51 protein-coding genes and 1 tRNA gene (2 of these 52 running past the window's edge) are annotated in these 56659 nt (G+C 68.9%); 24 read left to right on the forward strand and 28 right to left on the reverse strand.

Annotated features, from left to right (window positions below; all coding sequences use genetic code 11):
- A protein-coding gene (locus BrevBR_RS10340; RefSeq protein ID WP_340000885.1) for a hypothetical protein crosses the window boundary here: on the reverse strand, positions 1–1478 show its beginning. The gene continues 11467 nt to the left of window position 1, outside the view; the window shows 1478 of its 12945 coding nt (coding positions 1–1478); its start codon is at positions 1476–1478; the stop codon falls past the left edge of the window.
- Positions 1479–1939: 461 nt separating this feature from the next.
- On the opposite strand from BrevBR_RS10340, the gene BrevBR_RS10345 reads away from it, so the two are divergent.
- Entirely contained in the window at positions 1940–2170 is a 231-nt protein-coding gene (locus BrevBR_RS10345) for a hypothetical protein (protein WP_332641412.1), read from the forward strand.
- Positions 2171–2268: 98 nt separating this feature from the next.
- Here the strand turns inward: BrevBR_RS10345 and BrevBR_RS10350 are convergent, their stop codons facing one another.
- A complete protein-coding gene (locus BrevBR_RS10350) occupies positions 2269–3255 on the reverse strand; it encodes a helix-turn-helix domain-containing protein (protein WP_340000886.1) in 987 nt (328 codons plus the stop codon).
- A gap of 151 nt (positions 3256–3406) precedes the next feature.
- On the opposite strand from BrevBR_RS10350, the gene BrevBR_RS10355 reads away from it, so the two are divergent.
- From BrevBR_RS10355 to cysC, 10 genes are read left to right on the forward strand one after another with little or no spacing between them, the layout of a single operon-like run.
- Complete coding sequence (locus BrevBR_RS10355; protein ID WP_340000887.1) at positions 3407–5704, forward strand: bifunctional salicylyl-CoA 5-hydroxylase/oxidoreductase; 2298 nt, start codon at positions 3407–3409, stop codon at positions 5702–5704.
- The gene (locus tag BrevBR_RS10360; protein WP_332641415.1) at positions 5701–6462 is read left to right on the forward strand and encodes an SDR family NAD(P)-dependent oxidoreductase; all 762 of its coding nucleotides are present in this window, start codon (positions 5701–5703) and stop codon (positions 6460–6462) included. The genes BrevBR_RS10355 and BrevBR_RS10360 overlap by 4 nt, the downstream gene beginning before the upstream one ends.
- On the forward strand, positions 6459–6986 hold the full coding sequence (locus BrevBR_RS10365) for a MarR family winged helix-turn-helix transcriptional regulator (protein WP_332641416.1): 528 nt from the start codon (positions 6459–6461) through the stop codon (positions 6984–6986). Before BrevBR_RS10360 ends, BrevBR_RS10365 begins: the two co-directional genes overlap by 4 nt.
- A gap of 4 nt (positions 6987–6990) precedes the next feature.
- Positions 6991–7803, forward strand: coding sequence for an enoyl-CoA hydratase family protein (locus tag BrevBR_RS10370; protein WP_340000888.1), 813 nt, complete (start codon positions 6991–6993; stop codon positions 7801–7803).
- A gap of 3 nt (positions 7804–7806) precedes the next feature.
- A complete protein-coding gene (locus tag BrevBR_RS10375) occupies positions 7807–8973 on the forward strand; it encodes an acyl-CoA dehydrogenase family protein (protein WP_340000889.1) in 1167 nt (388 codons plus the stop codon).
- Positions 8973–10577, forward strand: coding sequence for an AMP-binding protein (locus BrevBR_RS10380; protein WP_340000890.1), 1605 nt, complete (start codon positions 8973–8975; stop codon positions 10575–10577). Before BrevBR_RS10375 ends, BrevBR_RS10380 begins: the two co-directional genes overlap by 1 nt.
- A complete protein-coding gene (locus BrevBR_RS10385; RefSeq protein ID WP_340000891.1) occupies positions 10574–10996 on the forward strand; it encodes an acyl-CoA thioesterase in 423 nt (140 codons plus the stop codon). The genes BrevBR_RS10380 and BrevBR_RS10385 overlap by 4 nt, the downstream gene beginning before the upstream one ends.
- Positions 10993–11388: a RidA family protein gene (locus BrevBR_RS10390; protein WP_332641421.1), complete on the forward strand. Its 396-nt coding sequence runs from the start codon at positions 10993–10995 to the stop codon at positions 11386–11388. The genes BrevBR_RS10385 and BrevBR_RS10390 overlap by 4 nt, the downstream gene beginning before the upstream one ends.
- A 54-nt stretch (positions 11389–11442) precedes the next feature.
- Positions 11443–12348 (forward strand): sulfate adenylyltransferase subunit CysD, encoded by a 906-nt coding sequence (cysD, locus tag BrevBR_RS10395; protein WP_340000892.1) that lies wholly within the window; start codon positions 11443–11445, stop codon positions 12346–12348.
- Positions 12348–14168 carry an adenylyl-sulfate kinase gene (gene cysC, locus BrevBR_RS10400; protein WP_340000893.1) on the forward strand — a complete coding sequence of 607 codons (1821 nt, stop codon included), beginning with the start codon at positions 12348–12350 and terminating at the stop codon, positions 14166–14168. Before cysD ends, cysC begins: the two co-directional genes overlap by 1 nt.
- Before the next feature lie 7 nt (positions 14169–14175).
- Here cysC and BrevBR_RS10405 read toward each other — a convergent pair whose 3' ends face one another.
- The 5 genes from BrevBR_RS10405 to BrevBR_RS10425 all read right to left on the reverse strand — a co-directional run bounded on the left by BrevBR_RS10405 (position 14176) and on the right by BrevBR_RS10425 (position 20206).
- Positions 14176–15396, reverse strand: a complete 1221-nt coding sequence (locus tag BrevBR_RS10405) for an MFS transporter (protein ID WP_340000894.1) — start codon at positions 15394–15396, stop codon at positions 14176–14178.
- A 132-nt stretch (positions 15397–15528) separates the two neighbouring features.
- A complete protein-coding gene (locus tag BrevBR_RS10410; protein WP_340000895.1) occupies positions 15529–15789 on the reverse strand; it encodes a SemiSWEET family sugar transporter in 261 nt (86 codons plus the stop codon).
- Entirely contained in the window at positions 15786–16295 is a 510-nt protein-coding gene (locus BrevBR_RS10415; RefSeq protein WP_340000896.1) for a low affinity iron permease family protein, read from the reverse strand. Before BrevBR_RS10415 ends, BrevBR_RS10410 begins: the two co-directional genes overlap by 4 nt.
- A 39-nt stretch (positions 16296–16334) precedes the next feature.
- Positions 16335–17837 carry an amidase gene (locus BrevBR_RS10420; protein WP_340000897.1) on the reverse strand — a complete coding sequence of 501 codons (1503 nt, stop codon included), beginning with the start codon at positions 17835–17837 and terminating at the stop codon, positions 16335–16337.
- Between the two features lie 98 nt (positions 17838–17935).
- Entirely contained in the window at positions 17936–20206 is a 2271-nt protein-coding gene (locus BrevBR_RS10425) for a S9 family peptidase (RefSeq protein ID WP_332641428.1), read from the reverse strand.
- A gap of 105 nt (positions 20207–20311) precedes the next feature.
- Between BrevBR_RS10425 and BrevBR_RS10430 the strand changes: the two genes are divergently transcribed.
- Together BrevBR_RS10430 and BrevBR_RS10435 are read left to right on the forward strand one after the other, a co-directional pair.
- On the forward strand, positions 20312–21142 hold the full coding sequence (locus tag BrevBR_RS10430; protein ID WP_332641429.1) for a ferredoxin--NADP reductase: 831 nt from the start codon (positions 20312–20314) through the stop codon (positions 21140–21142).
- Positions 21114–21458 carry a chorismate mutase gene (locus BrevBR_RS10435; RefSeq protein ID WP_340001190.1) on the forward strand — a complete coding sequence of 115 codons (345 nt, stop codon included), beginning with the start codon at positions 21114–21116 and terminating at the stop codon, positions 21456–21458. Before BrevBR_RS10430 ends, BrevBR_RS10435 begins: the two co-directional genes overlap by 29 nt.
- On the opposite strand, the gene BrevBR_RS10440 is transcribed toward BrevBR_RS10435, so the two are convergent.
- On the reverse strand, positions 21455–21808 hold the full coding sequence (locus BrevBR_RS10440) for an Hpt domain-containing protein (RefSeq protein ID WP_340000899.1): 354 nt from the start codon (positions 21806–21808) through the stop codon (positions 21455–21457). The genes BrevBR_RS10435 and BrevBR_RS10440 overlap by 4 nt on opposite strands.
- A complete protein-coding gene (locus BrevBR_RS10445) occupies positions 21808–23259 on the reverse strand; it encodes an amino acid permease (protein ID WP_340000900.1) in 1452 nt (483 codons plus the stop codon). Before BrevBR_RS10445 ends, BrevBR_RS10440 begins: the two co-directional genes overlap by 1 nt.
- Before the next feature lie 289 nt (positions 23260–23548).
- Between BrevBR_RS10445 and BrevBR_RS10450 the strand changes: the two genes are divergently transcribed.
- A tRNA-Lys gene (locus BrevBR_RS10450) sits at positions 23549–23624 on the forward strand.
- A gap of 36 nt (positions 23625–23660) precedes the next feature.
- On the opposite strand, the gene BrevBR_RS10455 is transcribed toward BrevBR_RS10450, so the two are convergent.
- Positions 23661–24044 carry a response regulator gene (locus BrevBR_RS10455; RefSeq protein ID WP_332641432.1) on the reverse strand — a complete coding sequence of 128 codons (384 nt, stop codon included), beginning with the start codon at positions 24042–24044 and terminating at the stop codon, positions 23661–23663.
- 44 nt (positions 24045–24088) lie between these two features.
- Positions 24089–27478 (reverse strand): EAL domain-containing protein, encoded by a 3390-nt coding sequence (locus BrevBR_RS10460; RefSeq protein ID WP_340000902.1) that lies wholly within the window; start codon positions 27476–27478, stop codon positions 24089–24091.
- Positions 27479–27594: 116 nt separating this feature from the next.
- On the opposite strand from BrevBR_RS10460, the gene BrevBR_RS10465 reads away from it, so the two are divergent.
- The 4 genes from BrevBR_RS10465 to BrevBR_RS10480 all read left to right on the forward strand — a co-directional run bounded on the left by BrevBR_RS10465 (position 27595) and on the right by BrevBR_RS10480 (position 32136).
- Entirely contained in the window at positions 27595–28041 is a 447-nt protein-coding gene (locus BrevBR_RS10465; protein ID WP_340000903.1) for a response regulator, read from the forward strand.
- A complete protein-coding gene (locus tag BrevBR_RS10470) occupies positions 28038–29306 on the forward strand; it encodes a TadE/TadG family type IV pilus assembly protein (protein WP_340000904.1) in 1269 nt (422 codons plus the stop codon). Before BrevBR_RS10465 ends, BrevBR_RS10470 begins: the two co-directional genes overlap by 4 nt.
- Positions 29307–29317: 11 nt before the next feature.
- A complete protein-coding gene (locus BrevBR_RS10475) occupies positions 29318–29716 on the forward strand; it encodes a hypothetical protein (RefSeq protein WP_332641436.1) in 399 nt (132 codons plus the stop codon).
- 80 nt (positions 29717–29796) lie between these two features.
- A complete protein-coding gene (locus tag BrevBR_RS10480) occupies positions 29797–32136 on the forward strand; it encodes a GH92 family glycosyl hydrolase (protein WP_340000905.1) in 2340 nt (779 codons plus the stop codon).
- Between the two features lie 3 nt (positions 32137–32139).
- Here the strand turns inward: BrevBR_RS10480 and BrevBR_RS10485 are convergent, their stop codons facing one another.
- The 5 genes from BrevBR_RS10485 to BrevBR_RS10505 form a co-directional block, all read right to left on the reverse strand.
- Positions 32140–33531, reverse strand: coding sequence for a glycoside hydrolase family 47 protein (locus BrevBR_RS10485; protein ID WP_340000906.1), 1392 nt, complete (start codon positions 33529–33531; stop codon positions 32140–32142).
- A 177-nt stretch (positions 33532–33708) separates the two neighbouring features.
- Complete coding sequence (locus BrevBR_RS10490; protein WP_340000907.1) at positions 33709–34470, reverse strand: peptidase; 762 nt, start codon at positions 34468–34470, stop codon at positions 33709–33711.
- Between the two features lie 81 nt (positions 34471–34551).
- On the reverse strand, positions 34552–35379 hold the full coding sequence (locus tag BrevBR_RS10495) for a transglutaminase family protein (protein ID WP_332641440.1): 828 nt from the start codon (positions 35377–35379) through the stop codon (positions 34552–34554).
- 2 nt (positions 35380–35381) lie between these two features.
- The gene (locus BrevBR_RS10500; protein WP_332641441.1) at positions 35382–36314 is read right to left on the reverse strand and encodes an alpha-E domain-containing protein; all 933 of its coding nucleotides are present in this window, start codon (positions 36312–36314) and stop codon (positions 35382–35384) included.
- A complete protein-coding gene (locus BrevBR_RS10505; protein ID WP_340000908.1) occupies positions 36315–37739 on the reverse strand; it encodes a circularly permuted type 2 ATP-grasp protein in 1425 nt (474 codons plus the stop codon).
- 178 nt (positions 37740–37917) lie between these two features.
- Between BrevBR_RS10505 and BrevBR_RS10510 the strand changes: the two genes are divergently transcribed.
- Positions 37918–38706, forward strand: a complete 789-nt coding sequence (locus BrevBR_RS10510) for a hypothetical protein (RefSeq protein WP_332641443.1) — start codon at positions 37918–37920, stop codon at positions 38704–38706.
- A 57-nt stretch (positions 38707–38763) separates the two neighbouring features.
- On the opposite strand, the gene BrevBR_RS10515 is transcribed toward BrevBR_RS10510, so the two are convergent.
- The 8 genes from BrevBR_RS10515 to BrevBR_RS10550 all read right to left on the reverse strand — a co-directional run bounded on the left by BrevBR_RS10515 (position 38764) and on the right by BrevBR_RS10550 (position 48082).
- A complete protein-coding gene (locus BrevBR_RS10515; protein WP_340000909.1) occupies positions 38764–41214 on the reverse strand; it encodes an alpha/beta hydrolase family protein in 2451 nt (816 codons plus the stop codon).
- A gap of 68 nt (positions 41215–41282) precedes the next feature.
- The gene (locus tag BrevBR_RS10520; protein ID WP_332641445.1) at positions 41283–42110 is read right to left on the reverse strand and encodes a hypothetical protein; all 828 of its coding nucleotides are present in this window, start codon (positions 42108–42110) and stop codon (positions 41283–41285) included.
- Entirely contained in the window at positions 42107–43417 is a 1311-nt protein-coding gene (locus BrevBR_RS10525; protein WP_340000910.1) for a tyrosinase family protein, read from the reverse strand. Before BrevBR_RS10525 ends, BrevBR_RS10520 begins: the two co-directional genes overlap by 4 nt.
- 44 nt (positions 43418–43461) lie before the next feature.
- Entirely contained in the window at positions 43462–43986 is a 525-nt protein-coding gene (locus BrevBR_RS10530; protein WP_340000911.1) for a hypothetical protein, read from the reverse strand.
- A 15-nt stretch (positions 43987–44001) separates the two neighbouring features.
- Entirely contained in the window at positions 44002–45402 is a 1401-nt protein-coding gene (locus tag BrevBR_RS10535; protein ID WP_340000912.1) for an MBOAT family O-acyltransferase, read from the reverse strand.
- Complete coding sequence (locus BrevBR_RS10540; protein ID WP_340000913.1) at positions 45403–46689, reverse strand: GDSL-type esterase/lipase family protein; 1287 nt, start codon at positions 46687–46689, stop codon at positions 45403–45405. It lies immediately after the preceding gene.
- A 2-nt stretch (positions 46690–46691) separates the two neighbouring features.
- Positions 46692–47576 carry an SGNH/GDSL hydrolase family protein gene (locus tag BrevBR_RS10545; RefSeq protein ID WP_340000914.1) on the reverse strand — a complete coding sequence of 295 codons (885 nt, stop codon included), beginning with the start codon at positions 47574–47576 and terminating at the stop codon, positions 46692–46694.
- 92 nt (positions 47577–47668) lie between these two features.
- Entirely contained in the window at positions 47669–48082 is a 414-nt protein-coding gene (locus BrevBR_RS10550) for a DUF2177 family protein (RefSeq protein ID WP_340000915.1), read from the reverse strand.
- 135 nt (positions 48083–48217) lie between these two features.
- Between BrevBR_RS10550 and BrevBR_RS10555 the strand changes: the two genes are divergently transcribed.
- From BrevBR_RS10555 to BrevBR_RS10575, 5 genes are all read left to right on the forward strand, one after another.
- A complete protein-coding gene (locus tag BrevBR_RS10555) occupies positions 48218–49588 on the forward strand; it encodes an NAD(P)/FAD-dependent oxidoreductase (protein WP_340000916.1) in 1371 nt (456 codons plus the stop codon).
- Positions 49585–50421, forward strand: coding sequence for a DUF1365 domain-containing protein (locus tag BrevBR_RS10560; protein ID WP_340000917.1), 837 nt, complete (start codon positions 49585–49587; stop codon positions 50419–50421). Before BrevBR_RS10555 ends, BrevBR_RS10560 begins: the two co-directional genes overlap by 4 nt.
- Positions 50422–51254: 833 nt before the next feature.
- Positions 51255–51992 carry a CoA transferase subunit A gene (locus tag BrevBR_RS10565; RefSeq protein ID WP_340000918.1) on the forward strand — a complete coding sequence of 246 codons (738 nt, stop codon included), beginning with the start codon at positions 51255–51257 and terminating at the stop codon, positions 51990–51992.
- 1 nt (position 51993) lies between these two features.
- Positions 51994–52647: a 3-oxoacid CoA-transferase subunit B gene (locus BrevBR_RS10570; protein WP_332640026.1), complete on the forward strand. Its 654-nt coding sequence runs from the start codon at positions 51994–51996 to the stop codon at positions 52645–52647.
- Between the two features lie 49 nt (positions 52648–52696).
- Complete coding sequence (locus tag BrevBR_RS10575) at positions 52697–53548, forward strand: toxic anion resistance protein (protein ID WP_340000920.1); 852 nt, start codon at positions 52697–52699, stop codon at positions 53546–53548.
- Here BrevBR_RS10575 and BrevBR_RS10580 read toward each other — a convergent pair.
- The 4 genes in view from BrevBR_RS10580 to BrevBR_RS10595 are tightly spaced (at most 14 nt apart) and all read right to left on the reverse strand, a layout consistent with a single transcriptional unit that may run on beyond the window.
- Entirely contained in the window at positions 53545–54159 is a 615-nt protein-coding gene (locus BrevBR_RS10580) for an ABC-type transport auxiliary lipoprotein family protein (protein WP_332640028.1), read from the reverse strand. The two genes, BrevBR_RS10575 and BrevBR_RS10580, sit on opposite strands and share 4 nt — an antisense overlap.
- On the reverse strand, positions 54156–55094 hold the full coding sequence (locus BrevBR_RS10585) for an MlaD family protein (protein WP_332640029.1): 939 nt from the start codon (positions 55092–55094) through the stop codon (positions 54156–54158). The genes BrevBR_RS10580 and BrevBR_RS10585 overlap by 4 nt, the downstream gene beginning before the upstream one ends.
- Positions 55095–55108: 14 nt before the next feature.
- Positions 55109–55903, reverse strand: coding sequence for an ABC transporter ATP-binding protein (locus BrevBR_RS10590; protein WP_332640030.1), 795 nt, complete (start codon positions 55901–55903; stop codon positions 55109–55111).
- Positions 55900–56659, reverse strand: the 3' portion of a protein-coding gene (locus BrevBR_RS10595) for an ABC transporter permease (protein WP_332640031.1). 356 nt of this gene lie beyond the right edge of the window; 760 of the gene's 1116 nt are visible here — the last part of the coding sequence; its start codon lies beyond the right edge, outside the window; the stop codon is at positions 55900–55902. Before BrevBR_RS10595 ends, BrevBR_RS10590 begins: the two co-directional genes overlap by 4 nt.

A 56659-nucleotide genomic window follows, 5' to 3' on the forward strand; every position in this document is an offset into this window, starting at 1 on the left:
GAGTTGTTGACGGAGCCGCCGCCGCCCAGACGGACGCCCGCCGTGTTAAGTCCGCCGGTTCCGGTGATGGTCCCGGCGTTGGTGACCGTCGTCGGCCCGTTCTGGAGGTAGGCGCCGTTGAGGCCGGTGATCGAGCCGGTGGCGCTGTTCGTCAGCGTGCCGTTCGGGTTGCTGAACCGGACCCCCGCCGCCGCCGTGCCGGTGCCGGTGGAGACGATCGTGCCGTTGTTGGTCGCGTTTATCGTGCCGTTGACCAGGTAAAGGCCGGCCGACGAGTTCGCCGTGCTGTTGATGTTGACGCCGGCGGCGACGTTGACAGTGTAGGAACCGATGTTGGTGTAGACCGCGGTCGCGGCGCTGATGTCGGCGCCGATATTGATCGTGCCGGTCGTGCCGACGGCGGCGCCCGCTACCTCCAGGCCGCGGCTGGTGGCCGTGATCGCGGCGGTCGTGGTGATGTTGATGGCGCCGGAGCCGCCAGTCGTGGTGGCGGAGACGCCGATGGCCGGCGCGGTCGCATTGCCGATGGCCGCGCCGACATTGATGGCGATGGCGTTCGTTCCACCCGAGCTGGTCGCCAGGATTCCGGTCCCGGTTCCCGCCACGGTGCTGTTGATCGTGCCGGCGCCGCTGGTGGTGATCGTGGTTCCGTTGGTGTTGGTCGAATGAATCCCCGTCGGGGCGACGATGGCCGCCTGGGAGGTGATGCTGCTGCCGCCGCCAGTGGCGTCGGCGCGGATGCCGGTGACCAGGGCGTTGATCGAGCCGCCCGTCATCTCGATGGTGCTGCCGTAGAAATTGCTGGCGTTGATGCCGGTGTCGAAGCCCGTGAACGTCGACGACCCGAGCATGATCTGGGCGTTGACTCCGGTGATCGAGTTGAAGCCCGCGATGTGGGTGCCGTTCGCGATGAACGTCTGGCTCTGGTTCGAGGCGTCGAAGAATACGTAACCGCCCAGAGCCTGCAGGTTGATGCCGTAGCTGCCGGTGAAGACCGAGCCGCTGGACGTGATCGAGGCGCCCATATTGGCGTTGGTCGAGATGTAGAGCGCAGAGCCGCCGTTGACGGTCGTCGTGAGCGTGTTCACGCCGGTCAGGGTGACGCCGGTCGAGTTGAGGCCGCTGGTCGAGCCCAGAATGCGAAGGGCGTCTGTCGTCGGAGACCCTGTCGTGTTGTTGATGGTCACGCCGTTGACGCTGGTCGCCGCGGACTGGGTGACGTTGGATATCAGGACGCCGCCGCCCGCGCCCGTCTGGTCGTCGGTGGTGGAACTGCCGCCCGTACGGGTGATCGCACCGCCGCCGGCGGGGCTGGCGATCGTGGTTTGCGCGAAAGCCGGCGACACCGCCAGCGACGCCGCGATCAGCGCCGTGGAGCCCAGCAGGCCCATCCGCATCCGGCGCGAGGCATCGGCGCTGGCCTTCGAGCGAGCAGGCGAGCGCGAGCCCGCGACGGGACGCTTGTTGGAAGCCGACATGTAGAACCCACCCCGAATGGCCGGCTGCCGCCGACACTCAAATACAAATCACGCGCAGAGGCAGGCACACGTCTCCCACTCCGACGGGCGGTAATACATTGGCAACCATAACGAAGGAACGCTTCATATAGCGGCGTTCGTCCCAATCTTGGGACGTCTCGCCTGTGGGGGGATTTCTCCAGTCCCCGCAAGGGTTCTCTGCTCTCCGCGTCGGTGAACGGAACACCTGCCAAACTGTACAGTGCAAGGTCGATTTTAGACTTAAGGATGTGAAAACACCCAGGCGTCCGTACTTGCAGTTGAGCCTTCTACGCCACAGTTCGAACGAAAATCATCGTTCGCCCGTTGTAAGCTGTGGCGCCGCTGCAATAGACGTGGGAGATAGCAGCCTAGCCTTGCAACCAACGCTCCAGCGTGGTGTTGTGTTGGCCGACGCTGTCAAATCATCACGGAGCCGACTCATGAAGAAAACTCTTGCTGCAATCGCCACCGGCGCCCTGCTGATCGCCGGCCAGGCCGTCGCCGCCAACCAGGTTTCGGCCGCCCCGAGCGTCGCCGACCGCGTGGGCAGCACCGCCGGCGCCTCCGACGAGTTCGGTGGTTCGATCGCCCCCGGACTGATCTTCGCTGTTGTGGCCATCGCGGCCTTCGCCGCCGTGACCGCCGCCGACGACGACTCGGAAAGCGACTAAATCGACCGGCCGACGGCTTCGTCGGCCTCGAGATCAATCAGGAACGGCGGCTCCTCCGGGGCCGCCGTTTTCTTTTGCGCGCTTTTCTTTGACGGCCGTCAGGAAACCTCGCCCATCCAGCCGGCCCATCGGCGGCGGCTGTCGATGGGGTCATCCCGCCGGGACGCCGCAACCCGGTCGCGATAGGCCTGGGGTGAAACCTCGTAGGCCTCGCGGAACAACCGGCCGAGCTGGTATTCGTCGGCGAACCCGAAGGCCCGGGCCATGTCCGAAAGGCCGGTCTCCTCCCGGTTGTCGAGCCCCCGCCGGACGCCATCCAGGCGCCGCCTCTGAATCAGTCGCGCCACCCCGCCCTGATCTTCGAACAGTCGATACAGGGCCGAGCGGGACATGCCCGTGCCCCGGCTCAAGGTCGCGACCGACAGGGCCGTGTCGGACAGGTTCTCATCGATCATTCGCTCGACGGCATCCCGGCGAAGATATTCGCGCCTCCGCGCCTCATGGCTGGCGCGCAAGCCCTTGTCCTCGACCGAGGCCAGGATGTGGATGAAGGCGCGGGACAGTCCCGGCTGGGCCTCCGTCTCGATCGCATCGCCGTTGCGGGCCAGGGACTGGAGGAAATCGGCCAGCATCAGATTGCGCGGAGCCGTCAGGATGCGGCCGTGCAGGCCGGCGGTCGTTCCGCGCGCGGCCTCGATGATCTCTCTCGAGACGCTGGCGGTCAGCACATGGGCCGAAACAAACTCGGTCCGCGAGGGCCGGGTGGTGTCGGTCACATAGATGTCGCCGGCGACGGCCACGTCGAACCCGCTCTCCGGTCCTCCCGCGACCTGGCCGGACAGCACCAGGCTGAGCACGAGGTGATCGAAGCCGTCGGTGCCGGCGCGGGCCCCGCGCGAATGAACCACGCCTGACAGGCGCCGCTCGAACAGCAGCAGGCCCTCGAGACGCCAGGCCCTGACCTCGGCCCAAAACGCTCCCGCGCCGCGGGTGACGTCGGATCCGTTGTCGTACAACAGCGCATAGGCCGCGAACGCATCTTCCTCAGGGAGGGTCTGACTGTTGAAACTGAAACGCTCGGACATGCGGTACTGGAACGCTTCAACTGGTTCAGGTGTCGGACAGCGGACACATGGTCTGATTGATCCACGTTCGTCAAGAAATGCCGATGCCCGCAACGTCAAGCCTTCCGAGGTCCCGATGGACGGCCGCCGGATTTTGCTTTAGGTTTAAAATATGTCGTCAGGCCGGGCCGTCAAAAGCATCGCCATCACGGGAGCCGGTCCCGGCGGCCTCTACCTCGCCATATCCCTGAAGCTGCGAAACCCGTCGCTGGACGTCGTGGTCCACGAGCGCAACCGCTCCGATGACACCTTCGGCTGGGGGGTGGTGTTCTCGGACCAGACCCTGGCCAATCTGAAGGCCAATGATCCGGAAACGGCGTCGATCATCGAGGCCGCCTTCGTCCATTGGGACGATATCGACGTCCATATCCGTGGCCGGACGATCCGGTCCGGCGGCCACGGCTTCGCCGGCATCGGCCGACAGAAGTTGTTGAACATCCTGCAGGAACGGGCCGGGTCTCTGGGGGTCGATCTGCGCTTCCAGGATGAGGTTGCCGACATCCGCGCCCTGCCCGCGGACGTGGTCGTGGCCGCCGACGGCCTGAACAGCCGGACCCGGAACGAGGCGCCCGAGGTGTTCGGCGTCGATATCGACCTGCGGGCCAACAAATACATCTGGCTGGGGACCACACGGGCGTTCGACGCCTTCACCTTCGCCTTCGTCGAGACTCCGCACGGCTGGATCTGGGCCCACGCCTACCAGTTCGAACCAGGGGCCTCGACCTTCATCGTCGAATGCACTGAGGCGACCTGGCGCGGCCTCGGCTTCGACGCCATGGACCAGGACCAGACCTGCCGCGCGGCCGAGGTCCTGTTCGCCGACTGGCTGGGCGGCTGCGCCCTGATGAGCAATGCGAAACACCTGCGCGGTTCGGCCTGGCTGAATTTCCCGCGCGTGGCCTGTTCCAACTGGCGCGACGGCAAGGTGGTGTTGCTGGGGGACGCCGCCCACACCGCGCATTTCTCGATCGGCTCGGGGACCAAGCTGGCGTTCGAGGATGCGATTCGTCTGGCCGAGGCCCTGACCGACGGCGGCGACCTGGACACGGCCCTGGCCGCCTATGAGACAGAGCGCCGGGTCGAGGTGCTGAAGCTGCAGAGCGCGGCGCGAAACTCGACCGAATGGTTCGAGACGGTCGACCGCTATGTCCGCCTCGATCCTCTCCAGTTCGCCTACAGTCTGCTGACCCGCAGTCAGCGGGTCAGCCACGAAAACCTGCGCCTGCGCGACCGCGACTTCCTGACCGGGGTCGAGCGCTGGTTCGCTGCGAGCGCCGGCGTTCCGCCTGCGGACGATCCGCCCGCGCCGATGTTCGCGCCCCTGCGCCTGCGCGGCCTGACCCTGCCCAACCGCGTCGTCGTCTCGCCGATGTGCATGTATTCGGCCGAGGACGGGACGGTGGGCGACTTCCACCTCGTTCACCTCGGCGGACGGGCTCTGGGCGGCGCGGGGCTGGTCTTCACCGAGATGACCGATGTCGCGGCCGACGCCCGCATCACGCCCGGCTGCGCGGGGATGTACCGGCCGGAGCACCGCGACGCCTGGAAGCGGATCGTCGACTTTGTCCATAGCCAGGGCTCGCGCATCGCCATCCAGTTGGCTCATGCCGGCCGCAAGGGATCCGTCGAACGCCCCTGGGGCCCGCGGGCCGACCAACCGCTTGAGGAGGGTTGGGAATTGATCGCCCCCTCCCCCGTTCCGTGGTCGGACGAAGACCAGGTCCCGCGGGAAATGACCCGCAGCGACATGGACCGGGTCCGCGACGATTTCGTGCGCGCCACGATCTGGGCCGACGAGGCCGGCTTCGACATGGTCGAGCTGCACTGCGCCCACGGCTATCTGCTGTCGTCTTTCCTGACGCCGGTGTCGAACCAACGCGCCGACGACTATGGCGGCTCCGTCGAGAACCGGTTGCGCTTCCCGCTGGAGGTCTTTGCGGCCATGCGCGCGGTCTGGCCCGACGACAAGCCGATGTCCGTCCGCCTTTCGGCCAGCGACTGGGTCGAGGACGGCCTGACGCCCGAGGACTCCGTCGCCATCGCCCGCGCCTTCGCCCAGGCCGGCTGCGACCTGATCGACGTCTCGGCCGGCCAGACCTCGGAGGAGGCGCGGCCCGTCTACGGCCGCATGTTCCAGACCCCCTTCAGCGATCGCATCCGCAACGAGGCGGGCGTCGCCACCATGGCCGTTGGCAACATCTACGAAACGGACCACGTGAACAGCATTCTCGCCGCCGGCCGCGCCGACCTGTGCGCCCTCGCCCGGCCGCATCTGGCCGACCCGAACTGGAGCCTGCGCGCGGCCGCCGAACTCGGCTGGCGCGGGCAGAAGCCTCCGGTCCAGTACCTCGCCGGCTTCGCCCAGCTGGCCCGCAATCTCGAGAAGCAACAGCAGGCGGGGCCGGTATGAGCCTGAGCGGACATCACGCGGTCGTCACCGGCGCCGGCTCGGGCATCGGCCGCGTCACGGCCGAACGGCTGGCCGAAACCGGCTGTCAGGTCACCCTGATCGGCCGCCATGTGGCCCGACTGAACGAGACCGCCGACCGCATCGGCGACCTGGCCTTCGCCGCCCCGGCGGACGTCACCGACCCGGACGCCCTGGCCGCCGCCATCGAGGCCGGGCGTGACCGGTTCGGGCCGGTCGACATACTGATCAACAACGCCGGCGCCGCGACATCGGCCCCCTTCCTCAAGACCGACGCCGAAGCCCTCCGCGCCATGCTGGCGCTCAATCTCGAGGCGCCCGCCGAGGCCGCGCGGCTGGTCCTGCCCGGCATGCTGACGCGCCGCTGGGGCCGGATCGTCAACATCGCCTCGACCGCCGGGCTCAAGGGCTACGCCTATGTCTCGGCCTATGTCGCGGCCAAGCACGGTCTCGTCGGCCTGACCCGCGCGCTGGCGCTGGAAGTCGCATCGAAGGGCGTCACCGTCAACGCCGTCTGCCCGGGCTTCACCGACACCGACATGGTCGCCCGATCCGTCGAGGCCATCACCGGCAAGACCGGCAGGAGCGAAGAAGAGGCTCGCGCCGCCCTTGCCGCCTCCAATCCGCAAGGCCGGCTGATCACGCCGGACGAGGTGGCCATGACCATCGTCTGGCTGTGCGGCGAGAGCGCCTCGGGCGTCAATGGCGCCGCCGTTCCCGTCGCGGGCGGCGAACTGTGAGCCCCGCCGCCGCCGTTTCGCTGCCGGATCGCCCCCTCCCGGACAGATTGGGCGGCGCGCCCGACGGCAAGCGCGCCCTGCGGCTGTGGCTGCGGCTGCTGACCTGTTCGACGCGGATCGAACAGACCGTGGCCCAGCGGCTGCGCGACGAGTTCGGCTCCACCCTGCCCCGGTTCGACATGCTGTCGGCGCTAGACCGGGCCGGCGAGGCCGGCCTGACCATGGGCGAGGCCGCAGGCATGCTGATGGTTTCCAACGGCAATGTCACCGGCCTCGCCGCGCGGCTCAAGGCCGACGGCCTGATCGAGGCCATGGCCGGCGCCGATCGCCGGGTGCAGCGCGTGCGTCTGACCGCTCTGGGCCAGACCCGCTTCACCGCCATGGCCCACGCCCACGAAGGCTGGATCGAAGCCCTGTTCGCCGACCTGACCGAGACCGAGGCCGATGACCTGACCCGCTTGCTGGAGCGCGCCAAGCGCTCGCTATACGCCACCACCCCCGAGGAATTGGGCACGAGGAGCTGAACGGATGAAGGCGCGCGACTACAAGGCGGCCCACTTCCTGTGGTCGGTCGACGACGACGGCGTCGCTGTCCTGACCCTGAACCGGCCCGAGCGGAAGAATCCGCTGACGTTCGAATCCTATGCCGAGATGCGCGACCTGTTCCGCGCCCTGGTCCACGCCGACGACTGCAAGGTTATCATCGTCACGGGGGCCGGCGGCAATTTCTCGTCGGGCGGCGACGTGCACGAGATCATCGGTCCGCTGACCGAAATGGACATGCCGGCCTTGCTGACCTTCACCCGCATGACCGGCGATCTGGTCAAGGCCATGCGCGGCTGCCCGCAGCCAGTGATCGCCGCGCTGGACGGGGTCTGCGTCGGGGCCGGGGCGATCATGGCCATGGCCTCGGACCTGCGCATCGCCACGCCGCGGACGAAGACGGCCTTCCTGTTCACCCGCGTGGGTCTGGCCGGCTGCGACATGGGCGCCTGCGCCATCCTGCCCCGCCAGATCGGTCAGGGCCGCGCGTCGGAACTGCTGTTCACCGGCCGGATCATGACCGCCGACGAAGGCGAGCGCTGGGGTTTCCACAATCGCGTCGTCGAGGGCGAGGCGCTGATGGAGACGGCGCTGGAACTGGCCCGTTCGCTGGCGAAGGGCCCGACCTTCGCCCACGGCGTCACCAAGAACCAGCTCAACATCGAATGGGATATGAGCCTGGACGCCGCCATCGAGTCGGAGGCCCAGGCCCAGGCCATCTGCATGCAGACCAACGACTTCCGCCGCGCGTATGAGGCCTTCGCGGCCAAGCGCGAGCCGGTGTTCGAGGGGAACTGAGCCATGGCGGACCGCACCTTTCTGGACTGGCCCTTCTTCGACGACCGCCACCGCGCCTTCGCCACCGCTATCGAGGCCTGGGCCGAGGCGAACGGCGACGCGCTGCACCTGCACGGCGACCACGACCTCGACGGTGACTGTCGCACCATCGTGAGGGCGCTGGCGGAGGGCGGCTGGCTCCGCAACGCCGTGCCCGACGCGAACGGCAGGCTGGACGTGCGGACCCTGTGCTTGACCCGCGAGACGCTGGCCCGCCATTCCGGCCTCGCCGACTTCGTCTTCGCCATGCAGGGCCTCGGTTCCGGGCCGATCAGCCTGTTCGGGACGGACGATCAGAAGGCCCGCTGGTTGCCCGGCGTCGCCTCGGGCGAGACCATCGCCGCCTTCGCCCTGTCGGAGCCCGACGCCGGCTCGGACGTCGCCGCCCTGTCGACCAGCGCGCGGCGCGACGGCGACGGCTGGGTGCTGGACGGGACCAAGACCTTCATCTCCAACGGCGGCCTCGCCGACCGCTACACCGTCTTCGCCCGCACCGGCGAGGGGTCGGGAGCCAAGGGCATCAGCGCCTTCGTCGTCGACGCCGATACGCCCCGTTTCGAGATCGTCGAACGCATTCCCCTGATGGCCGCCCATCCGCTGGCCACGATCCGGTTCAACGCCTGCCGCATCGACGGCGACCGCATCCTCGGCGCGCCGGGCGACGGCTTCCGCATCGCCATGGCCACCCTGGACGTGTTCCGCTCCACCGTCGCCGCCGCCGCCCTCGGCTTCTCGCGCCGCGCCTTCGACGAGGCCGCCGCGCGCACAGTGGCCCGCAAGCTGTTCGGCGCGCCGATGAGCGACCTGCAACTGGTCCAGGCCTCGCTGGCCGACATGGCCTTGAAGATCGACGCCTCGGCCCTGCTGATCTACCGCGCCGCCTGGCTGAAGGATCAGGGCGCGCCGCGCGTCACCCGAGAGGCCGCGATGGCCAAGCTCTACGCCACCGACGAGGCCCAGCAGGTCATCGATCAGGCCGTACAGCTGTTCGGCGGACTCGGCGTCGTCTCGGGGCATCCGGTCGAGCGGCTGTATCGCGAGATCCGCGCGCTACGCATCTATGAGGGCGCCTCCGAGGTGCAGAAGATCGTTATCGCCCGGCAGGTGCTGGCGGGCCTGGGAGGCGCCTGATGGGGACCAGCGCGCATATCGACCGGTTTGTGCTGGACCACCTGCCGCCGGTGGAGCAGCAACCCGAGCTGGTCTTCGACCTGCCCGAACTCATTTATCCCGAGCGGCTGAACGCCGGTGTCGACCTGCTGCGCCGGGCCATCGAGGCGGGGGGACCCGAGGCCCGCGCCCTGATCGACCACGACCACGAGTTCTCGTGGGCTCGCGTCGACGCCATCTCGGGCCGGATGGCGCAGGTGCTGGTCGGGGAGATGGGACTGGTCCCCGGCAATCGGGTGCTGCTGCATGGACCCAACTCGTCCTGGACGGTCCTGGCCTGGTTCGCGATCCTGAAGGCCGGCGGCGTTGTGGTCGCCACCATGCCCATGCTGCGCGCCGCCGAACTGGCCACCGTGATCGACAAGGCGCAGATCAGCCACGCGCTGGTCTATTCGGCCCTCGCCGACGCCGTGATCGAAGCCCGGGGGGCGACCACCTCGCTGACGCAGGTGATGGATTCGGCCACGTTGCAGAAGGCCGCCCAAGCCCTGCCCGTCGGCTTCCGCTTCGACCCCGTCGACACGGCCGCCGACGATCCCGCCCTGATCGCCTTCACCTCGGGCACGACGGGCAAGCCCAAGGGCTGCGTCCACTTCCATCGCGACATCCTCGCCATGGCCGACACCTTCGCAAAGCACATCGTCGGCCTGACGAAGGACGATGTCGTCGTCGGCACCCCGCCGATCGCCTTCACCTTCGGCCTCGGCGGGCTGGTGGTGTTTCCGGCCGCCGCGGGCGCCGCGACCGCCTTCGCCCCCCGCCCCGGCTTCGACGCCCTCGCCGAGACCATCGCCCGTCATCGCGCCACCGCCCTGTTCACGGCCCCGACCGGCTACCGCGCCCTGATGAAGCTGGCCGGCGATCATGACCTGTCGAGCCTGCGCACCTGCGTCTCGGCCGGCGAGGCCCTGCCCGCCGCCACCTCGGACGCCTGGCATCAGGCGACCGGCGTCCGCATCATCGACGGCATCGGTTCGACCGAGATGATCCACGTCTTCATTTCCGCGCGCGGCGACGACATCCGTCCGGGCTCCACCGGCAAGGCCGTGCCCGGCTATCAGGCCCGCATCATCGACGCCGACGGAAAGCCCCTGCCCCCGGGCCAGACCGGCCGCCTCGCCGTGCGCGGTCCGACAGGCTGCCGCTACCTCGATGACGAACGGCAGGCGGCCTATGTCCAGGACGGCTGGAACCTGACCGGCGACGTCTACCGGCTGGATGAGGACGGCTGGTTCTGGTTCGTGGCCCGGTCCGACGACATGATCATCTCGTCCGGCTACAACATCGGCGCGCCCGAGGTGGAGCACGCCCTGCTGCGCCACCCCGCCGTCGCCGAGGCCGCCGTCATCGGCGCGCCCGATCCGGAACGCGGCCAGATCGTCCAGGCCTTCGTCGTGCTGAACGAAGGCCACGTCCCGTCCGAGGTCCTGCGCGGCGAGCTCCAGACCTTCGTCAAGGGCGTCATCGCTCCCTATAAATACCCGCGCGGCCTCGACTTCGTGGACGCGCTGCCCAAGACCCAGACCGGCAAGCTGCAGCGTTTCCGGCTGAAGGAGCCGACATGAGCGGCGAGGTTTTCACCAGCCGACGCCGCGTCCGCTTCGCCGACTGCGACGCGGCGGGCATCGTCTTCTTCCCGCGCTATTTCGAGATGCTGAACGGCGTGGTCGAGGACTGGTTCGCGGGGCCGCTTGAGGCCTCGTTCCGTGAATTGCACCTCAACCGCCACGTCAGCGTTCCGACCGCCGCCGTCGAGGCCCGTTTCATCGCGCCCTCGCGGCTGGAGGACGACCTGACCTGCGCCCTGACCGTGACGAGGCTGGGCGGCGCCTCCTGCGGCCTGCGCCATCGGATCAGCGCCGGCGACCAGCTGCGCTTCGAGGCGACCCAGACCATCGTCCATGTCGGCGCCTCGCTGAAGCCCGAGCCCTGGCCCGAACCCTTGCGCGCCCGTATCGCCCCCTTCGTGGAGACCGCCCCGTGAACCGCGTCCTGTTGCCCGAAGGCTGGCCCCGGCCCAAGGGCTATTCCAACGGTGTCGAGGCGACGGGCCGCACCGTCTTCGTCGCCGGCCAGATCGGCTGGACGCCCGAGGGGGTGTTCGCCGAAACGGACTTCTCCGGCCAGTTCCGCCAGACGATCCGGAACACCCTCGCCGTCCTGACCGAGGCAGGCGCCGGTCCCGAGCACATCGTCCGCATGACCTGGTATGTGGTCGACAAGACCGAATACCTCTCCGCCCTGCGCGAGATCGGCGCGGTCTGGCGCGAGCTGATCGGCCCCCACTACCCCGCCATGGCCGTGGTCGAGGTCAAGGGACTGATCGAGGACGCCGCCCGCATCGAGATCGAGACCACCGCCGTCATTCCCTCATAGGGCCTGGCCCTTGTAAGGCTTGGCGCCGCGCGATTCCGGGGCCAAAGCTGAACCATGCGGCTGCACGACGACGTCCTGGGCGCCCTTGAGGCCGAGGCCATTCACATCTTCCGGGAGGCCGCCGCCGAATGCGAGCGGCCCGTGCTGTTGTTCTCGGGCGGCAAGGATTCCGCCGTCCTGCTGCATCTGGCGCGCAAGGCCTTCTTCCCCGCCCCGCCGCCCTTCCCGCTGCTGCACGTCGATACGATGTGGAAATTCCGCGAGATGTACGCCTTTCGCGATCAGGCGGCGGCGGAGGCCGGGATGGAACTGCTGGTCCACCGCAATCCGGAAGCCTTGGCCGAAGGGATCAATCCGTTCGACCATGGAGCCAGCATCCACACCGACCTCTGGAAGACCCAGGGGCTGAAACAGGCGCTGGACCTGCACCGCTTCGACGCGGCCTTCGGAGGCGCGCGGCGCGACGAGGAGAAGAGCCGGGCCAAGGAGCGGATCGTCTCGGTCCGCAACGCCGCCCACGGCTGGGACCCCAAACGCCAGCGGCCCGAGCTCTGGAGCCTGTACAACACCCGCCTGAACGCCGGCGAGAGCCTGCGGGTCTTCCCGCTGTCCAACTGGACCGAACTGGACGTCTGGCGCTACGTCCAGCGTGAGGCCGTCGCCCTGCCCTCGCTTTATTTCGCCGCCGAACGGCCGGTCATCGAGCGCGACGGCGCCCTGCTGATGGTCGACGACGACCGCATGGTCCTGCGCTCCGGCGAACAGGCTCGCCCGCGCCGCGTGCGCTTCCGCACCCTCGGCTGCTGGCCCCTGACCGCCGCCGTCGACAGCGACGCTGACACGCTCGACGCCGTGATCCGCGAGGTGCGCGACGCCTCGCTCTCCGAACGCCAGGGCCGCGCCATCGACCACGACCCCGCCGCCTCCATGGAGCGGAAGAAGCGGGAGGGCTATTTCTGATGGCTGACAGCCCCCGCGAAATCGTCCGCCTGATCACCTGCGGCTCGGTCGACGACGGCAAGTCCACCCTGATCGGCCGCCTGTTGCATGAGGCGGGCGCCGTGCCCGCCGACCAGACCGCCGCCCTGCCCCTGATCGACGGCCAGCCCGACCTGTCCTTCCTCGTCGACGGCCTGGCCGCCGAGCGCGAACAGGGCATCACCATCGACGTGGCCTACCGCTTCTTCGACATCGGCGAGCGCCGCTTCATCCTGGCCGACACGCCGGGGCACGAGCAGTACACGCGCAACATGGTCACAGCCGCCTCGACGGCGGACGTGGCCGTCGTCCTGATCGACGCGCGCAAGGGCGTGCTGACCCAGACCCGGCGGCACAGCCGTCTGCTGGCCCTGCTGGGCGTCAGGCGCGTGGTGCTGGCGGTCAACAAGATGGATCTGGTCGAGGGGTCGCAGGACCGGTTCGACGCCATCGTCGACGACTACCGCGCCTTCGCCGCCTCCATCGGCCTGACCGATGTCGCGGCCATCCCCCTCAGCGCCCGGCGCGGCGACAACGTGATGACTGCGGGAGCCATGCCCTGGTACACGGGCCCGACCCTGATGTCCCATCTGCAGACCGTTGGGCTTTCGGAGGCCGCGCCCGGCCCCCTGCGCATGGCGGTTCAGGGCGTGACCCGGCACGCCGATTTCCGGGGCTTCACCGGCCGCATCGAGGCCGGCACGGTGCGCCCCGGCGACGCCGTCCGCATCCTGCCATCAGGCGTCAGCGCGGCGGTAGCGCGGATCGTCGCCCTCGACGGCGACCTCGAGCAGGCCCGCGGCGGCCAGTCCGTGACCCTGTCCCTGACCCCCGACGTCGATGTCTCCCGCGGCGACCTGGTTGCGGCCGCCGACGCCCCGCCCGAGGTCGCCGACCAGTTCGACGCCCATGTCGTCTGGATGTCCGACCGCCCCCTGCTCCCGGGCCGGGCCTACTGGCTCAAACTCGGCGCCGCCACCGTGCCCGCCCGGATCAGCGACATCCGTCACAAGGTCAATGTCGACACCGGCGAGGAACTGGCCGCCACGACCCTGACGCTGAACGACATCGGCCGCTGCACCCTGGCCCTCGACGCGCCCGTCGCCTTCGAGCCCTATGCCTTCAACCGCGACCTCGGCGGCTTCATCCTGATCGACCGGATGACCAACGAGACCGCCGGCGCGGGGATGATCCGCTTCGCCCTGCGCCGGTCGGCCAACGTCCGGCCGCAGGCGCTCAGCGTCAGCCGCGCCGACCGCGCCGCCCTGAAGCGACAGTCGCCGCTGGTGCTCTGGTTCACCGGCCTGTCGGGCGCCGGCAAGTCGACCATCGCCAACCGCGTCGAACAGCGGCTGAACGCCGAGGGCCTGCACACCGTCCTGCTGGACGGCGATAACGTCCGTCACGGTCTGAACCGCGACCTGGGCTTCACCGACGCCGACCGGGTCGAGAACATCCGCCGCGTGGCCGAGGTCGCCCGGCTGATGACCGACGCGGGTCTGATCGTGCTGGTCTCCTTCATCTCGCCCTTCCGCGACGAGCGCCGCATGGCGCGCGAGCGGATGGAGCCGGGCGAGTTCGTTGAAATCTTCGTCGACGCTCCGCTCGAGGTCGCAGAGGCGCGCGACGTCAAGGGCCTGTACGCCAAGGCGCGGGCCGGCCAGCTTGAGAATTTCACCGGCATCGACAGCGCCTATGAGTCCCCTGAGGCGCCCGAACTGCGCATCGACGCCGCCGCCTGCTCGCCCGACGAGGCCGCCGAACAGGTCATGGCCCTGATCCACGCCCGCCAGGCGCGCTGAGGCGGCCTCACACCCCCGTGGATCGCCGCCACGGCCCGGCGAAGATCAGGGCGACGCCCGCCACGACGACCGCCGTGACCCCGACCACCGACACCAGCGCCCATGCCAGGGTGTCAGGCCCGGCCGCGCCGCGATCGCTGACGATCCCCGTCAACAGCGGCCCGAATCCGACGCCGATCAGGGAGACGAAGGCCAGATAGACGGCGCCCACCTGGGGCCTGAGCCGGATATCGGTCATGGCCTGGATCTCGATCAGGACCAGCACCGCCGCGAAGCCGCCGCCGACCGTCAGCCCGGCCAGACCGACAGCCGCACCGGCCAGCGAACCGGACGCCGCCAGCAGCAGGGCTCCGGCCGCCGCCAACGCCATTCCGCCCGCCAGCAGAGGACCGGCCCCGACTCGCCGTCCAAACGACGAGCCCAGGGTCCAGCCGCCGCCCAGATGTCCGACAGGAGCGAACGACAGGGCGACCGCCCCGGCCAGCAGGGCCGCATTCGGCGCCGCCAGGCCGAAGCTGCGGTTCAGGATCGACGCGCTCCACGCCCCGCCTGCCTGAATCAGCAGGACGGAACCGGCGCCGACGATCAACAGGGGGACGAAGACCCGCCACCGGGCCCGCATCAGCGACAGGGCTCCGACAATGCCCTGCCCGCGCTCCCGGCTGGAAATCCGATGACGCCGGGAGGCCCGGACGAAGACCGCGATCAGCATCAGGTTCGGAATGACCAGCGCCAGACTGGCCGCGCGCCATGGCTCCAGACCCGTGAAGGATCGGCCGGCAACCATCGCCAGCGCCGCGCCGCCCAGCAGCAGGGCCGCGCTGCGTCCGCTCGCCGAACCGGTCGTGAAGGTGGACAGGGCCCGGGCCCGGCGGCCCGGGTCCTCCTGGTCGGTGAGCAGCATCAGGGCGGCGGGTGCGAAGGCGGCCTGGCCGAGCCCCATGAGAATCCGCGCCGTCACCATGCCGGGATAGTCGGGCGCAAGCGCGAACAGGACCGCGCCTCCGGTCCAGACGATCAGGCATCCCGCCGCGAGGCGCCAGGGATCGCGGCCGGCGACATAATGTCCCGCGACCAGCAGGCCGACCGCGTACAGGGTCGAAAAGGCCGGGCCCTGCAGCAGGCCGATCTGGGTGTCGGTCAGGCCGAACTGCGCCTTGATCAACGGCGCCACGACCGCAGGCAGGCCGCGATCGACATAGGCCGCGAACTGGGCTGCGGCCAGCATCAGGATCGACGGCCAGGCCAGAGGCGCGAGCCGGTCGGAAGACGGAATTTGGGAGATGAGCCGTCCTCTCAGCCGGGGGCTACGGGGCCGGCGACTTTCGGCGGCCCCGCAGGAACGGTCAAGCTTGTCGTGTCAACGGAACCGCCATTTCATCGCCAGCACGCCCGACGCCATGACCAGGGCGCAGGCGTTGGCCCCGATGATCGGCCAGGCCGTCGTCAGCACGCCATAGGCGGTCCAGAGTACGAAACAGGTCACCGTCAGGGAATAGGTTTTCAGCGACACGGACGAGGCGTCGCGCTCCTTCCAGATCTTGATCATCTGTGGCGCGAAACTGATGATCGAACACAGGGCGGCAGCCGTTCCCACCACGTTCGCGGCCAGATCGCTCACGCCCGGGTCTTCCGCGCCGGAGATGCGGCCTTGGCCTTGGGGGAGGACTTGGGGGACGCCTTGGCGGGGCCCGACGACCGGCGGCGGGTCCCGGCGGAGGTGTCTTCGGCCCGGGTCGCGACCACCGGCATGGCCGTGGGACCCTCGCCATGGATCCGCGTCGCCCGCCCCTCGACCTCGGACAGGATCTTGTCGAGGTCCTTTTCCGTCATGTGTTCGATGCCGATGAACCGCTCGTCGGCCGCCTTGACCGCGTGGATCAGCTCATCAAGCTTGGCCTGCATCGCCGCACCGTCGCGGTTCTGGGTGTTCTGGATCAGGAAGACCATCAGGAAGGTGATAATGGTCGTGCCGGTGTTGATGATCAGCTGCCAGGTCTCGCTGAATTTGAAGATCGGGCCCGTCGCCGCCCACCCCAGGACGATCAGAACGCAGGCGAGAAAGGTCCACGGCTTGCCCGCGATCCTGGCGGCGCCGGTGGCGAAGGAGACGAACAGCTTTTCCATGTCGGTCGAAACCATCCTCTCCCGCGAAGGTTGCCGCCCCTATCGCGCCGCCAGGTCCGGCGACCTGCGCTCATGGGTGCGTTGCTCATAGGCGTAGCCTAGCGAGAGCACGCGGGCGTCGTCCCATTTACCGCCGATGAAGCTGATCCCCACCGGCATGCCGCGGTCGAAGCCCATCGGCACGGTCAGGTGCGGATAGCCGGCGACGGCCGCCAGCCGGCTGGCCGAGCCCTGGGCGTTGTCGTCGTCCTCGCGGTCATTGGTCCAGGCGCGCGAGGTCGTCGGCGCGATCAGGGCGGCGACGGTGTTATCCGCCATCATCCTGTCGATGCCCTCGGGACCCGCGGCGCGCAGCGAGTTGGCGCGCGCCTCCAGATAGACCGGATCCTCCAGCCCCGTGGTCGCCTCGGCGCGCAGGAACAGTTCCTGTCCGAACAGCACGGTCTCGCGCGGCTCGGCCTCGTTGAAGGCGATCAGATCGGCCAGCGTCCGGGTCGGCACCTGCGCGGGGTCTGTGGAGGCCAGATAGGCGTTCAGGTCGTGCTTCAGCTCGCTCATCAGCACCTGGATTTCCCAGCCGCCGATGGCGCGGAAATCCTTCGGCGCCTCGGTGATCTCGACCAGTTCGGCGCCGGCGTCGCGCAGGGCCTGCAGCGCCCGCTCGAACTCGGCCTGGGTCTCGGTGGAATAGTTGGAGACGAGGAACCGCATCACGCCCAGCCGCGTCCCGCGCAGACTGTCTGCATCCAGGGCCGCGCGATAGTCGACCCTGCGGGCGTCGGCCTCGACGGTCGCCGGGTCCAGCGGGTCCGATCCGGCGATGGCCGACAGCACACGGGCCGCGTCCTCGACCGTGGTCGTAATCGGCCCGGCGGTGTCCTGCGAATGGCTGATCGGGACGATGTGCGTGCGGCTGACAAGTCCCACCGTCGGCTTGAACCCGACCACGCCGTTGACCGAAGCCGGGCAGGTGATCGATCCGTCGGTCTCGGTCCCGATCGCGGCTGGCGCCAGACCGATGGCCACCGCCACGGCGCTGCCCGCGGAGGATCCGCAGGGGGTGCGTTCGGGATCGTAGGGATTGCGCGTCTGCCCGCCAACCGCGCTCCAGCCGCTGATGGAATTGGTCGACCGGATGTTGGCCCATTCCGAGAGGTTCGTCTTGCCAATGATGATCGCCCCCGCCTCGCGCAGGCGCGCCACCAGCGGCGCGTCCCGCCCCGGCGCGTTGTCGACCAGCGCCAGCGACCCTGCCGTGGTCGGCATATGGGCCGTTTCGATATTGTCCTTGAGCAGGATCGGAAGGCCGCGAAGCGGGGCATCCTGACCACCTTCAACGCTGAACGAACCGCCATCGGCCCAGCGGATCACGCTGGCGTAGGGTGCGTCGGTCGGGCCCAGCATGTCGGCCAGCGGAATCCCGCGACCGCCGTCAATCGGTTCGCGACATACCTCGACTTCCGCGCCGTCCGGGATTGGACGGCCTGCGGCCGCGGCCTGACGCCGGATGTCGGACTGTTCGGTGGGCGACATCCGGCTCATGAACCGACAGGTCGCCTCCGGGGCTCGGGCGATCGATTGCGCAGCGGCGTGAACCGGGGCCGCTCCCGCGACGAGGGCGGCGACAAGTGCGGCGCTGATCAGTCCTGCGCGGCGGGCGCCCTTGTACCGATGGTGCGATCCAGGAAGTCGAGATAGGTGCGCCATTGCTGCAGCTGCCTTTCATTGCCCCGCACGCCGTGGCGCTGGCCGGGATAGAGCATCAGTTCGAACGGAGTGGACGAGGCCTGCAACGCGTCGATGACGCGGGTCGAGTTCTCGAGGATGACGTTGTCGTCGGCCATGCCGTGCATCAGCAGCAGCCGCCCGGTCATGTTCGGCAGGCGCGGTATGGCGTCCGAGGCCGCATAGCCATCGGCATTGGCCTGCGGCGTCGACATGTACCGCTCGGTATAGTGGGTGTCGTACAGGCTCCACTCGGTTGGCGGCGCGCCCGCGATGGCTGAGGCCAGGCCCATGTCGGGCTCGGTCAGGGCCATCAGGCTCATGAAGCCGCCATAGGACCAGCCCATCATGGCGATGCGGCTGTCGTCGACATAGGGCAGCGAGCGCAGATACTCGGCCGCCAGCACCTGATCCTCGATCTCGGGCTGGCCCATCCGCAGATGCAGGGCCTGTTTGAACGCCGTCGACCGGTCGCCCTCGCCGCGGTTGTCCAGACGGAAGACGATATAGCCGGCCTCGGTCAGCAGCTGGTTGGTCGCGCTCTGCCAGCCGCGTTTGACGCCGCCGCCCGACGGACCGCCATAGACCTGCATCACCACCGGATATGTCTTCGACGGATCGAAGCCGGGCGGGGTCGTCATCTGCCAGACCAGGGTCTCGCCATGGCTCGGCAGGGTCCCGAAGGTCACAGTCCCGCGGCGTGAGATGTACGGATACATCGGGTGATCGGAGTCCAGCCGGTTCTCCTCGATCCACCGCACGAAGGTTCCGTCGGCGCGATACAGGCCCGACTGCGAGGGCGTGCCCAGGTCCGTGTAGTTGCCGACATAGGCCGTGCCGGTCTTGTTGACCGAGGCGCTCCACCAGCCGCCGCCCGGCGTCACGGCGACGGGCGTCACGGTCCGGCGCAGCGAGGCGCGGAACAACTGCTGCTCGATCGGCAGTTCCTGACCATCGCGCATCGAGGCGGTGAAGAAGACCTCGCCCGTCGCCTGATTGACGCCGTTCAGCGACTTGACCGGATACTCACCGCGCGTGATCGCGCGCAGCCGGCGGCCTTCGCGATTGTAGAGATACAGGTGCTTCCAGCCGGTTTCCTCGGACGACCAGATGAAGTTGCCGTCGTCCAGCGCCTTGAAGTCGTTGTTCAGCGACACCCAGGCGTTGGACCGCTGGGTCGAGATCACGCGCGACGCGCCCGTGGCGGGATCGACGCTCAGCAGGTCCAGCGTCTTCTGGTCGCGGCTCTCGCGCTGAACATACAGGGTGCGGCCGTCGGCCGACCAGTTGACCCGGGCCAGATAGATGTCGGTGTTCTCGCCGAGATCGACCTTGACCCGGCCGCCGCCGACGATGTCGCGCACATACAGTTCGACCACGGCGTTGGGCCGGCCGGCGCGCGGATAGCGCTGCTCGACCACGGTCGCTCCGCCGCCGGTGATGTCCAGCCGCGGCACGATATCGACCGGGCTCTCGTCGGTGCGCTGCAGGGCGATGTAACGCTCGTCGGGGCTCCACCAGTAGCCGGTGTCGCGGTCCATCTCCTCCTGGGCGATGAACTCCGCGGTCGCCCAGGTGATCAGGCCCTCGCCGTCGTCGGTGATCGGGGTTTCGGCGCCGCTGGCCAGATCGACCACGACCAGATCCTGATCGCGCACGAAGGAGACGTAGTTGCCCTTGGGCGAAACCTTGGCGTCGATCTCGTCGGCCTCGGTTTCCGTCAGACGGCGGACGGCGCCCCCTTCCCGGCTGGCCAGGAAGATGTCGCCCTCCAGCGGGGCCAGGATGTAGCGGCCCTGTTCGTCCCACGAATATTCGACCACGCCGCGCGCGCTGATCCGCATCCGCTCACGCCGCGCTTTCTCGGCCTCGGACAGTTCGCCGGCGTCAGGAACGAGGGCGCGCGCGTCGATCAGTTTGAACGGCTCGCCGGCGCCGATCGGCGCGGCCCACAGGTCCAGCACGTCCACGTCGTCCTCGCGCGAGCGCAGGAAGGCCACCAGTTCGCCGTCGGGCGACAGGCTGACCGACTTGGCCACCGGTCCGGACAGGGACGGATTGGCGAACACCCGCTCGGGGGTCAGAATCGCCGGGTCCGGCGCCCCGTTCGAAGATTGCGCCAAGGCGGCGGTGAACGGCGACAACGCCGCAAGGAAAAGGGTGGAGGCGAGGAGTTTGTTGCGCATGGAGGGGACGCTAGAGGGAGAATTGGTCGTCGTCATCCCCCTTGCGACGGTCGCGACATCCGCGCGGCTTCCCCCCTGCCGCCGCACCGCCTAATAAGCCCGAAGATGACCGACGCCGCCGTTTCCTCCCCGCCCGCCAAAGCCTCGCCCTTCCACGAGCTGGAGGTGTTGTGGGTGCGCCACTGGACCGACCAGCTGTTCAGCTTCGCCATTGCGCGGCCCGACGACTTCCGCTTCCGCTCGGGCGAGTTCGTGATGCTGGGCCTGCCTGGAGAAGACGGCGGCAAGCCCATCCTGCGCGCCTATTCCATCGCCAGCCCCCACTGGGACGAGCAGCTGGAGTTCCTGTCGATCAAGGTCCCGGACGGGCCCCTGACCTCGCGCCTGCAGAAGATCCAGCCCGGCGACACCGTGCTGATGGGCAAGAAGCCGACCGGGACGCTCGTTCTTGACGCGCTGACCGGCGGCGAACGGCTGTGGCTGATCGGGACCGGCACGGGCCTGGCCCCCTGGATCAGCGTGGCGCGCGACCCCGACACCTACAGCCGCTTCAAACACGTCGTCGTTTGTCACACCGTGCGCAACGTCGCCGACCTGACCTATCGCGACTTCTTCACCTCGGGGATCCATGACGACCCGCTGATCGGCGATGAGGCCAGGGCCCAGCTGACCTACTACCCGACCGTGACCCGCGAGCCGTTCGAGACGCCCGATGGCGAAAGGGGGGGCCGCATCACCGACCGCATCAGGTCCGGCGCCCTGTTCGACGATCTCGGCCTGCCGCACGGCTTCTCGCCCGACCGCGACCGGGTCATGCTGTGCGGCTCCATGGCCATGATCAAGGAGACCGCTGAACTGCTCGAAGCCTTCGGCCTGAAGGAAGGCTCGAATGCCGAGCCGGGCGACTATGTGCTGGAGCGCGCCTTTGTCGGATAGCGTCACGATCGATCCGCGCACCGCGCCGGAAGCCTGCGTCTCCATGACCGAGGTCCGTCAGGGCGTCGACGCCCTGGACCGCGCTTTGGTGGTCCTGCTGGCCGAACGCCAGCGCTACATGGACGCCGCCGCCCGCATCAAGCCGGACCGCAGCGTCGTCCACGACGACGCCCGCATCGAGGACGTTGTGGCCAAGGTCCTGACCGCCGCCGGTCCCGCCGGCCTGTCGCCCGCCATCGCCGAGCCGGTCTGGCGCACCCTGATCGACCGCTGCATCGCCCACGAGTTCGAGGCGTTCGACCGCACGCGCGGCTAGCCCCTCAGCGACCTCAGCATCAGTTCGTGCCGGTACGCCGCCACATCGGCCAGGGCCATCTCCAGCGCATCATGCACCCGCTCCAGCAGCGGCGGCGCGGCGGCCTTGTCCGCCGCCTCCGCCGCCTGACAGGCCTCGGCCAACGGACCCGCACCGATCCCGGCGGCCGCGCCCCTCAGCGTATGCACGGCGTCCTTCCAGCCTTCGTCCCGCGCGTCCAGCATCGGCGACCACAGGGCCGCCTGCTGGGCGAACAGGCCCAGCACCTCCTCGCTGATCCCGTCGTCGCCGCCGGTCGCCGCCTCGAGGACGGCGAAGTCGACGGCGCCCGACAGGTCGCGACGCGCCATCAGCCTTCCTGCTCCTCGCCCCTGGCCAGACGGGAGTTCCGCGACGACCAGACGAAGTAGATGACCAGACCCGCCGCGTTCCAGATCACGAACCACATCTGGGTGCGGGCCGCGAGGCTGAAGAAGAAGACGATGCAGCCGATGATGGTGATCCCGCCGACCAGCCACCACAGCGGGGCCCGGAACAGGCGCGGCCGGTTCGGATCGCGCACGCGCAGCACGATCAGGCAGACGCCCACCGCCGCGAAGGCCGCGAGCGTCCCGGCGTTGGCCAGCGAGGCCAGTTCATCCAGACGCATCACCCCGGCCAGCGCCGCCACCACGATGGCGGTGAACACCGTCACCACCGCCGGCACGCCGCGCACCGACACCCGGGCCAGACGGCGGGGCAGCAGGCCGTCTCGCGCCATGCCCAGGAAGATGCGGCTCTGGCCGAACAGGAAGGCCAGCAGCACGGTCGGCAGGGCGATCACGGCGCTGGCCGCGATCCACTGGGCCGCCGTGCCCTGTCCCATCTCGCGCAGGATAAGCGCCAGCGGCTCGGGGCTGGCGGCGAAGCTTTCGACGGGCCGGGCGCCGATCGCCGCGGCGGCCACGACCAGATACAGGGCCGTGCAGACCACCATCGAGCCGACGATGCCGATGGCCAGATCCCGCTCGGGCCGTTTGGTTTCCTCGGCCGCCGTCGAGATGGCGTCGAAGCCGTAGAAGGCGAAGAAGATGATCGCCGCCGCCGCCATGACGCCGGTCTGGACCACGGGCTGTCCGGTGATCTGCTCGGCGAACGGCAGGGCCGGCGCGCCGAAGCCATTGGGCATGAACGGCGTGAAATGGGCCGGGTCGAAGGTTGGCAGGGCTATGGCCACGAAGGCGATCAGGGCCGCGACCTTGATGACCACCAGCACCGCGTTCAGCGTCGCGCTCTCGCGCGTGCCCAGCAGAAGCAGGCCCGTGACCACGGCGATGATGAAGACGGCCGGCAGGTTGATGATGCCCCCGGCCACATGCGGCCCGACCGTCAGCGCCGTCGGCAGGTCCAGGCCCATGCCGCTCAGGAAGCCGACCGCATACCCCGACCAGCCCACGGCCACCGCCGACACGACCAGCGAATATTCCAGGATCAGGCTCCAGCCCACGATCCAGGCGATCAGCTCCCCCAGCACGGCGTAGGAATAGGTGTAGGCGCTGCCCGCCGCGGGCATCATGGTCGACAGTTCGGCATAGGCCAGCGCCGCGCAGGCGCAAACCAGACCGGCCAGGGCGAAGCTGATCATCACCGCCGGCCCGGCCAGGCCGGCGCCGACGCCGATCAGGGTCAGGATGCCGGTGCCGACGATGGCCCCGACCCCCAGCGCCATCAGATGCGGCCAGCTCAGCGTCTTCTTCAGCGCATGCCCGCTGTGCGGGGCCAGCATGGCGTCGATCGAGCGCCGGCGGTTCCAGAAGGCCATGATGTGCGTCTCCCCTCGCCGCTCCCCGGCGGCTGATTTGCGGGGAGCCTAGCCCGCCCGTCGGCAAACCGGAATGCCCAGAATCCGGAGGGCTTGCGCCCGTCTCGCTTCCTGCAATGGAGGCGGGCCGCCCCGATGATCGCGCCCTGCGGCAAACCGGCGGACGGGCGCAAATCCCCTTGCACGCGTGGGACATTGCCTCTATGTCCGCCCCCTCGCCGCGCCCGGTCCCTGACCGGCGCAGCGGGATCGGCACGAGCCTCGCGTGGTTCTGCCCGACGAATGGTCCGGGTGATTAGCTCAGTTGGTAGAGCAGCTGACTCTTAATCAGCGGGTCGTAGGTTCGAACCCTACATCACCCACCATCGTCCTTCCCGCCCCCCATGTAGTCCCCGGCGGGCTCAGGCTTCGGATTTCGGCATCGCCAGCAGGCGCGAGACGGCTTCGGTGAGGGCGTCGCTGCGCAGGGGCTTGGCCATGGTCTCGTCGGCCCCGAAAACCAGCGCCATCCGCAACAGCTGACCCGCATCCATCCGGCCGCCCGACGAGATCGCGAGAATCCGCATCGGCGGGCGACGGCCGCGCAGCTCGGCGATGGTCTCCAGCCCGTCCTTGTTCGGCATCAGCATGTCCAGAACGACCAGGTCGAAGGGGATTTCGCCCACCTGTTTCAGGGCCTCATCGCCGTCGGCGGCCTCGGAGACCTCATGGCCGGCCCTGGTCAGGATCTCGCTGGCGATCATCCGAACGGTTGGGTCGTCATCGACGACGAGAATATTGGCCATGAGGGGACTCCGTCACTGGATAGCGCTGAAAGCCGGGACGGGTTTCACGCGGCGGCCCTGGCGTCGCCGGGGAGATCGGCGAAGTCGCAGGGCCGGCTATAGAAATATCCCTGGATGTAATGAACGCCGGCGGTCCGCAGGAACCGGAACTGGTCCTCGGTTTCCACGCCCTCGCAGACGATCTTCATGCCCAGGGCGCGACCGACGCCGATCACGGCGTGGATGATGGCGGCCGAGGCCGTGTCGTCGCAGCAGCGCATCACGAAGCTGCGGTCTATCTTCAGCGTCGCGAAGCGAAGCCGCCTCAGCGCCTCAAGACTGGTGTAGCCGGAGCCGAAGTCGTCCAGCGCCACCCCCACCCCCATCGCCTCCAGCCGTTCGAGCGTCGGCCGTGCGCGTTCGATGTCGAGGATGGCGGTCTCGGTGACCTCGATCTCGACCCGATCGACCGGATAGCCGGTGCGGGCGGCCGCGCCGGCGACCCGGTCGGCGAAATCGTCGCGCTGAAACTCGTCCGCCGAGGCGTTGATCGAAATCCGCAGATCTTCCCGCCCGGCGCCCTCCTGCATGGCCCGGTCAAGAACGAAGTCGGTCAGGCGGGCCACCGCCCCGGCGGCTTCCAGCGCCGGAACGAACTCATCCGGGCTGCGCTCGCCGCGCTCGGGGCAGGTCCAGCGGACGAGGGCCTCGACCTTGCCGGCGAAGACGCCGTTCCGGTCCATCATGGGCTGATAGACCAGCCTGAGATCCCCGCGTTCGATCGCTTCGTCGAGGTCCTCCGCGACGGTCCGGGTCTTCGAACCGACCTCCGGGGTCGCGCCGGCGCGATGGCCCAGGCCGGACAAGGTCTGCTCCAGCAGTCGCGCCAGGCCCTCGACATCAATCGGAGCGCCATTGCCCGCCCGCGCCGCACTCTCGGCGTCGGCCGCCGCCCTTGCGACCGCCGACGCGCCCAGACTCAGGCTCATCGATTTCAGGGCGTGGGCGGCCCGGGCGGCCTCGTCGGCGGTCCCGGTCGATACGGCCCGCCGAAGATCGGCCAGACGCAGGGGCGAATTGGCCGCATAGAGGCCTTCCACCTTGGCGACGAAATCCGGCCGGCCGTTGCGGGCCATGGCCTCCAGCTCGGCCTGGACCACAGGATCGAACAGACCCGTTTCCGTCGCCGGCGCCGCCTCCGGGGAGCGCGCGGCATGTTCGCGTTGCATCAGTCTGGCGCAGTGGAGGCCGAGCGCATCCGCGAGATCGCTCATCGTGAAGGGCTTGTAGATGACCCCGTCCATGCCGGCGGCCTGCCATGCGTCTGCGGCGGACCCCACGACATGGGCGGTCAGGGCCAGAATGGTCGCTCTCGGGCGGTCCTGCGCCGCCTCTTCGGCCCGGATGATCTCGGTCGCCTCGAACCCGTCGAGATTGGGCATCGAGCCATCCATCAGAACCAGGTCGAAACGGTCGGTCCGCAGACGCTCGACGGCCTGAAGGCCGTCCTCCGCCAGGGTGACGGTCGCGCCCAGCCTGGCCAGCGCCTCGCCGGCGACCTCGCGGTTGACCTCGGAATCGTCGACCACCAGCACCCGGGCTCCGGGGAAGCTGACCGACATGAATTCGCCCGTCCGGCTCTCCGGCACGACCAGCGGCTCGCCGGAATGCAGCTGCCGCGCGATCTCTTCCAGTTCGGTGCGGCGGAGCGGCGTCTGCAGGACGCACGATCCCGCCGGGACCTCGGCGTCTCCCGACGCGATCAGAACGGTGGGCACGGCCACGGCCGCACGACCCGGGGCGCGGAAGGCGACATCCCCCGACGCCTCGTCCGCGACGGCGTCAACGCCGAAGGCGGCCAGATAGCGTCGCAGCGCGCGGTCGGACATCGGGCCGACGCCCTCGACCGAGGCTGACAGCCGCGCCGTCGGCGGCGCGGCTCCAACGCTGCCCGGGGCGGTCGGCAGGGAGACCGCGAAGGCGAAGACCGAGCCCTCGCCGATCCGGCTCTCCAGCCGCCATTCGCCGTCCATGGCGTGGACCAGCCGGTCGCAGATGGTCAGTCCCAGACCCGTGCCGCCATGTTTCCGGGTGGTGCTCTGGTCCGCTTGGGAAAAGGCCTGGAACAGACCTGGCAGCTTGTCTTCCGGTATCCCGGGACCGGTGTCGGTGACGGACAGGACATAGGCTTCCGGCCGGCCCGCGTCGGCCTCGATGCTGATCAGAACGCCGCCGCTATCGGTGAATTTGATCGCATTGTTGGTCAGGTTGCCGAGGATTTGCCGCAGCCGCGTCGGATCTCCGCAGACACGCGGCAAGGCGGGATCAACGTAGACGGCCAGATCAAGGCCCTTCTCGCGCGCCCGTTCCGTGAACAGCCCGGCCACGTCTTCCGCGGCCTCGGTCAGATCAAACTCGACATGTTCCAGATCGAGCTTGCCGGCCTCGACCTTCGAGAAGTCGAGGATGTCATTGATGATCGCCAGCAACGACCGGCCCGACTTGGCGATGACGTCGGCGTAGCGCCGTTGACGCGGCGCGAGCTCGGAGCCCGAGAGCAGTTCGCTCAGGGCGAGGATGCCGTTCATCGGCGTCCGGATTTCGTGGCTCATGACCGCCAGAAAGTCGGACTTGGCCGCCGTCGCCGCCTCGGCGACCTCCTTGGCCACCCGAAGCTCGGCGGTCCGCGCCGAAACCTCCTGTTCGAGGCCCGCGACATGGGCCGCAATCCTGTCGTCCCGGACCCGGATGTCGGCCATCATGGAGCGGACGCCGGACACCAATTCGCCCACCTCGCCGTCGGCCGCGATCTCCGGCGACCGGGCGAAGTCGCCGGACTGCCGGACTTCATTGGTGAAGGCGGCCAGCTGAACGATGGGCGTGCTGATCCGGCGCGCCAGTCGCAGCGCGATCAGCAATCCGGCCAGCAGGGCCACGCCGGCGCCTGCCAGACCCGTCAGGACCGCCGCGAGGATGCGCGACTTGAGGCCGGGGGTCTGGCCCACGAGCGTGAGTTCTCCCACCCGGGAGCCCTGGCTCACCACGGGCACGGTCGTCTGCAGCGTCCCGCTGCGCAGCACCGACCAGAACGACGAGCCGCCGGCCTGTCCGACCGTGGCGTCCGAGGTCAGGCGGACGCCCCCACCCGTCTCGGCGAGCAGGCGGCCGCCCGGCCCGGTGATGCGGGCATAGGTGATGTCGGGCATCTGGCTGATCGAGCGGATCGCCGCGAATGTGCCCGCGGAATCGCCCGATCGCACGGGGTCGGCGGCCAGCGAAGCAATGACCCGCGCTGTTTGCGTGAGCCGCTGGGTCTCGAGTCTGGATTGGTCCCTGGCGTCGACCCACACGGCAAGCGTTGCCGTGACGATGCAGGTCGTCAGCAGAGAAGACAGGACGAGCCAGATCAGCTTTCGACGGATCGATCCGCTTGTGTACAGTTTCCGACTTAGCAAGTTCGACCGCCCGGATGACCGATTTGCATCAGGATACAGACGCTTAATGACTCGTCCCTTAAGCTTGCATTGTGGGGACTATGCTGCGGGGTCAAAGACCCCGCGGAGGGAACGAAGTGGGCGAGTTTTTCTATGTGCTCGATGAGAGCGCGCGTATCCTGTTCGTGGACGACGATCCCATCTTGCGGGAGTTCGCCCAGGTGAATCTCGCCTCTCCCATGGCCAGTATCGACGTCGCGGAAAACGGTGCGGAAGCTCTGGAGCGCCTGGGCGAACACTACGACATCGTCCTGCTCGATCTGGAAATGCCCGTTCTGGACGGGTTCGACACCCTCGCCGCCATCCGGGCCAATCCGCGCACGCGGGACCTCGCCGTAATCGTCCAGACCGGCCGCGAAGACGTCGCGGCCATCGACCGCGCCTTTCGGCTGGGCGCGACGTCCTTCGTGACTAAGCCGCTGAACTGGCGGCTGCTCGCCTATCAGATGCTCTACGTCCTTCGCGCTTCGAGAGCCGAACGGAAAATCGCCGGCCGCGAAACCGGCCAGGATCAGGCGGCGTGACGACCCTCAGGCGCATTTTGAGGGGGTTGGGGACGCGCCTGCGCCGCCTGGGCCTCGATACGCGCGGCAATATCGCCCTTGGCTTCGCCCTGATCGGCCCCACCGTCATCCTGCTCGGCGTCGGCGCGATCGACCTGTTCGCCGTTCACACCGCCCAGACGCGCCTGCAGAGCATCGCCGACGCCGGCGCCCTGGCCGGAGCGCCCGCGCTCGCCCTCGCCACCGACGGCGCCGCGGCCAGGGAGCGGGCCGCCTCGTTCGTCGCCGGCGCGATGAGCGAATGGGCCGAGGCGCCGAGCTTCGACGCCACATACGAGATTGTAGATCAGGGCGGCCAGCGGGCGATCCATGTCGTGCTCAGGGGACACCGGCCCTCGTTCTTCGCCAATATGCTGCCTCCGGGCGGCTGGAATTTTTCCGGCGACGCGACGGCCACATCCCTGGGCCTGGTTCCTCTCTGCGTCCTCGTGACCGGGGGCTCCCAGACGAAGGTCCTGCACGTCAGGGACGACGGCAAGGTCTCCGCGCCGGCCTGTATGGTGCATTCCAATCGGGACATCCTGGTGGAGGGCGGATCGATAACGGCCGCCGCGGTGCAGGCCGTCACCTCCGCCGAGGGTTCGATCAGCCCCGAGCCGGGGTCCGGCGCGGCGCGCGTCGACGACCCCTTCAGCGATCTGGACCTCGAGCGGAACAGGGGCCTCGACTGTCCGATCCGCGCGGTCCTGGAACCGCTCAAACTCACGGCCGGGGTGACGCGGCTTCAGCCCGGCGTCCATTGCGGAGGCCTTGAGGCCGCGGGAACCAGCACCCTCATCCTCGAACCCGGCGAGCACTGGTTCCTTGGCGGTCACCTGATCATCAGGGAAGCCGCCCGCCTGGAAGGCGACGACGTCGTGCTGTTCTTCGACAAGGCCTCCAAGTTCGAATTCATCGATACGTCGCTCGTCCGCCTGTCCGGGCGGACCAGCGGGCTCTACGCGGGCATCGTCATGGCCGCCACCCGCGACAACCCGCAGGACTTCCTCATCTCCAGCGACAACGTCGAGAGCCTGCTGGGCGTCATCTACGTACCCGCCGCCCAGTTGATCGTCCAGGGCAACGCCAACGTCGCCCGCGACAGCGCCTGGACCGTGATCGTGGCCAAGGCCCTGAAACTGAACGGTTCCCCCTCCCTGTTCATCAACGCGAACTACAATTCCACCAACGTTCCGGTGCCGGACGGCGTGGGACCGAGAACTGGCGGAGCACGACTTATCGAATAGCGAGGAAGACCATGTCTGTTGAAGCAGAGAGTATTGCCAGCCGCATCGATGGCGAACTGCCCGACGACCGACGCCGGAGTCCCGGCGACCGCCGCGGCCGCGATCGACGGAAGCCCGGCAGCCGCATCAATGAGAAGGCGCCCCGGCAGTCGCTTCTCAAGGCCGTGGGCGCGTTCGGCGTGGTCTTCAGCGTCGCCGCACTGGGGCTGACCCTCCTCGGCGCCCAGATGCTGGACCTGTCCATCGCCCTCGCCGTCATCGGCTTCGAAGTGGCGGCCCTGATGACCTCGGCCCTCCTCCTGGCGCTCGGTTCGATCGAACTCAGACTGGTCGAGATCCGCCTCGAACTGATGATGGCGAACGGCGGGATGCGCGGGGAAGACCGCCGCACGGGGGATCGACGCGATTAGGTTCGCCGCCGGCCGCCATCGTCCTTCCCTCTCCCCTGCATCCTGCATAGGCTCCCCTCTACTTCGCGGAGGGGCATTTCATGCGGCGTATCGGCCAAGGGACATTCGTGGCGGCGGTTCTGGCCTTGGCGCTGGCGGGTTGCGCCACCGCGCAGGAGGCTCCGCCCCCCCTCCCCACCCCGTTCGAGGCCGTCGATCCCTTTATCGGCACCTCCGGCAAGGGCCACACCTTCCCCGGCGCCGTCGCCCCGTTCGGCATGGTTCAGCTCAGCCCCGACACCGACTACCGGCCGTTCCGCCAGTCCTATGACTGGGCCTCGGGCTATCGCTTCGACGATCCGACCATCATGGGCTTCTCGCACACCCATTTCTCGGGCACCGGCCATTCCGATCTCGGCGACGTCCTGATCACCCCGATCTCGGGTGAGATCAAATGGGACCCCGGCGCGGCCGACCAGCCCGGCTCGGGCTACCGCTCGCGCTACAGCAAGGCGTCCGAAACCGCCGAGCCCGGCTATTACGCCGTCAGCCTGACCGACTCGGCCGTGCGCGCCGAACTGACCGCCGGCGTCCGCGTCGGCCTGCATCGCTACAGCTTCCCGCGCCGCGCTCCGGCCCGGGTCCTGCTCGACTTCCGCAGCTCCATCTACGACTACCCGGGCAAGGTGCTGTGGTCGCGCATCCGCCTGCATCCCGACGGCACGGTCACCGGCTTCCGCGAGACGCGCGGCTGGGCCCCGGCCCGCCAGATCTATTTCGCCATGCGGTTCTCTCGCCCCATGGTCGGCCATGAGCTGAAGGACCGGGACGAGGCCATCCCCTACAACGGCTTCCGCCAACCGGGCCGCACCCCCGCCGACCGCGACCAGGTCCAGGGCCGCCAGCTTCAGGCCGCCTTCGACTTCGGCGAGATCGCCGGGCCGCTGCTGGTCAAGGTCGCCGTCTCCTCGGTCGACGAGGCCGGGGCCGTCCGCAATCTGGACTCCGAGGGCGGCGATTTCGACTTCGACGGCGTCCGCGCCGCCACCCGCGCCCAATGGGAACAGGCGCTGAACGTCGTCCAGATCGAGGCCGCGCCCGAGATGCGGACCACCCTCTACACCGCCCTCTACCACGCCCTGATCGCGCCCTCGGTCCACGGCGACGCCGACGGCCGCTGGCGGGGGCCGGACCAGCAGGTCCATCAGTCCGACTTCACCGTCCACTCGACGTTCTCGCTGTGGGACACCTTCCGCGCCGAGCATCCGCTGCTGACCCTCGTCGCCCCGCCGGAACGCAACACCGACATCGTCAATTCCCTGATCGCGGCGCAGCAGGTCAGCCCCTACGGCATCCTGCCGGTCTGGTCGTTCCACGGTCAGGAGACCTGGACCATGATCGGCTATCACGCCGTCCCGGTCATCGCGGACGCGTATCTGAAAGGCGTCCCCGGCATCGACGGCGCCGCGGCCCTGAACGCCATGACGGCCAGCGCCACCTACCGTCCCTATGGAGGGCTGGGCGACTATATGGACCTCGGCTACGTCCCCATCGACCGCGAGCCCGAGGCCGCGTCAAAGACCGTCGAATACGCCTATGACGACTGGACCATCGCCCGCATGGCCGAACGGCTGGGCCGGTCAGACGTCGCCGCCCAATTCGACCGCCGCGCCGGTAACTGGCGCAACACCTTCGATCGAGACACCGGCTTCGTCCGCGCCCGTCTGGCCGATGGCAGCTACCGCACGCCCTTCGACCCGACCGCCATCAACTACGGAAGCGACTACACCGAGGGCAACGCCTGGCAGTATTCGTGGTTCGTCCCGCAGGACATGGCGGGCCTGATCGGCGCCATGGGCGGCGACGCGGCGGCGGTGGCCAAACTCGACGCCATGTTCGACTACGACAACACCGGTCTGGACTACTCCCACGCCGAGGACATCGCCGGCCTGATCGGCCAGTACATCCACGGCAACGAGCCCAGCCACCACTCGGCCTACGCCTATGTCCACGCCGGCGCCCCCTGGCGGACGCAGGCGCGGCTGAAGCAGATCGTCGAAAGCCAGTACCACGCCCGCCCCGACGGCCTCGCCGGCAATGACGACGTCGGCCAGATGTCGGCCTGGCTGATGTTCACGGCCATGGGCTTCTACCCGGTCACGCCGGGCTCGAACCAGTACGTCATCGGACGGCCGTTCACCGATCGCACGGTCCTGACCCTGCCCGGCGACAAGCGCTTCGCCATCGTCACCGACGGCCTCGCCGACGACCACCCCTACATCCAGTCGGTCACCCTGAACGGTCAGCCGCTGTTGCGGACCTGGATCGGGCATGACGAGATCATGGCCGGCGGGGAACTGCGCTTCGTCATGGGCGCGGGGCCGAACATGACCTGGGGCGTGGGCGCGGAGGCGCGGCCGTATTCGATGACGGCGTACTAGCGTTCACCTCACAAACCCCCTCAGCACATTCGCCTCCGTGCTCAGCACGAGCTTGCCCAGGTCCACCCGCTTCGGCTCGGCGAACATGAGGAAGTAGTATTTCATCTGCTCGGACCACCAGTAGCCCGGGCAGTTGTCGCCCTGGGTCATCGGCCGGGTCGTGATGTCGGCCAGCGAGGTGTAGCCGTAGGCCGCCTTCGACGTCTCCTTCATCGCCCGGTAGTGAACCGCCGTCAGCGCCCGGTACCGCTCGTCCCGGTCGCCCAGCCACAGGTTCAGGCAGGCGTCGGCGAACTCGGGCCGCAGGCCGGTGCGCTTGCCGCGCGCCGTCCCCGTGGTCACCTCGATCGATTCCGGAATGATGGTGTAGCGCGCCTGCATGTCCGTATAGCTGGCCAGGAAGTCGTCGCCCTCGGCCTTGCGGCCGACCTGGCCCAGCAGCCCGGCCAGATAGCCGCCCAGCACCGTCTGCGACGTGCCCGTCACCTCGGCGGTCTCATAGTCGACCATCGGGAACCACAGCCGGCCCTCATAGCGCCGGCCCTGATGGGCGATCATCGCGCCCGTGCATTCCTCGGCCCAGCGCTTCATGTCGGCGTCGCCGAACATCTCCCAGCTGTCCCACAGATATTCGTAGAAGCTGTCCGCATAGACATCGATCGAGGCGTTGCGGCTGGTGAACTGGCCCGTTTCGGCGTGGATGTTGGCCGCCATCAGCCCCTTGTCCGACCGCATGTCGAGCGCATGCTTCATCGCCCGTTTCGCCGCCGCATAGTATTTCGGCTCGCCCGTCAGCCGGCCCAGCAGGCCGAACTCGGTCGCATAGGTGCCGATCTCGGCGAGGTTGGTCATGGGGTCGCGCACCGCCCCCGTCTTCAGGTTCACATAGCGGTACGGCAGGCCGTGCGGCGAGGCGTCGAACGCCTTCATCAGCCGGTCCGCCACGTCCTTCGCCTTCTCAAGCAGCACCGGATCGCCGCTGGCCAGATGGGCCGACAGCAGGCCGCCGACCAGCCGGATGTTGGTCTCGAACACCTGGGCGAAGCCGTCGATGTCGAAGTCCAGCCTGGCCTTGACCCAGTCGACCCCGGCCTGGAACTCCTCGTCCAGCTCCATGATCCACAGGGTGTCCAGCGCCTCGACCAGCGACAGGCCCAGGTCGTGGCCGTCGATGAAGAAGGACTGGCTGGTTCCCGAGACCGGATTGATCTCGTCCTTGCCCCAGGCGCGGGCGACATAGTGGTCCCAGGCCCATTTGAACTCGGCCTTCACGTCTGCGCCGAGCGCGGCCCAGTCCTCGGCCTGCGCGAGCGCTGGCAGGCCGGTCAGTCCGGCGGCGGCGGTTCCGCCCATCAGGGACAGGGCGTGGCGGCGGTTCAGGTTCGACAGGGTCATGCCTCACCCTAAACCGGAGCGCCGATCACACAACTCCGCTCATCCCGGCGAAAGCCGGGACCCAGTGCTTTGGGTGTTGCAGCGGGTCCAGTTGTTTTAGCCCGCCAGTCCCCGGGCGCCGGCGTCAAGCTGGACAGGACTGGGTCCCGGCTTTCGCCGGGATGAGCGGATAGAGGGTTACGAACTCACCGCCAGCCGCGGCCCGTTCATCCATGGCGGCTCGGGCATCGATCGCCGCGCGGTCGTCTGGGCGCGGGTCCAGCGTTCGTGCAGGTCGGCGAAATAGGGGTCGTCCTCCTCGATCCGGCGCTGGTCGCCGCTCAGGAAGCCGCGCCGCAGGGTGATCAGATCAAACGGCGCCCCGACCCCGACATTGGACCGCATGGTGGTCGAGAATGAGATCAGCCCCAACTTGACCGCTTCCGGCAATGGACTGTCGAAGGCCAGGCCGCTCTCCAGAATGGGCTTGCCGTATTTGGCCTCGCCGATCTGGAGATAGGGCGTGTCCCGCCCGCACTCGATGAAATTGCCCTGGCTGTAGATCAGGAACAGCGCCATCTCGCCGCCCTTGATCTGGCCGCCCAGCAGCATCGAGGCCGAGGTGTTCAGGCTGTCGGCCTCCAGCGCCGGCGCGATCGACAGCCGCACGCTACGCAGGGCGTGGCCCAGAACCTGGGCGCAGCGGAACAGGGTCGGCGCCGTCTCCAGCGTCTCGGGCTCATCGCCGACGTTCAGATGGACGCCCTCTTTCGCCATGGCCAGGGCCGTCTGGGTCACCGACAGATTGCCGGCGGTGCAGATGCCCAGCACCCGCTCGCCCGGCCGATCGACGACGTGCAGCTTGCGATAGGTCGAGATGCTGTCGACGCCCGCGTTGGTGCGGGTGTCGGCGATCATCGCCAGACCCTCCTCGACCAGCATGCCCACGCAATAGGTCATGCGGCGCGCCATCCCCGTACGGCCATCATGAGCCGACGGTATCAGATTCGCGCGGCGGCGGCGCCCGCATCCGCGCCCGGTCTACGCCTGTTGCTGGCTCTGTTGCATGTCCGCATCACGCACGTTCAGCCGCACCGCCAGCCGCTCGCCGCCCCCGCCGTAGCTGGTTCCACGCACCGGAGCCGCGCCGAGATAGTCGAGGCCGGTCGCGACCCGCACATAACGTTCGGTGGCGCAGATGCCGTTGGCCGCATCAAAGCCGACCCAGCCCAGATCCTCGATCCAGGCCTCGGCCCAGGCGTGTCCCGCCTCCTGATCGTCCGCCCCGTCCCGGCGCAGCAGATGGCCCGAAACATAGCGCGCGGGCACGCCCATCTGACGACAGCAGGCGATGAAGACATGGGCGTGGTCCTGACAGACGCCCCGGCCCAGGGCCAGGACCTCGGCCGCCGTATGCGTCGGCGTCGTCACCCCCACCTCGAACGCCACCGAGCCGTGGATGCCCGCCATCAGCCGGTGCAGGCGCTCCAGCGGCGGATGGGCCGAAAACTCGGATGCGAAGACCGAGACCAACTTGTCCCGGCGGGTCAGCGCCGTGTCGCGCAGGAACACCAGAGGCGACAGCGTCTCCTGATCGCGCGGCACCACCCCTGCGGTCTCGCTGGTCACCACCTCGCCCGACACCCGCACCGTCAGGCTCTGGGTCGGCTGCTCGGTGTAGAGCGTATGGACGATGTTGCCGAACGCGTCCTCGGACTTGCGCAGGCGCGCGTCGACATCGGTCTCGACCCGCCAGTGGCGCACCTGCTGCGCCTCGGACGATCGGGGCGACAGCCGCAGCGTCTGGATGATGAACCGCGCCGCCCGGTCGTAGGCGTAGGTGGTCGCGTGATCGATACGGATGCGCACGGCTAACTCAGATACTGTTCGTGGATGGCCTGTCCCAGACGGCCGTTCTCGCCAAGGAAGGCCTGGATGTATTCGTGCAGGCCCGACTGGAAGATGTCGTCCATGCGGGAATTGTCGAACGCCCGCATCCGCTCCGCCGCCAGCCGCTGCGCCGGACCGCGCCGCCCATAGTCGCTGGCCAGCCGCTCCAGATACCGCACGATCGACGCCTGACAGCTGGCGAGGGACCGCGGCATCTGCCGGTTCAGCACCAGCAGATCGGCCACCAGCCACGGCTTGACCGAGTCCCGGTAGACCCAGCGATAGGCCGTCAGCGCCGACACCTCGCGCAGCAGGGTGGTCCACTGGAAATAGTCCAGCTGCCCGCCCACCCGCTCGCCCTCGGGCAGCAGCAGATGATATTTCACGTCCAGCAGCCGGGCGGTGTTGTCGGCCCGCTCGATCGCCGCGCCAAGGCGCAGGAAATAGTAGCCGTCGTTCCTCAGCATGGTCCGGCTGGTCGCGCCCTCGACCGACAGGGTGACGGTCTTCACCCACTCCAGAAACCGCGCGAACTCGTCGCGGCGGGTCGGCTGGCCCTGTTCCTCCAGACCGTTCCAGGCCCCGTTGATCGCCTCCCACAACTCGACCGTCAGGGCCGTGCGCACCGACCGCGCATTGGTCCGCGCCCGGGTGATGCAGGCGGTGATCGACGAGGAATTGTCCGGTGCAAAGGCCAGATACTCGCGCACCGACTTCTCTGTCGGCGACCGGCCCAGCGCCCGCGGCGCGCCCGCCGACGCCAGCGCGCTGGCCCAAACCGTCTCGGCGTCGCCGTCGCCTCGCGTCGGGATGGCGGCCAGCCTCAGCGTGGCCTCCAGGATCCGGGCGAGAAAGTCCGCCCGCTCGATGTAGCGGCCGGTCCAGTACAGGCTGTCTGCGGTGCGGCTCAGCATTCAAACATCCAGCACCCAGGTGTCCTTGGTCCCGCCGCCCTGGCTGGAGTTGACCACCAGCGATCCCGGCTTCAGCGCCACCCGCGTCAGCCCGCCCGGCGCCACCTTCACCCCCTGCGGCGACGACAGCACGAACGGCCGCAGATCCACGTGCCGCGCGTGCAGCTCGCCCTTGTCCAGCGTCGGCGCGGTCGACAGGGCCAGGGTCGGCTGGGCGATGAAGTCGTCGGGATCGTTGATCAGCTTCTTGCGGAAGGCCTCGATCTCGCTCTTCGACGCCGCCGGTCCCACCAGCATGCCGTAGCCGCCCGAGCCGCCGACCTCCTTGACCACCAGCTGGTCCAGTTTGGACAGCACCTCCTTCAGCGCCTCCGGCTCGCGGCAGCGCCAGGTCGGCACATTCTTCAGGATCGGCTCCTCGCCGGTGAAGAAGCGGATGATCTCCGGGATGTAGGTGTAGACCGCCTTGTCATCGGCCACGCCCGTTCCGACGGCGTTGGCCAGGGTCACCGTCCCCTCCTGATAGGCGGTCATCAGCCCGGGCACGCCCAGGGCCGAGTCCGGCCGGAAGGTCAGGGGATCGAGAAAGTCGTCGTCGATGCGGCGATAGACGACGTCGACCTGCTGCCGCCCCTGGGTCGTGCGCATGAAGACCTTGCCGTCGTCGACGAACAGGTCGCGCCCCTCGACCAGATCGACCCCCAGCTTGTCGGCCAGGAAGCTGTGTTCGTAATAGGCCGAGTTGAACGGCCCGGGCGTGAGCACCACGATGGTCGGGTCCGCCCCGGCCGCCTCGGGCGCACAGGCCCTGAGCGACGCCAGCAGCATGTCGGTATAGGTCTCGACCGGCCGCACCGGATAGTCGGCGAACAGGTCGGGGAACAGCCGCATCATCATCTCGCGGTTCTCCAGCATGTAGGAGACCCCGGACGGCGTGCGGCAATTGTCCTCCAGCACGTAGAAGCCGTCCTCGCCCGTCCGCACCAGATCGACGCCGGCGATATGCACCCACACCCCGCGCGGCGGCCGGCGCCCCTGCATCTCGGGCACATAGTGGGGATTGGTCAGCACCAGCTCGGGCGGCAGGACGCCGGCCTTCAGACACTCCTGCGGCCCGTAGACGTCGGCCAGGAACAGGTTCATCGCCGTCACCCGCTGGACCAGACCGGCTTCCAGACCGGCCCATTCCGACGCGCCGATGATGCGCGGCACCACGTCGAACGGGATCAGCCGCTCGCTGGATTCCGCATCGCCATAGACGGCGAAGGTGATGCCCATGCGGCGGAAGAACAGCTCGGCCTGCCGCGACCGCGCCTGCAGCAGACCCTCGGGAGCGTCGGCCAGCCAGCGGGCCAGCCCGCGGTAGCTGTCGCGGACATCCCCCCCGTACCCGGGTGTCCCACCTGACATCTCGTCGAAGGCCATGCCGCTCCCGCTGCTTCCAGATTTCAGCGTGGCCCCACAAGCGTCGCTGAAGCAACAGGAATGTTGCGACGCGGCAAAGGTTCAAACGGCCAAGGCTGTCAGGTCCTCGTGATGGCCGGAACGTCCCGGACGCCTGTCCGGTTTTCAGGTGTCCCAACGTCTGGAAGGAAGGAAACCGATGCAAGACCATCAAAAACACCGGCCGCAGGACGACTTCGGCCGCAGTCAGGACGACGGCCGCTGGGAAGCCGGCGACCGCCGGGCCGACGAACGCGTCTCCTGGTCGGAAGGCGATGGCGGGCGCACCGCGGACGCTTACCGCAATCAGGGCCAGATGGACCGTTCATATGCCGGCTCGCGCGGCATGGGCTATGGCCGAGACCAGCAGAGCCGCTATGGCGAAGGCATGTCCACCGGCTGGACGGGCGACCGCTCCGGCGGATCGCAAGGCGGGTATGACCAGACCTATGGCGGCGGGTCGATGTACGGCCAGAGCAGCCAGCAGGACTACGGTCGCGGCCAGCACGGCTTCGCCCGCGGCGGCTACGATCCCGGCTACAGCCAGGGCGGCCAGTTCGGCGGTTCCAGCATGGGCGGCTCGAACTACGGCCAGCCCTACGGCGGCGCCCGGGGTCAGCAGGATCAGGGCTACAGCCAGCATGGCTACGCCCCCGGCGGCCAGATCTGGGAAGGCTCGGGCCGCGGCATGGGCGGCCAGAGCCATCAGCATCACGACTTCGAGCCGGACTATCTGCACTGGCGCGAGCAGCAGCTGTCGGCCTTCGACAAGGATTATACGGACTGGCGCAACGAACGGCGTCAGAAATTCTCGTCCGACTTCGACAGTTGGCGCCAGACGCGACCTCGCTCGGAAGCGTCTGGCGAGCACAGAACGCCCGCGGAAAATCCGATCGTCGGCGACGTGTCCGACGGCGGCGTCGGCACACAGGACGCGAAGAAGCGCTGACCGCGCCGATCTCGCGTGACGAAAGGGCCCGGCTTCCACCGGGCCCTTTTTTGTCGGCTACCGAGCTCCGGTCGCCCGCGGGCCCGCGTTCTTCACATACTGGTCCAGCCAGCGGGTCATCTCCCACAGGGTGTGGCCCACGGATTCCCGGGCGCGATAGCCGTGGGCCTCCAGCGGCAGGACGACATAGCGCACCGTCGCCCCCTGCCCCTTCAGCGCCGCATAGAACCGCTCGGACTGGATCGGGAAGGTGCCCGAATTGTCGTCCGCCTCGCCGTGGATCAGCAGGATCGGCTCATTGACCCGGTTGGCGTAGGTGAAGGGCGACATCTCCGTATAGGTCTCCGTCGCCTCCCAGTAGGTGCGCTGCTCGGCCTGGAAGCCGAACGGCGTCAGGGTCCGGTTATAGGCGCCCGACCGGGCGATGCCGGTGCGGAACAGGTCCGTGTGAGCCAGCAGGTTGGCGGTCATGAAGGCGCCGTAGCTGTGCCCGCCCACGGCGATCCGGTCCCGGTCCGCCACGCCCATGCCGACGACCGCCTCGACCGCCGCCTCGGCGCTGGCCTTCAGCTGTTCGATATAGGTGTCGTTCGGTTCTGCCCCGTTGACGCCGACGATCGGCATGGAGGGATCGTCCAGCACCGCATAGCCCTGGGTCAGCAGAAACAGATGGCTGATGCCGCCCGGCCGCGTGAAGCGGTTGGCGGTGTCGACCACCTGACCGGCGACAGCGGCGTCGGTGAACTCGGCCGGATAGGCCCACATGACCAAGGGCAGCGGACCGTCGCGATCCTTGTCGTAGCCCGCGGGCAGGTACAGCGTCCCGGACAGGGCCACGCCGTCGGCGCGCGTATAGCTGATCGTCTGTTTGCTGACGCCCGCCAGCTGCGGCGCCGGGTCGGGGAAGCTGGTCAGGGCGGTCGGATCGCCTGCGGTCAGGTCGCGGACGAACAGATTGGGCGGATCGTTGCGCGTCTCGCGCCGGGTCACCACCCGGCGGCCCTCCTCGTCGAGGAAGCCGACGACGCTCTCATAGTCGCCGCTGGCCGAGGTCCACAGACGTTCGGACCGGCCGTCGGCCAGATCCATGGCGGCCAGAAACGGATACTCGCCTTCGCGCGTCGCCCCGGGTCCCGTCATCAACACCCGGCCGTCCGCCGCGAACCGGATCACCGGGAACCCCTCGGCGTTCGGTTCGGTCACGGGAGAGCCGGGATTGTTGTACCGGTCCTGATAGTTGCGCTCCAGCAGGACGCGGCCCGATCCGGGGCTCGTCGGATCGACGACATACCGGGTCTCATGCCGGTTGTTGAACCAGCGGCTGGTGACGAGTGCGGTGTCCGCGTCACCCCAGGTCACCCCGGCGTAGCGCTCCTTCAGGTCGATCAACGGAACCGGCGCACCGCTGAACGGCGCGGCCAGGGTGAAGACGCGATCGCGCACCTCGGCGGCGGTGCGCGGATCGCCGCCGTCCTGGGCCTCGGTCCAGACCAGGGTCGCAGGCGCATCAGAGCGCCACTGGACCGCGCGCGGGCCGGGCGCCACGGCGTCGAACGGCGTGGGGATGTTGTCCCTCAGCGGCAGGTCGGCCACGCGGTGAACCAACCGGCCGTTCATGTCGGTGACCGCGACCTCCGCCGGGAACAGTCCCGCCGGCACCACATAGCTGTAGGGCCGCCTGGCCGTCGTCTGCAGCACATGGCGGCCGTCCGGAGACACGCTGGCGCCCAGATAGACGGCGGGCGCGCCCAGCGTCCGGGCCGCTCCGTTCAGCGGAACCAGCGTCAGCTGCGAGGTGAAATAGTGGTCGAAGAGCGCCTCATCCCCGGCGTTGGACAGCAGATCCTGATAGGTCCGCGCGGGCGCCGCCCGGCCCATGCTCTCGGCCACCGTCGGACCGGCCGGCGGGCGCGTCACGTCCGGCGCCGGGCCGCGGCCCTCGGGCGTCATCCGCACCAGCAGACCCGAGCTGTCCGGCAGCCAGTCGAAGGCCCCGCCGCCCGCGGCGTTGACCCTCGCGTCCGTCAGCTTGCGCGCCTGACCGCTGGCCACGTCGACGGTCCACAGCTCCAGCCCCGTGGGCGCGTCCATCAGCAGGGCCAGCGACCGGCTGTCCGGCGACCAGCTGGGCGACAGGAACCGGGCCCCGGCCGGTAGTTCGACCGTGCGCGCGGCCCCGCCCGCGATCGGCTGCAGGGTCAGCCCCGTCAGCCACGTCACCCGGCTGTTGGCCGGTCCGTTGTTGCGCGGATTGATCCGGTATCCCGCCAGCCGCAGCATCGGCTCGGCCAGTTCGGCGATCGGCGGCAGATTGGCCCGGTCATAGAGGGCAAGAGTCCGGTCGTCGGGTGACAGGCTGGGGGTCGGCGTGGGCCTGGTGTCGAGGATCTGCGCGATCGGCGCCGGCGGCTGCTGATAGGTCAGACCGTCCTGCGCCAGGGCGGGACCGGCCACGGCGGCCAGCAGGACGAAGGCGGGCAGGGCCCGGGCCAGCAGATGACGACGCATGAAATATTCCCCGAAACCGTCCGCCCTCTCCCGGGGCGCCGCACGCTAGGGTGCGAACGGAACAGGGGTCAAGGCCGCCGGCCGGCCTCGCGCCCGCGCATCGTCGCGCCGGTCATCGCATAGCAGCTGGCCCGGCTGGGCCGATCTCCGTGCGGCCCGCCATAGGCGGCGCTGACCGAACAGATGTCGGCCGGGCTGAGGCGCCCCTTCCAGCGGTCGGCGTTGCAGTAGTTCATGATCGAATCCGGGTCGTAATACGTCTCGTCCGTATTCTCGGCCTCGGGCGTGCTCTGGCGGGCGACGCAGTCCGGCGCGCGCGGGCTGACGTGGTCATGCGAAAACCCGAGGGCGTGTCCCAGCTCGTGCAGGGCGTCGGCGTAGAAACAGCCCTCCCGCCCGATCGTCCCCCGCCGTCCGCAGATGCGGTTGGTGACCAGATAGTCGGCGTTCAGGACGATCGTCCCGCCCCTCACCAGATTGACCCCCAGATGGCTGGACGAGGCGAACAGTTCGGGATCGTGCTCGATCCGTATGGGAATCCGGCGCGGCCCTGAACCCGGCGCCGGACAGGCCGCCAGTATGTCGAACTCCACCCGGGCCACCGCCTCCCATGCGGCAGCGGCGTCCATCACCTTCTCGCGCGCCCAGGCGTCCTCGGGGGCCGGAGCCTCGAAACACATCGGCGCCCGGCCGTCCGGCCAAAGGTCCGCTTCCGCCGGCGGCGGCGCGGCGGGCGGAGGCGGAGGTGGTGGAGGCGGCGGCGGCGGAGGCGGAGGCGGCGGCGGCGGCGGCGCCATCACCGGCGGCGGGACCTGATCCTGAAACACCGAACAGCCGGCCATCGGAACGCACAGCGCCGTCAGCGCCAGCACCAGAACGATCTTCAAACGTTTCATGCCCAGCGGCTCTCGGTCAGGGTCAACGACAGTTCCAGCGCCACGGCCTGCGCGGGCGGCCGTCCCGCCTCCGGCGCCAGATCCTCGGCCTCGACGGCGACCGTCACGGGCGCGTCCCCCTCGCCGATCATATTCAGCACCTCCTCGCCGAAGCGGAACGGCATGATGTAGTCGCCCGCGTGATGGGCGGGGTCGCCTTCCCGCAGGTGCAGGAAGGTCGGCGACGAACCCAGCGATATCCGCCGTCCGCCGCAGCTCATCCGGATCTCGATCGACCGGTCCAGCAGCCCTTCGTTGGCGGCGAAAGCCACCGAGCCCGCGCCCGCGATCATCAGCGTATCGTCGGCCGCCCGCATCCGCGCCACGGCCTCGGCCGGCAGGGTCACGGACAGGCCGCCCTCGGCCCGCATCGGCCAGGTGACGCCGCCCAGCGGCACGCGCCGCGTCGCCCCGGGAGGCCCCATCTCCGGCACATTGAAGACCGGGAACGGATAAAGACTGTCATAGCCGTAGCCGAGCGGCCGCGTCTCGAGCACGCTGGCTACCGCCCAGTCCCCCGTATCCTCTCCCTGCCCGCCGACGAAGCCGTTCAGCGTCCGCGCCGTCCAGTCAGCCGGATAGACGTTCGCCGCCTGACGCGCGTGCCATGTCGCCCAGACCCGGTCGACGTTGCAGTGGTGCAGCCAGAAGATCGGATCGGTCGCCGCGGTGGTCAGCCGCTTCATCAGCCCGCCGACCAGCTCGTGGATGTAGTTGTGGCCATAGCCCTCGACCATTCCCGCCCCGGCCGGCAGCTTGCCGGCGAAGGTCTCGAAACCGTCCGAGGTCAGCCGCGCCATATAGGGCGACCGGGCCCAGCGGGCGGCGTTGAAATCCAGCGTGTCGACGCCGCGCGCCCGCTGCCGCTCGTACAGCAGGGCGTCCTCGTCCGTGATCCACGATGGCAGGGTCCGGTGCTCCTGCGCGTCCCAATAGGGCATGGCGAAACGGGCGTGGCCCGTCAGCCCCGCGATGATCCGCTCCAGATGCAGCAGCTGCAGCCGATGCCAGGGCAGGAACAGGCCGTTGTTGTGCTGGCCGTTGCGGGAATGAATCTGGTTCTGGCGGGTCCAGGACCGGTCGTCCCGCCGACGCTTCATCAGCGCCAGTCCCTCGCCGAAGGCCACGACGTCGTCGCTGGTCGCGGACAGGGTCCTCGCGCCCCGGCGTACCCGCGGCGTCTGGCCAAGCGCCGGCCCGGCGCCCGGGATCGAGCCGAGGCCAAGCATGGCGGCGCCCGTCAGCGCCTGGCGTCTGTCGATTTTCACCCATGCCCCCGCACGTCTTCCCCGACGGCGAAGGTTCACCAATCTCAGCCCGGTGTCGACCCCGCGTCGCGCGCCGGCGCCTGGCCGATGAACCGCGTCTGCCGCGCCGCCGTCCACATCTCGCGCAGGCCCTGACGCGGCATGTCGACCCCGAATACCGCCAGCTGGGCCACCCAGACCTCGGACAGCTGCTCCACCGTGCCCTGCACCCATCCCGGCGCCTGCTGCCGCGACCAGTTCAGCGGCGAGACGGCGTTGAACACCATCAGGAAGGCGGCGACCGTGAAGATCGTCCGGCTGGTCCAGCGCCGGTCGCGGGCGGCGACGCCCTCGTCGTCCAGCGGCGGTGCGGGGGGAAAGGCGAACCGGCCCAGCGCCGCCAGCGCATTCTCGCGCGTCGGCAGGTCGTGGGCGTCGGCGGCCTCGATCCAGTCGCTGGGCGGATCCTCAGGCGGCGGGGGCAGGCTTTCGTACAGCGGCGGGAACGGCGACTCCGGCCGGTGAACCGGAAACGGCTCCAGCGGGATCTCCGGCGTTTCGCCGTCCTTGCCTGTCGTGTCGTCGGTCATTGTGGGTCCAACGCCTCAGAACTGGAAATAGATGAAGGGGGCCACGCCCTCGGGCCGCACCGCCTCGATCAGCAGGAAGGCCGCGCCGATCAGCAGCCCCAGGGTGATCGACGGCGCCGTCTTCAGCCGCTCGGCCAGGCCCTCGACGGCCCGCGGCGGCAGCCAGTGCATGGCCAGCCCGCCGGCGATCAGCGTCAGCAACAGCGGCGTCAGCGCGACCACCGGCCCGATCCGCCCAAGCCCCTGCAACATGGCCATGGCCATGTCGAAACTCTCCGCCCGGAACAGGATCCAGCCCAGGCAGACGATGTGGAAGGTGACCAGCACCCCCACCACCGTCGGAATGACCTTGCGATCGCCGAACCCGGCCCGGAACAGCCGCTCGATCACCTGCACCCCGCCGTGCAGCGCGCCCCAGGCCAGGAAGGTCCACGCCGCCCCGTGCCACAGCCCGCCCAGCACCATGGTGATGAACACATTGATGCAGCTCGAGACCAGCCCCTTCCGCCCGCCCCCCAGCGGCACATAGAGGTAGTCCCGCAGCCAGCTGGACAGGCTGATATGCCACCGCCGCCAGAAGCTCTGCATCGAACTGGCGCGATACGGCTGGTCGAAATTGCGCGGGAAGGAATAGCCCAGCAGGGCCGCGATCCCGATCGCCATGTCGGAATAGGCCGAGAAGTCGCAATAGATCTGGACCGCATAGCCATAGACCGCCGCCGCGATGTCGATGGCCCCGTAGGCCGACGGATCGAAGAACACCGGATCGACCAGGTTCACCGAAATCTCGGACGCGATCACCGTCTTCTTGAACAGGCCCCAGACGATCAGCAGCAGGCCGTGCGTGGCCATCTCCCGCGTCAGCCGCGGCGTCCGGTCGAACTGCGGCAGCAGGTCCGAGGCCCGCACGATCGGCCCCGCCACCAGATGCGGGAAGAAGCTCATCAGCAGCATGACGTCCAGCAGGCTCTTCGCCGCCGGCGTCTTCCCGCGATGCACGTCCACGACGTACGAAATGCCCTGGAAGGTGAAGAAGCTGATCCCCACCGGCAGCACGATCTGCAGCAGCGGCAGGTCCCGCTCCCAGCCGAACCGCATCAGCAGGTCGCCCGCTTGCTCGATGAAGAAGCCGTAGTATTTGAAGAAGCCCAGGATCAGCAGATTGACCGCGACCCCCAGGCCGACCAGCCACGCCTTCCTCGCCCCCGGCTGCCGCGCGATCAGCGCCCCGACGCCCCAGTTCAGCACCGCCGACGCGATCAGCAGGCCGACGAACCGCCAGTCCCACTGGGCGTAGAAGAACCAGCTGGCCAGCAGCAGGAACAGCTTCCGCCGCCCGTTCTCGCGATCCAGCGACCAGGCGGTGAAATAGACGAACAGGAAGAAGACGCCGAAGGCCAGGGTCGGGAACAGCATCTAGTTCGGCCCCCCTGCGGCGACGCGCGCGGCCTTCCAGCCGTCATAGGCCGCCAGCAGATCCCGGCTCAGCACCCCGCCGATCCAGTCCGCGCCCTCGCTGGTGAAATGCACCCGGTCGCCGCGCATCAGGGGCGCGTCCCTCAAGGCCAGCCGATCCGCCGAACACGCCCCGCCCATCCGTCCTTGCCAGTCCCAGAACGCCACACCCATGTCGGCGGCGACCCGTCGTTGCACGTCCCGCACCACCGCCAGCGACGGCGGCGGCCTGCGCCGGCCGTCGGCGCTGCATCCGCCCGGCTCGCCGCTGCGCAGCGCATCCGGAGCCCCCAGCAGCATCAGCGACGCCGCCGGGGCCAGCCGCCGCATCCGCGCGATCTGGTCCCGCAGCAGCGCCTCATAGGCCCGCCCGTCCAGCGCGTCGTCGAACCCCTCGTTGGTGCCGAACGCCAGCACGATCAGGCCGGGCCGCCACAGGGCCAGCTCGGCCGCCGCGATCGCCTCGTCCCGGCTGGCCAGATCGCGCAGCGTGGTCCCGATGACGCCGAGGCTCGACACCATCACGCCGGGCTTCGCGCCCGACAGCATGACGGAATCCATCACCACGCCCCGCTCCAGCGGGATCAGCCGCACCGAGGCGGTCGGCCCCGGCAGGGCCAGCTCGTGGCACACTTCCTGATCGGGCGTCGCTCCGTTGAAGTCCAGACCCCGGCCCAGACCGCCCGCCTCGACCGACAGTCCCGCGCCGCCGCCGCGCGCCCGGCCGCAGATTCCGACCACGGAAGCCTCCGCCCCCGGATCGAGTTCGAACCCGATCAAGGCGCCCTCGCCGCCTGTCGCCCGCATCCCGGCCAGGCCGACCCGCGGCGAAGGCGTTCCCGCCGCCGACTGCAACGAGGGGTTTTCGGCCGACCAGCCCGCCGCCGCCATCCGCACCTGAAGCGGCGCATAGCTGTCATAGGGCGCGCCCGGCGGCAGCACCCCGCGCCCCGCCGCCCCGAACCGGGCCTGAAGGTCGGCCCTCAGCTTGCCGGTGATCCGGTCGCCGATGGTGTGGCTGTCGCCGATCTGGAGGATATGCACCGGCCGCGTCCGCTGGCCCGCCTCGGTCGCCGCCAGCGCCTCGAACAGCCCGGTCAGCGCCCCGGCCTGACACAGGCCGCCCGGACAGTCGGACTCGCCCGCAGGCGGCGCGGCGACGGCGGCGTAGGGGATTTCCTGCGCGACGGCCGCGCCCGAAACCGCAATCCATACTCCGGCTGAAAGGGCCGCCGCCGCGGTCCTCATTCTCAGGCGGCGGGCGTCGCGGGAACAGCCGCAGGCCGGTCCAGCCCGGCGTCGCGCTTCAGGCGCGCCGCCACCGGGGCGCTCATGCGCAGATAGCCGGCCATCGACATGTGGATCCCGTCATTGGCCCGCATCAGGGTGCGGCGGCCGGTGTCGGTCGGCAGATAGGCCTCGTATCCGCCCTCGCCGTTCGAGGTCAGGGCCGTCGTCTCGATATAGGGCACGTCCAGCGCTCGCATCCGCGCCGCGACCACCGCGTTGATCAGCGTCATCTTCGCCTCGAACGAGGCCCGTTTCATGCGCGGCAGGCCGACCCAGTAGACGGCCACGTCGCGGCTGCGCAGCAGGGCCACCAGATCGTCGACCCGTTTCGCATAGGCGGCCTTCCAGCCGTCCGAGCCGAACGGATGGATCTGGCCGTCCATCTCTATGCCCTGGGCGTCATTGGTGCCGAACAGCATGACGGCCACATCCACCGGCTGCTCGTCCAGCTGGCCGCGCGTCTTCGCCTGGATGTCGACGTAGTCGTAGCGGCTGAGGCCCGTCGAGACCTGCGAGAATTTGCTCACCGTCACATTCGGCGTGTGCTGCAGATCGCGGTACAGGCCCGCGTACAGGCCGTCCGCCATCGAATCCCCGAACACGCCGATGCGCAGCGGTCCACGGGCCAGCCGCGCGTTCAGCGGCGTTACGGCGGGCAGGGCCGGCGCGGCGGCGACCGGAACGGCGGCCGGCGCCGCGGGCGCGGGCGGCGCCGAGGCCGCGGCCTTGTCGCCCAGCATGATGGTCGGATGGCGCAGCCACGCCCGGCCGTCGGGCGTCAGCACCAGCCCGGCCAGAACACCGACCACGAAGGTCGCCGTCAGAGCATTTATGCCAGCCCGCAAACCCGTCCCCCGACTGAACCCTGTTCCGCCGAGCCTTTTACCTTATCGGGGCCGAACCGCCACCTCGCGCCCGTGTCACGGGAAGAAAAAGGTTAACCGAAGCGCCCTTCGGCCCATCGCGCCGCCAGATATCCGCCGATCGCCGACACGGTCGTCAGGACCGTTCCCCAGCAGATGTCGATGATCGTCAGGCGGGTCGACCAGACGTTCAGCGTCGCCTGATTGGTCAGGTCATAGGTCGCATAGGCCACGAACCCCAGCACCGCCCCGTTCAGCGCCGCCCTCTGCCACGCGCCTTCGCGCAGGGCGGGTTCGACGGCCAGGAAGACCGTCCCCGCGATCGATACCAGATAGAAGACAACCGCGGCCTTCATGTCCGGCCTGTCCGCCAGGATCGGCCCCAGCGCCGGCTTGTACAGCCGGCTGGACATGGTCGTCAGCCAGATGGCGTCCAGGGCCGCGAAGGTCAGGCCTGCGCCCAGATAGGCGGCCACATATTTGATCATCGGTTCAACTCCTCGCGTCGGTCTTCGTCCTGACGGGCTGCAACGTTCCAGCTACGGGGCCGCCCCCGTCCCGGATGTACGGCATCCGTCGGAGCCTCCGCTCCGTAGCTTCCGGCGAGCATCCCCGGAGCCCGCATGCATCCCCATCTCATGGCCGTCCCGCCGCCGCCGTCCGGCAAACGCATCGCCGTCGTCGGCTCCGGCATCTCCGGCCTGTCCTGCGCCTGGCTGCTGTCGCAAGCGCACGACGTGACCCTGTTCGAGGCCGACAATCGGCTGGGCGGCCATTCCAACACCGTCGACGCCCCCGCTCCCGGCGGTCCGATCGCCGTCGACACGGGATTCATCGTCTACAACGAGTCCAACTATCCCAATCTGACAGCCCTGTTCGAACATCTGGACGTGCCCACCAAGCCGGCCATGATGTCCTTCGCCGTCTCCATCGACGACGGCGCGTTCGAATACTGCAGCCAGGGCATCGGCGCCCTCTTCGCCCAGAAACGCAACTACGCCAGCCCCAAATTCTGGCGCATGATCGGCGACCTGCTGCGCTTCCAGAAACAGGCGCCGCGCGACCTCCCGGAACTCGAGCGGTCGGGCGAGACGCTGGACGCCTGGCTGACCCGGGGGGGCTACGGCCCCCTGTTCCGCGAGGCGCATCTGCTGCCCCAGGCCGCCGCCATCTGGTCCTGCACCATGGGGCAGATGGCCAGCTATCCGGCCGCCTCCTTCGTGCGGTTCTACATGAACCACAACCTGCTCAGGGTGGACCTGCGGCCGACCTGGCGCACGGTGGACGGCGGCAGTCGCGCCTACGTCGCCCGGCTGGCCGCCGCCTTCAAGGGCCGCGTCGTCACCAACGCCGGGATCGCGGGCGTGCTGCGCGGCCTCGACGGCGCCGCCCTGCGTTTCGGCGACGGCCGGCTGGAACGATTCGACGCCGTCGTCCTGGCGACCCATTCCGATCAGGCGCTGGCCCTTCTGGAAGCCCCGTCCGCCGAGGATCGCCGCCTTCTGGGCGCCATCGCATACCGCTCGAACAAGGTCATCCTGCACCGGGATGCTTCGCTGATGCCCAGACGGCGCAAGGCCTGGGCCGCCTGGACCCACCTCGGCTATTCCGACCGCGCGGGCGAAGGCGGCGTCACCTACTGGATGAACGAGCTTCAGAGCCTGCCCGGCCCGCCCCTGTTCGTCAGCCTGAACCCCGCCCGGGCGCCCGACCCGGCGCTGGTGATCGGCGAATGGGATTATGAGCATCCCGTGTTCGACGCCGCCGCCGTCGCCGCCCAGTCCGAACTCTGGTCGCTGCAGGGCCGCCGCAATGTCTGGTTCGCCGGGGCCTGGTTCGGTTCCGGCTTCCACGAGGACGGCCTGCAGGCGGGCCTGGCCGTCGCCGAACAGCTGGGCGGCGTGCGCCGTCCATGGTCCGTCGCCAACGAAAGCGGACGCATCCATGTGCATGCTCCGGCCGGGGCGTCCGACCGGCTGACCGAGGCCGCGTGACCTCCGCGGCGCCCGTCGCATCCGCCTCGGCCCTCTATGTCGGCGAGGTCGTGCATCACCGCGTGCACGGGTTCCACCACCGTCTGCGCTACCGCGTCTGGATGGTGCTGGCCGACCTCGACGAGTTGTCCGGGCTCCAGGACCGTCTGCGCCTGCTGCGCCGCCGCCTCGGCCCGATCGCCCTGCGGACCTCCGATCATGGGGATCGGTCCGGCCGCCCCTTGCGGCTCCAGATCGAGAGTCATCTGGCCGACGCCGGCATTGACATCGCCGGCGGCCCGATCCGCCTTCTGACCATGCCGCGCATCCTCGGCTACGGCTTCAATCCGATCAGCGTCTTCTTCTGTCATACGCCGGACGGCGCCCTCGCCGCCCTGCTCTATGAAGTCACCAACACCTTCCGCGAACGGCACAGCTATCTGATCGCGGTCCCCAATCCTCCCCCATCGGGGGAGGGGGACCATGCGAAGCATGATGGAGGGGGAAGCGCCGCGCCGATCCGTCAGACAGCGGAGAAACAGCTGTTCGTCTCTCCCTTCATGGACAGCGATCTGACCTACGACTTCACCGTCCGTCCGCCCGGCGATGCCGTATCCCTCATCGTCGCCGTGCGCCGGGGCGGCGCCCCCATCCTGACCGCCAGTTTCGTCGGCCGGCGCCGCCCCCTGACCGACGGCCAACTCCTGCGCGCCTTCCTCACCCACCCGCTACTGACGTGGAAGGTCACCTGGGGCATCCACTGGGAGGCGCTCAAGGTCCTGCTCAAGGGCGCCCGCTACCGCGTCCGGGGAGCCCCGCCACATCGGCCGGTGACGGTGGGGCAGGCCCGCTGAGGTCAGGGAGTCCCCGTTTCCTGTCGTCATCCCGGGGGCGCGCAGCGAACCCCGGGACCCGGCGGCGCGCGCGAGCGCGAAGCTGTCGGGAGCGCGGCTGTGTCCGGCATCGCCTTCGGCGCCGCCGGGTCCCGGCCTGCGCCGGGATGACGACAGGCAGGGTGCGGATATAGTCGCATTGGCGGAAAAACATCCCGCCTTTCCAGCGCCTTGACGATTTGAGACCCCCGTCTCCTGCGCACCCCCTCCCGGCGCCCGCATAATGGCTGCATCCCGTCGCGGGGGAGGGCGTCTGGCGCCAGGGCCAATCACGTGCGGCGGGGTGCGATCGAGCGGGAAACGTCGTCCCGGAATCGTCGCCCGGACCCTTGCGCGGCTCATACCTGCGGCTTGTGGAATAACGGGGGCGTGGGGGCGGCGGACTGCCCGGGGTGTCGAAACCCCGGGGCCCGGGAGGCCTGGAAGCCTTCCGCCCGTCGCGAGCGTACGACGGACAGGGATGAATGCGGCGAAAAGGCCGGGGTGGGAAAGTCCCGAAAGCCCCGCAGGCCGCCTTGATGAAGCCCGCCCCCGTCGGCTTGCGTGAACCGGTCGCGCGGAGCGAAGGCGGCGACGCCGAAAACACATCCCGGTCCCCGCAAAGCGAAAGCAGGGGGCCATCATTCGGTTCCGGGCGAAGCCGCCCGCGCTCCGCCACCTCCCCGCACTTTCCGGCCCTTGGGCCGGAGAGCGATGACGCACGTCTTCAGCCCGGCTTGCCGCCGTACGCGCATCGCCGTATTGAGCCAGAACAGTCGCCGATATTCATCAGGCGGTGAAAATATGAGGAAGCGATGCGGAAGATCTTCCCCGACGCGGCGTCCGCCCTGGAGGGCCTGACCTTCGACGGCATGACCGTCATGTCCGGCGGCTTCGGCCTGTGCGGCATTCCCGAGCATCTGATCGCCGCCCTGCGCGACAGCCGGGTGAAGGACCTGACCGTCATCTCCAACAACGCCGGCGTCGACGGCTTCGGGCTCGGCCAGCTGCTGGAGACCCGTCAGATCGCAAAAATGATCTCGTCCTACGTCGGCGAGAACAAGGAGTTCGAGCGGCAGTATCTGGCCGGCGAGCTCCAGCTCGAGTTCAACCCCCAGGGCACGCTCGCGGAGCGCATCCGCGCCGGCGGCGCCGGCATCCCCGCCTTCTTCACCGCCACCGGCGTCGGCACCCTGGTCGCCGAGGGCAAGGAAGTCCGCAATTTCGGCGGCCGCGACTACGTGATGGAAACCGGCCTCGTCGCCGACCTCGCCATCGTCAAGGCGTGGAAGGCCGACGGCCGCGGCAATCTCCAGTTCCGCAAGACAGCCCGCAACTTCAATCCGATGATGGCCACGGCCGGCAAGGTCACCGTCGTCGAGGTCGAACACATCGTCCCGACCGGGACCTTCGACCCTGATCAGATTCACACCCCGGGCATCTACGTCGACCGCATCGTCCTGACCGTGCCCGAGAAACGCATCGAGCAGCGCACTGTCCGCGCTCGCTCAAGTAGCGAAGCGGTAGCGAAAAAAGATGGGGAGACCGCGTAAGATGGCACGCACCCGCGAACAACTGGCCGCCCGCGCCGCCTGCGAGCTTCAGGACGGCTTCTACGTCAACCTCGGCATCGGCATCCCGACCCTGGTGGCCAACTACATCCCGCACGGCATGGAGGTCACCCTCCAGTCCGAGAACGGCATGCTCGGCATGGGGCCCTTCCCCTATGAGGACGAGGTCGACGCCGACCTGATCAACGCCGGCAAACAGACCATCACCGAAATCCCCGAGAGCAGCTATTTCAGCTCGGCCGACAGCTTCGCCATGATCCGCGGCGGCCACATCAACCTGTCCATCCTCGGCGCCATGGAAGTGGCCGAGAACGGCGACATCGCCAACTGGATGATCCCGGGCAAGCTGGTGAAGGGCATGGGCGGCGCCATGGATCTGGTCGCCGGCGTCAAGCGCGTCGTCGTGGTCATGGATCACGCCAACAAGCACGGCCAGTCCAAGGTGCTGAAAACCTGCACCCTGCCCCTGACCGGCACGGGCGTGGTCAGCCGTATCATCACGGATCTGTGCGTCTTCGACGTCAAGCCGGACGGATCGGGCCTCGAGCTGATCGAACTGGCCGACGGCGTGACGCTGGAAGAAGTCGCGGCGAAGACCGAGGCCAGCTACACCGTTGCGGCTGACCTGAACTCGTAGGCATACTCGCCGGAACCGGCCGCAGAGCCGGTCTGGTGGGAGTATCGAGATGGCGGACGGAGCCTACCGCTGGCTGGGCAACGCCCCTGCGCCCGACGCGGCGCGGGTCGAGGGCATCGACGCCGCCCTTGACGAGGCCACGGCCCACGCCTTCGGCGAACCCGCCCTGGCCGCCGCCGCCGAACGCATCGGCCGGGCCCTGACAACCGCCCGCGCTGACGGCCTCGAGGCTGCGATCGCGGGCCTGTCCCAACTCCGCTCCCGCATCGAGGCGCTGCGGCCCGAGGCCCTCGAGCCCCGCCGCGGTCTCGCCGGCTTGTTCGACAGCCGGCGCAAGCGCCTGAACCGCTTCCGGGAACAATTCCGCGACGCCGCCGAGCGTCTGACCGACAGCGGCGCGGCCCTCGCCGAGCGCATCGAGGGGGCCGCCCGTCGCGCCACATCGCTGGACGCGATCTGGGCCGAGATCCGCGACGCCGTCGCCGACCTCGATGCCCACCTCGCCGCCGCCGTCCGCCGCCTGTCCACCCAGCCGCCCGCGGAGGACGGCGCCGCTCATCCGCTGGAAAGCCGCAGGGCGACGCTGGACGCCTGCCGCGCCGCCGCCCTTCAGTCCCTGTCGCTGATCCGGGGGTCCCAGAACGCCGACGCCCGCACGTCCGAGGCGCTGAAATCCTGCACCGACGGCCTGGCCGCCTGGCGCGACGACTGGCGCGACGCCCTGGGCCTGTCAGGCAAACGGCCCCGCCGCATCCGCCCCGACAAGGACCGTCTGGCCCGCAGCCGCGATCAGGCCCTGGCCCGCCTCGACCGGACGCTGGCCGAACTGATGACGCTGGGAGCCCGCCGCGGCGACGTCGAGCGCCGGCTGGCCGCCGTCGGAGCAGGCCTCCGAAGCTAGCGGGCGTTCGCCTCGGTCCAGGCGACGATCTGCGTATTCAGGTCCCGGGAGGCCAGGTCAAAGGCTTCGACGATGGCCGACACCCTGTTCCCGGTCGCGGGCTGTTCGACGCTGAACATCCGCTCCGCCGCGACGGTCCGGTCCGGCGAGGTCGTCACCCGGGCCCGGGCCGTGATCACCACCGTGGGGACACCGCCCGGAACGTCATAGCGGGCCTCGAAGGCGCGCATGTCGATATCGAGGCTGCGTCCGCTGCGCACCGCCTCGCGGGGGCCGACCAGCCGAACCTGCGTGGCCTGACCGGCGAAGGCGTTCTCGAGGCTTTCCATATAAAGGTCGGCCGCCGGCGACACCCAGCGCGCACCCTTGATGTAGGCCGTCTCGGTCCCGGTCACGCCCAGCAGCCGGTCGCCCTCGACCGCCTCCGGAAACTCGACCCGCCGCAGGGAGATCGAGGTCGCCGACGATCCGACGCTTTCGGAAATGGCTGGGGCCGACCCGCCGAACCGGTAGGTCTGGACGGGGTCGGGCGAGCTCAGCAGGGCGCAGCCCGACAAGGCGGAGGCCAGGACGCCGACGGCGGTCAGCCGGATGAGGGACGAACGGATCACGGCTGGACCTCCATTTCCTTGGTCGGCGCGCGGCCGATGAAGTCACGCGGGCTGCGCCGCACCTCCTCGATCAGGCCTTCGAGAGCCTGGGTGGCGTCTTCCAGTCCCTGGATGGACTGCTGCAGCTGGGGCAGGCCGGTCGTGGCGAAGTCATTCACCGGCTGCTCCAGACCGCTGATCGTGCGGTTGGCCGAAGCCGCCGCGTCCGCCGCCTCGTCCGCCGCGCGGTTGATATTGGCGATCGCCGCGCGACCGTCGCCTTCCACCAGTTGCCGTGCGCTGACGCCCAGCGCCTGGTATTCGCCGATGGCTTCATTGGCCTTCGTCAGGGCCTGCTCCAGCTGGGCGAACATGCCCTTGCGGGCCTCCAGCTCGCTGGACAGGGCCTCGACGTTCTTCACGCTGGTCGAGAAGGAGCGGATGTTGTCGTCCGACAGCACCCTGTTGATCCGGTTCAGCGCGTCCACGGTCTGGGCCAGCACCGTGCCGGAGCCGCTCAGCAGCTCGGCGATCGGCGACGGCTGGCTCTGGATCACGGGCACGACATTGTCCGGATACTGCGTCTTCAGGATCGCGCTCTGCGGATTGCCGGCGGTGATCTGGATATAGTTCAGCCCGGTGATGCCCTGCGGCTCCAGCTGGGCACGCGAGGTCACCCGCACCGGCGTCGTGCCGTCCACGCGGATGCGGGCGATGACCTGATCGCCCTTCTTGGGGTCCAGGTTCAGATCGGTCACTTCGCCGACGCGGATGCCATTGAAATGCACCTCTCCGCCCTCCGACAGCCCGCGCACCGGTCCGTAGAAGACGATGTCATAGACGTCGTAGTCGTTGTTGAACTGCAGTCTGGCCAGCCAGATGCTGAACACCGCCAGCGCCGCCAGAAGGGCGATGGTGGCGATGCCGACGGCGGCGTAGTGGGCGTCTCGTTCCATCGGGTCCGCTCTCCTCAGGCGGCTCTGTCGGCAGCGCGACCGCGCGGCCCCAGAAAATATTCCTTGATCCAGGGATGATCAGAACGCTCGAGCTCCTGAACCGTCGCCTTGGCTACAATGCGCTTGTCGGCGACCACGGCCACCTTGTCGGTAATGGCGTAGAGGCTGTCGAGGTCGTGGGTAATCATGAAGACGGTCAGCCCGAGGTCGTCAGACAGCCGCCGGATCAGGTCGTCGAAAGCTGCGGCGCCGATGGGATCGAGGCCTGCGGTCGGCTCGTCCAGAAACAGGAGTTCCGGATCCAGCGCCAGGGCCCGGGCCAGACCGACGCGCTTGCGCATGCCGCCGGAGAGTTCGGCCGGCTTCAGGTGGTGCGATTCCGGCTTCAAGCCGACCATGGCGATCTTCATCTCGGCCAGTTCGCGGATCACGTCCTTCGGCAACCGGGTATGCTCGACCAGCGGCGACGCCACATTCTCGATGACGCTCAGCGCGGAGAACAGGGCGCCCTGCTGGAACAGGATTCCTGTCCGGCGTTCGACGTCGGCCTCCTGATCTTCGGTCATGGTCGCCCGGTCGTAGCCGAGGATGCTGACAGAACCGCCTTCCGGGTCCTTGAGGCCGATGATCGAGTTCAGCAGGACCGTCTTGCCTGAACCGGAGCCGCCGACAACGCCCAGGACCTCGCCCCGCTCAACGACGAGGTCGAGGTTTTCGTGGATGGTCCGTTCTCCGAACTGGCTCAGCAAGCCGCGCACCTCGATCAGGTGTTCAGGCGCGGTCGCCGAATTCGCGGCCCGTGCGGTCACCAGTTCAGCTCCAGGAAGATCATCGCAAAGACCGCGTCCAGGAAGATGATGGCGAAGATGGCCTGAACCACCGCGGCGGTGACCCTGCGGCCAAGGCTCTCCACATCGCCTGCGACCGCCATGCCCTGCCGGCAGCCGATCGCCGCGATGACCACCGCGAACACGGGCGCCTTGAGCAGGCCCACCCCGAGGTGGGTGCTCATCTTGGGATCCTCGGTCATGCGCTGGATGAAGAAGGCGGGGCCGTACCCCAACTCCGCCCATGTCACGATAAGGCCCCCGAACAGACCAGCGATCATGCCGATGAAGGTCAGCAGCGGCAGCATGGCGAGCATGGCGGCGAGGCGCGGAATCACCAACGCCTGAAAAGGGTTGACCCCCATCACCTGCATGGCGTCGACCTCCTGGTTCATCCGCATCGAGCCGATCTCGGCTGCGAAGGACGAGGAGGAACGGCCGGCCAGGAGCACCGAGGTGATGACGACGGCGAACTCGCGAAGCACGGATACGGCGACCAGCTGGACGGTGAATACGCCGGCCCCAAACTGGGTCAGAAGGTTGGCTCCCAGGAAGGCGATCACCGCGCCGATGAAGAAGTTGGTCACGGCGATAATAGGAATGGCGTCCAGTCCCGACCGCTCGCCCTGGCTGAACCAGGCGGCCCAGCGAATCCGGCCGGGATGCTTGAGCGCCGTCCCGACGGCGACGATCAGTCGGCCCAGGAAGGCCATCGACAGGGTGGCTTCAGCAATAATA

This window comes from Brevundimonas sp. BR2-1, assembly GCF_037626195.1.
In the GTDB taxonomy this organism is placed as follows: Bacteria; Pseudomonadota; Alphaproteobacteria; order Caulobacterales; family Caulobacteraceae; genus Brevundimonas.

Excerpts from the sequence above, each read along its gene's own strand:
- BrevBR_RS10575 (WP_340000920.1), top strand. The coding sequence starts at position 52,697 with ATGGCGGACGGAGCCTACCGCTGGCTGGGCAACGCCCCTGCGCCCGAC.
- BrevBR_RS10520 (WP_332641445.1), bottom strand. The coding sequence starts at position 42,110 with ATGAAACGTTTGAAGATCGTTCTGGTGCTGGCGCTGACGGCGCTGTGC.
- BrevBR_RS10370 (WP_340000888.1), top strand. The coding sequence starts at position 6,991 with ATGAAGGCGCGCGACTACAAGGCGGCCCACTTCCTGTGGTCGGTCGAC.
- BrevBR_RS10420 (WP_340000897.1), bottom strand. The coding sequence starts at position 17,837 with ATGAGCCGGATGTCGCCCACCGAACAGTCCGACATCCGGCGTCAGGCC.
- BrevBR_RS10485 (WP_340000906.1), bottom strand. The coding sequence starts at position 33,531 with ATGACCCTGTCGAACCTGAACCGCCGCCACGCCCTGTCCCTGATGGGC.
- BrevBR_RS10585 (WP_332640029.1), bottom strand. The coding sequence starts at position 55,094 with ATGGAACGAGACGCCCACTACGCCGCCGTCGGCATCGCCACCATCGCC.
- BrevBR_RS10350 (WP_340000886.1), bottom strand. The coding sequence starts at position 3,255 with ATGTCCGAGCGTTTCAGTTTCAACAGTCAGACCCTCCCTGAGGAAGAT.
- BrevBR_RS10535 (WP_340000912.1), bottom strand. The coding sequence starts at position 45,402 with ATGCTGTTCCCGACCCTGGCCTTCGGCGTCTTCTTCCTGTTCGTCTAT.
- BrevBR_RS10445 (WP_340000900.1), bottom strand. The coding sequence starts at position 23,259 with ATGGCCTTCTGGAACCGCCGGCGCTCGATCGACGCCATGCTGGCCCCG.
- BrevBR_RS10480 (WP_340000905.1), top strand. The coding sequence starts at position 29,797 with ATGCGGCGTATCGGCCAAGGGACATTCGTGGCGGCGGTTCTGGCCTTG.
- BrevBR_RS10505 (WP_340000908.1), bottom strand. The coding sequence starts at position 37,739 with ATGGCCTTCGACGAGATGTCAGGTGGGACACCCGGGTACGGGGGGGAT.
- BrevBR_RS10490 (WP_340000907.1), bottom strand. The coding sequence starts at position 34,470 with ATGACCTATTGCGTGGGCATGCTGGTCGAGGAGGGTCTGGCGATGATC.
- BrevBR_RS10345 (WP_332641412.1), top strand. The coding sequence starts at position 1,940 with ATGAAGAAAACTCTTGCTGCAATCGCCACCGGCGCCCTGCTGATCGCC.
- BrevBR_RS10415 (WP_340000896.1), bottom strand. The coding sequence starts at position 16,295 with ATGGAAAAGCTGTTCGTCTCCTTCGCCACCGGCGCCGCCAGGATCGCG.
- BrevBR_RS10550 (WP_340000915.1), bottom strand. The coding sequence starts at position 48,082 with ATGATCAAATATGTGGCCGCCTATCTGGGCGCAGGCCTGACCTTCGCG.
- BrevBR_RS10430 (WP_332641429.1), top strand. The coding sequence starts at position 20,312 with ATGACCGACGCCGCCGTTTCCTCCCCGCCCGCCAAAGCCTCGCCCTTC.
- BrevBR_RS10435 (WP_340001190.1), top strand. The coding sequence starts at position 21,114 with ATGTGCTGGAGCGCGCCTTTGTCGGATAGCGTCACGATCGATCCGCGC.
- BrevBR_RS10380 (WP_340000890.1), top strand. The coding sequence starts at position 8,973 with ATGGGGACCAGCGCGCATATCGACCGGTTTGTGCTGGACCACCTGCCG.
- BrevBR_RS10555 (WP_340000916.1), top strand. The coding sequence starts at position 48,218 with ATGCATCCCCATCTCATGGCCGTCCCGCCGCCGCCGTCCGGCAAACGC.
- cysD (WP_340000892.1), top strand. The coding sequence starts at position 11,443 with ATGCGGCTGCACGACGACGTCCTGGGCGCCCTTGAGGCCGAGGCCATT.
- BrevBR_RS10440 (WP_340000899.1), bottom strand. The coding sequence starts at position 21,808 with ATGGCGCGTCGCGACCTGTCGGGCGCCGTCGACTTCGCCGTCCTCGAG.
- BrevBR_RS10375 (WP_340000889.1), top strand. The coding sequence starts at position 7,807 with ATGGCGGACCGCACCTTTCTGGACTGGCCCTTCTTCGACGACCGCCAC.
- BrevBR_RS10510 (WP_332641443.1), top strand. The coding sequence starts at position 37,918 with ATGCAAGACCATCAAAAACACCGGCCGCAGGACGACTTCGGCCGCAGT.
- cysC (WP_340000893.1), top strand. The coding sequence starts at position 12,348 with ATGGCTGACAGCCCCCGCGAAATCGTCCGCCTGATCACCTGCGGCTCG.
- BrevBR_RS10500 (WP_332641441.1), bottom strand. The coding sequence starts at position 36,314 with ATGCTGAGCCGCACCGCAGACAGCCTGTACTGGACCGGCCGCTACATC.
- BrevBR_RS10355 (WP_340000887.1), top strand. The coding sequence starts at position 3,407 with ATGTCGTCAGGCCGGGCCGTCAAAAGCATCGCCATCACGGGAGCCGGT.
- BrevBR_RS10565 (WP_340000918.1), top strand. The coding sequence starts at position 51,255 with ATGCGGAAGATCTTCCCCGACGCGGCGTCCGCCCTGGAGGGCCTGACC.
- BrevBR_RS10360 (WP_332641415.1), top strand. The coding sequence starts at position 5,701 with ATGAGCCTGAGCGGACATCACGCGGTCGTCACCGGCGCCGGCTCGGGC.
- BrevBR_RS10540 (WP_340000913.1), bottom strand. The coding sequence starts at position 46,689 with ATGAGGACCGCGGCGGCGGCCCTTTCAGCCGGAGTATGGATTGCGGTT.
- BrevBR_RS10405 (WP_340000894.1), bottom strand. The coding sequence starts at position 15,396 with ATGCTGGCCGCAGCCCAGTTCGCGGCCTATGTCGATCGCGGCCTGCCT.
- BrevBR_RS10530 (WP_340000911.1), bottom strand. The coding sequence starts at position 43,986 with ATGACCGACGACACGACAGGCAAGGACGGCGAAACGCCGGAGATCCCG.
- BrevBR_RS10455 (WP_332641432.1), bottom strand. The coding sequence starts at position 24,044 with ATGGCCAATATTCTCGTCGTCGATGACGACCCAACCGTTCGGATGATC.
- BrevBR_RS10515 (WP_340000909.1), bottom strand. The coding sequence starts at position 41,214 with ATGCGTCGTCATCTGCTGGCCCGGGCCCTGCCCGCCTTCGTCCTGCTG.
- BrevBR_RS10385 (WP_340000891.1), top strand. The coding sequence starts at position 10,574 with ATGAGCGGCGAGGTTTTCACCAGCCGACGCCGCGTCCGCTTCGCCGAC.
- BrevBR_RS10570 (WP_332640026.1), top strand. The coding sequence starts at position 51,994 with ATGGCACGCACCCGCGAACAACTGGCCGCCCGCGCCGCCTGCGAGCTT.
- BrevBR_RS10425 (WP_332641428.1), bottom strand. The coding sequence starts at position 20,206 with ATGCGCAACAAACTCCTCGCCTCCACCCTTTTCCTTGCGGCGTTGTCG.
- BrevBR_RS10475 (WP_332641436.1), top strand. The coding sequence starts at position 29,318 with ATGTCTGTTGAAGCAGAGAGTATTGCCAGCCGCATCGATGGCGAACTG.